Source organism: Sphaerochaeta sp. S2 (genome assembly GCF_016406725.1).
Taxonomy (GTDB): Bacteria; Spirochaetota; Spirochaetia; order Sphaerochaetales; family Sphaerochaetaceae; genus Sphaerochaeta.
The window spans coordinates 1-55,475 of record NZ_JAEKNT010000232.1 but is presented as its reverse complement, the minus strand read 5'-3'; the positions used below and the strand labels follow the sequence as shown (position 1 = coordinate 55,475).

The window sequence follows — 55,475 nt, the reverse complement described above, 5'->3', positions numbered from 1 at the left end:
ATTCCTTCGGGTCTATCTCACCAAGCCCTTTGAACCTGGTCACCTCAGCATTTCTTATCTGGCTTGTGGCGTGGTTCCGTTCCTTCTCGCTGTAACAGTATACCGTCTGTGTCTTGTTCCGTACACGGAACAAGGGAGTCTCCAGGATGTAGAGACGACCGGAGAGCACCAAATCCTCAAAATAGGTCAGAAAATAGGTCATCAACAGGTTACGGATATGGAAGCCATCAGTATCAGCATCGGTTGCAATGATAACTTTTCCGTACCGTAGCCCTTCCAATCCGTTCTCTATACCAAGCGCCACCATCATATTGTAGAGCTCGGCGTTCTTGTATATTTCCGTTTTCTTCTTCCCAAACACGTTGACTATCTTTCCCCTGAGGCTGAATACCGCCTGGGTCATGACATCACGTGTCTTGGTAATCGTTCCGCTGGCACTATCTCCCTCGGTGAGGAAGATCATGGAGCTTTCACACTCCTCCTGATGTGCGCTGCTCTGCCCCAGGTGGTACTTGCAGTCCTTGAGTTTGGGAATATTCAGGCTGACCTTCTTGGCAGACTCCCTTGCACCCTTCTTTACCTCATTGAGCTCTTTGCGAAGTTTCTCGTTGTTGAGGATCTTCTGGTTGATTTTCTCCGCTTCAGTGGTGTTTTTCAACAGAAAGTCGACAATGGCGTCCTTTACTTCATTGACAATCCAGGTCCTGATTTCGGTATTGCTGAGTTTGTTTTTCGTCTGGGATTCAAATACCGGTTCCTTGATCTTGACAGCAATGGCTCCAACCACCCCTTCCCTTACATCCTGTGGTGCCCAGTTCTTCTTGAAGTACTCGTTTATACCTTTAAGAATACCTTCCTTGAAGGCACTCTGATGGGTTCCCCCATCGGTGGTATGTTGGCCATTCACATAGGAGAAGTAGTTCTCCCCGTAGGAGCCGGTTACATGGGTCAAGGAAAACTCAAGCTGCTTGCTCTGGTAGTGGATGATCGAGTAGAGATTTTCCGTACCCACCTCTTTATCCAGAAGGTCATACAGGCCATTGGATGATTTATAGGCACGATTATTGTAATTGATTGTAAGCCCTGTATTCAGATAGGCATAGCTCCAGATCCTGGAGATGACAAAATCCTCATTATAGGAGTACTCACCAAACAGTTCCGGGTCAGGGGTGAAGAGTACTTCAGTACCATCAGCTTCCTCTGACTTACCACTCTTTTCTTTGACCAGGACGCCTTTCTCAAAGATAGCCGTGCTGTATTTTCCTTCACGATAACTGGTGACCTGAAAATGTGAGGAGAGAGCATTCACTGCCTTGGTACCAACACCATTAAGGCCAACAGAGAACTGGAAGACATCATCACTATACTTTGCACCGGTATTGATGATTGAGACACAGTCGACCACTTTCCCAAGGGGGATGCCCCGCCCGAAGTCTCTCACCGACACCTCACTCTCTTTCAGGCGGATGACGATACGGCTGCCATAGCCCATGATGAACTCGTCGATACTGTTATCCACCACCTCCTTGAGAAGGATGTAGATACCATCATCGACATGGGTACCGTTTCCCAACCGCCCGATATACATACCGGGACGTTTTCGAATATGTTCCAACGCGCTAAGCGTAAGAATTTTCGATTCATCATATGTTGTCTTCGCCATGACTGTGCATTATAACAGAATTCTACAATGATGGCAAAATAGTCGAAAGAATAAATCTCTTGCAGGAAGACAGGTCAGTGCACTACCCTATGGATATGAACACCATACTCTTGGTTTACCTTGGCATCTCTTTTGCTCACCTCAGCTTCCGCTCGGTTGGATACCAATTTCTTGGAAATTTGACAAAAGTTCTGTTGATGCCAACCCTGATGCTATTTCTCATACAACAGGGGAACTATCCCCTGCTTCTCGCTGCACTTCTCTTTGCCACCATCGGGGATGCCTTGTTGAACAAGGGGCATCAAGGAAGCCATTTTATATGGGGTATGGCAAGTTTTGCAGTGTGCCATATCTTCTACGGCATCCACGTCCTATTGTTGGGTGTGGACTGGATTCTCGCAGCCATTGCTTTTTCAGGACTTATGATTCCCTACAGCCTGTTGTATCGCCTGATCGGGAAGCAGAAGGGTTCTGCCAAATACCTCGCATATGCAATGCTGCTCTTCATGCTAGCGTCCCTGTTGACCGGCTTTGCCTCGCTACTCTGCATCATGGGAATATTGCTGTTCATACTAAGCGATACCATGATCGGTATGGACAGTCTTGCAATGAAACACGTAAATGATACCAGTATAATGGGAAGTTACATCCTCGCCCAACTCTTTCTGGTTCTTGGATTCACCGCACTCTAGGAGAACACAATGAAACCTCATCACACGCACCAAACTCGCCAGCCCCTCCATAAGAAAAAGGAAGGACTGGCTGCTGGATCCCTGGTCTTTGTGGGAGACGGGCAACCCGAGGCGACCAGAATTCGCACTCACCTCTACTCATCTGGATCGTATGAGTTGACAGAAGGGTTTGTGCTACCGAAAGAGAACCAACGTTGCTGGGTGCAAATAAGTGGACTGTCCAATATCATGTCCATCGTCGAGGTTGCGAAGGCTTTTTCCCTTTCCTCCCTCAGCCTTGAGGATGTATTCTCCACCGATCAACGCCTGAAACTCGACAGCTATGAGCAGTATCTCGCCATCACGCTGAGAATTCTTCCAACGGAAACCACCGAAGACCAACAGCTCTCCCTCTTCCTGGGGAAGCATTGGGTGCTCTCCATCACAGAGTATGCAAGTGAGGTATTCCTCCCTGCCATACGTCAGTTGGAAGATCCGCAGACCAAGCTGCAAAGAGGAGACAGCAGCGTCCTCTTCCACACACTCATCGACCGGGTCGTTGACCAATACCTGGTGAGAGCTGATGAACTGGAGAATGAGACCGATGCGCTGGAACAGCTTGTGATTACCTCTCCGAGTTCCACCGATGCTCCTACCATACACAGGCATAAGGCAAAGATTCTCTCACTGAGGAGGATGACCAGCCCCCTGAAGGATATCCTCGCCACCATGATCAGAGTGGAACATCCCTTCCTGGATAAGAATACCAAGATATTGCTCACCGACATTCAAGACCATGCTCTATGGCTTGCTGAAGAGTGTGAGATGCTCAGGGAAACAGTCAGCAGTGTCATGGAAGTCTATCTCTCCAGCCTCGATACAAAAATGAACTCCATCATGAAAGTACTGACAATTATCAGCACCATATTCATCCCCCTGACCTTTCTGACCGGTCTCTATGGGATGAATTTCTCATACATGCCCCTCGCAACCTATAGATGGGGGTTCTACGGAATGTTGGTGTGTTGTATGCTGGTGGTCTTCGCCATGGCATACTATTTCTGGAGGAAACGCTGGTGGTAACATCCCCTCTCACCCACATATCCATAGAAACACTTACGCAGGTCTTCAATGAAGCCTTCAGCAACTATGAGGTTCCCATCCATATGAGCGAGGCACAACTGAAAGCACATCTCCATGCCCTGGGGTACTCCCCTGAAGACTCTATCGGTCTTTTTGATGGTAGCACTCTGGTGGGGTTCATCCTGGTCGCAATCAGGGGAACAAACGCATATGACGCCGGAACGGGTATCATTCCTTCCTATCAAGGAAATGGATATGCCCACCAATTGATCGATGCTACGCTTGCACATATCAAGCAACGTGGTTTCAACTCCTTCTTCCTGGAAGTTATCGATACAAATGAACGAGCAAAGAAATTGTATCTGAGTCACGGGTTTACCATCACCAGAAGCCTGCTTTGCTACCAAATCAAGAAAGAGATGCTGGAAGGTACGTCCTCTGTGCAGTTGCAGAAACAGGAGAACATCAGTATCCCTTCTGGAGACTGTAATCCCAGCTGGCAGAACAGCGATGCATGTATCAGCCGTGGGGGATTTACCGCCTATGACATTGTGCATGACTCAGTCAAACGCGGGGTTATTTGCTTCAACCCCGCTAAAGGTTCAATAGCCCAAATCTATATAGAACCACAATACAGAAGGCAGGGATTCGCCAAGCAGGCCATCATTTCATCAAAAACCTGTACAGAAACCCCAACACTGGGAATATTGAATGTCTCCAGCGATTGTGAAGGAATAAATGGTGTATTGACCCACATGGGATTCTCCCTTCTCCTTACCCAGAGCGAGATGGTCTACACCCTATAAAAAAAGGTATTTGGCTCGGGAAACCTTTTTCCTTCCCACCTGGTCTATTCCACTTGTCTGGTGGGTGAAACTGTTGCTATACTGATTTCATTATGGAAGACCCGTTACCTAGTATGGGGTGCTCAATTGAACACCCGTTTTGTTTGTCAGTGGCTGGGAGGTGTACATGCACGTACAACTAACCGCCATCATCATCCTGTTAATCCTCTCTGGAGTCTTTTCTGCCACAGAGACGGCATTTACCTCACTCTCTTTTGTGCAACTTAAAATTCTGGACAACCGCAAGAAACGTGCGGCTAAATTGGTGTATAAACTTAGCCAGAAGCCTGAAGAGCTCATCACGACCGTTCTGGTGGGAAACAATGTAGTGAATATCACGGTATCGTCCTTGGTCACCACGTTCTCCATCGAGTTCTTTTCCAGTCAGCCAGTTGGGTATGCTACCGGCTTACTTACCCTGGTTATCCTCATTTTCGGAGAGATCACGCCAAAGCAATTGGCACTCACCCATAACATGAAAATTGCTGTTTTCATGGCATATCCTTTGCGTTTCCTCGAAATAGTGCTGTTTCCTGTGGTCTGGTTGCTTAGGCATTTCTCTGCGATTATCACCAGGTTCTTTGCCTCCCACGCTGAACCGACCATCACCACCGAAGGGGTGATGCATATGGTCGACGCAGCCGAGGATGTCGGTCTGGTGGATCGCTATGAATCGGATCTCATGCAAAGGGCAATCCATTTCAGTGAAACCCAGGTAAGAACCATCATGACCCATAGGACCAATGTATTTTGCATCAGTGACGAGCTCACCATTCGTGATGCATTCCCTTCCATTGTAAAAGCGGGATTCAGTCGTATCCCTGTTTTTCATGGGAGCCCGGAGAACATCATCGGTATTGTACTGGTTCGTGACATTCTTCGCACTCAGCTGAAAAAACAGATGGGACGCCCGATCTCTTCCATTATCCGAGAACCAATTTTTGTCCCAGAACAAATGCATCTTGATGATGTCTTTTTCCGCTTCAAGAAAGCCAAGCTCCAGCAAGCGATCGTTCTGGATGAGTATGGTGGATTCAGCGGTGTGGTCACCATGGAGGATGTAGCCGAGCAACTGTTTGGGGAGCTCTATGATGAGCATGAACGGAGGTATCCTGACCGTATCGTGGAGAGGGAGAAAAACCCGGGCACATTCCTTGTTATGGCAGATACACCGTTTCAGCAACTCGTCGATGAACTGGACCTCGATACCGATGCATGCAAGCAGAAAACCAGTACGGTTGCTGCATACCTTCTTGACCTGATCGGGAACATACCTGATCAGGGGGATGTGGTACAGTCACAGCTCGGTACCTTCAGAATCATCTCCATGAAGGGAAACAGGATGGAAGCAGTGGAATTTTCTCCCACTGTGGATGATGGAACCCTCTGAGAAATGCTTTCATGCGTTGACTGAACAGCACTCCAAAGGTATGATTGCTCCCATGAGCAAATATCCCTTCAGTGAAATTGAGACAAAATGGCAAAAATACTGGGAAGACAACCAGAGTTTTGCCGTAACCGAGGACGAGAGCGTACCAGCTGATAAGCGTGTGTACGTTTTGGACATGTTCCCCTACCCATCCGGGGCAGGGTTGCACGTGGGACACCCAGAAGGGTACACCGCAACCGACATCTATTGCCGTTACCTACGCATGAACGGCTACAACGTCCTGCATCCGATGGGATTCGACTCATTCGGGCTACCTGCTGAGAACTACGCGATAAAGACAGGCACCCATCCCAAGGTAACCACAGAGAAGAACATCGAGAACTTCCGAAAACAGATCAAACGTCTGGGTTTCAGCTATGACTGGAACCGGGAAGTCTCTACCCATACAAGTGAATACTACCGCTGGACACAGTGGATTTTCCTCCAGCTCTATAAACAAGGACTGGCCTATGAGTCACACACCCCGATCAACTGGTGTGACAACTGCAAGACCGGCTTGGCTAATGAAGAGGTGAAGGACGGAAAGTGTGAACGTTGCGGAACTACGGTTGTACGGAAAAGCATCCGCCAGTGGGTCCTCAAGATTACTGAATATGCAGACAAGCTGCTCGCTGACCTGGACAGTGTAAACTGGCCTGAATCAGTGAAGCTCATGCAGCAAAACTGGATAGGAAGAAGTGAGGGAGCCTCAGTCGTCTTCCAGATTGATGGGATGGATGACAGCCTTGAGGTATATACCACCCGCCCTGACACCCTCTTTGGAGCCACCTACATGGTTGTTGCTCCAGAACACCCCTTGGTAGGCAAACTTACCGGAGGGGATCAGAAGGCTGCTGTTGAGGAGTACCTTGAGGCGACTGCCAAAAAGAGTGATCTCGAGCGTACCGACCTGGCAAAAGACAAGACCGGTGTTTTCAGTGGCAGTTATGCGATCAACCCAGTGAACGGAAAGAAAATCCCCATCTGGATTGCTGACTATGTATTGATCAGCTACGGCACTGGAGCCATCATGGCGGTTCCCGCCCACGATACCCGTGACTGGGAGTTTGCAAAGAAATTCAATCTCCCGATCATTGAAGTACTCAAGAGTGATGTCGATGTTCAGGAAGAAGCATGGACTGAGGATGGAATCCACGTAAACAGTGACTTCCTCGATGGCCTCAACAAAGAAGACGCCATCAACACCATGATTGCCTGGCTGGAAGAGAGGAAAGTGGGTACCAAGTCCGTAAACTACAAGTTACGTGACTGGATCTTCAGTCGTCAGCGGTACTGGGGAGAACCAATTCCCTTGGTACACTGCCCAACTTGCGGAACGGTCCCCATTCCAGAAGATCAGCTACCACTGCTGCTGCCCGAGGTGTCCAGCTATGAACCAAGCGGTACTGGTGAAAGCCCACTTGCCAAAATTGACAGTTGGGTACATACCACCTGTCCTGTTTGTGGCGGAGCAGCAAAACGAGAAACCAATACCATGCCCCAGTGGGCAGGTTCCTGCTGGTATTACTTGCGCTATCTTGATCCAAACAATGAAACAGAGTTTGTGAGCAAGGAAAAGGAACAGTATTGGATGCCGGTTGATCTCTATGTCGGTGGAGCAGAGCATGCTGTACTGCACCTGCTCTATGCCCGTTTCTGGCACAAGGTACTCTTTGACCTGGAATTGGTTTCCACCAGTGAGCCCTTCAAACGGCTGGTCAACCAGGGAATGATTACCAGCTACGCGTATCAGAGACCGGACAAGAGCCTTGTCCCAACCGATATGGTGGAAGAAGTCGAGACCGACGTCTTTGTCGAGAAGGAGACTGGGCAGAAGCTCGAGCGGGTCATTGCCAAGATGTCCAAGAGCCTCAAGAACGTTATCAACCCTGATGAGATCATCCAGGAATATGGAGCCGACTCCATGCGAATGTATGAGATGTTCATGGGCCCCCTTGAGGTCTCAAAACCATGGGCAACCACAGGTCTGAACGGTATCTACCGATTCCTGGACAGGGTTTGGAGACTCTATGAGGAAAGACCCATCACCGATGATGAGCCCTCCAAGGAATTGAACAAGACCCTGCATAAGACCATCAAGAAAGTAACCCACGATACGGCAACATTGAACTTCAATACGGCCATCAGCCAGATGATGGTGTTGGTAAACGAGCTGTACAAGGTTGATGAGTTCCCCAGTGTAGTAGCAGAGACCTTGGTAAAACTCCTTGGCCCATATGTCCCGCACATTGCTGAGGAACTCTGGGAGAAGCTCGGCAACAAGGAGAGTCTCACCAAAGTGACTTGGCCTACCTTTGAGGAGAACCTGACCATCGATGATGAGATTGAGATGGTGTTCCAGGTCAACGGAAAGGTTCGAGACAAACAGACTGTTTCCAAAGGCATGGACAAGGCTTCAGCACTTGCAATGGCCAAAGAGAGCGAGAAGATCCAGCAGTGGATTGAAGGAAAGACCATCGTCAAGGAGATTGTGGTCCCAGATAAGTTGGTGAATATTGTAGTTCGCTAGTATTATATAGAGTCCAACACATGCAACAAGCGGGATTGCTCAATGCAACCCCGCTTGTTGTTTTATGCTAAAAATACTCCGTTTTGAAAAGAACTACATAGCCCTAGCCTGTGATTTTTTCACTATATAACCCAACGTGGTAATCGCTTGCTCTATCTTTTCCAGGGCAATAGTCTTCTCATCAAAGGATAATTTTACCTTACTCGAGTTAAATAGTACCTGAACACTCTCTTTCTGGACACCCTGTAAGTTTTTGGTAGCGTTTTCAATTTTCAACAAACAGGAAGGACAGGTTAATGTTTCCAACTGGATTGTAGCTTTTTTCATAGAATGAACTCCTTTCTTTGTTCTTATATATTAAGCATATACCTGTATACATGCTTTGTAATTGATTCAAATCAATTTTCAACGTGCTCTTCGTAATCGGTACCGAAGTAGCCTCATCCCGTTAAGGATTACAACCAAGATGCTCGCTTCGTGGACCAGCATACCAATTGACATGTTCATCCACTCACTAAAGAACACACTTGCCAATAGGACCAGCACCACACCTACAGCAATAGCAATATTCTGTCTCATATTCGCAAGAATAGCTTTACTCAATCCCAAAGCAAGAGGCAGTCGGCTTAAATCGGAACTCATCAGGACGACATCAGAAGTTTCAATAGCAACATCCGTACCACTACCCATCGCAATCCCAATCTGGGCCAAGGCGAGGGAGGGACTATCGTTCACTCCATCCCCTACAAATGCAATAATTCGTCCTTCTTCCTGTAGTTTCTTGATATAGGCAGCCTTGTCCTCGGGAAGCATATGCCCATAGGCTTCAGTCAAGCCAAGCTGTCGAGCAACCAAGTCCACCGTTCCTTGATTATCCCCTGAAAGAACCACGAGATGCTTTACCCCTAGTTTCTTCAGTCTTTGTAGATGGCTCTTCACATTTGGACGTACTTGGTCACGAATACCGAACAAGGCTTTTACTTCCCCATCAAAAGCAATGAGTACAAGAGAATTCCCCTGTTTCTCGAGCCGTACAATATCCTTCTGAACTTGATCGGATATCGCTACCTGCTCTTCTTCCATCAGCGTAACATTCCCGACCACTACTCTCTTTCCTTCCACCATGGCGACAATTCCACCACCCGGAGCAACATCAGTTTTTCCAACCGTATAGGTATCGATGTTTCCAAGTTTTTCAACTATCGCATTTGCCAAAGGATGGTCAGATTCTAGTTCCACGCTGACAAGGTATGCTGCAGTTTTCTCTTTCTCAGTAGTATAATATACGGTATCTGCAACACTCGGATTCCCCATGGTCAATGTTCCGGTCTTGTCAAAGACAATGGTGTCAACCTTGCTGAAATCATGGATAACCTCACTACCCTTTAGAAGGACCCCATGGCGTGCACCGTTACCGATACCTGCGACATTCGAGACAGGAACCCCGATCACCAAGGCACCAGGACAACCAAGGACCAGAATAGTGATGGCAAGTTCCAGATTACGCGATACCAGCCACACAAGCAGGGATAGAATCAGGACAAGCGGTGTGTAGTACAGGGAGAATCTATCGATAAATCGCTGGGTCTCGGATTTTGAATCCTGTGCCTCCTCGACCAATTCAATGATTCTTCCGAAGGTGGTATCTTCACCAACACGTTCAGCAACAATCTGGATGGTTCCATTTTCTAGGATAGTACCAGCAAATACATGGGAGTTCTTCTGCTTGCCGACAGGTACAGCCTCACCGGTAATGCTCGCTTCATTGATATATCCATCCCCAGACTGGACCAAGCCATCCACAGGTACTTTCGCTCCTGTCTTTACCAACAGGATATCACCTACTGCCACCTCATCAATCGCAACCTCTCCAAACGTGCCGTCTTCCTGTTGTTTCCAAGCACTCTCAGGTGCCATTTCCGTCAATTCCTTGATTGCAGAACGGGTTTTCTGTAAGGTTCTTTGCTCAAGGAAGGCGCCAAAAAGAAAAAGAAACGTAACGATTGCCGACTCTTCAAAGTTCCTAATAACGAAAGCTCCTGCTACCGCAATTGTTACCAGTACATCGATACTGACGACCTTCACCCTGAGTGCTTGATATGCCTGGATGGCTATCGGAGCAACACCCAACACAGAAGCCAAGGCAAGAGACCACATTGCCAGCCGCTCATTGTGAAACCCTAGTGCACTGGTAAACCCAAGGATGATCAGCAGGGCACTGACTGCTGCAATAGTGTTTTTTCTGGCGAGAATATATTTCTGCATTTGTTGCTCCTTTCCTCTGGTCACTTGATCCGGTGATAGGCTTCATCGAGTTCTGACAACATCTGATACACTGCCTCATAGCTTTCACAAACATCTTCAGGGATTCTATAATTCTGAGTGAGGCTTCTTAGTTGAGAAAAGCATTCCTGCAATCCAGTACTCCCTGCATCTGGTTGATCCAGCTCTTTGTCCATGTTCTCAAATATCCTGCGAACTTCATGGAATTCAGGATGGTTTGGCCCATGAATCCTATCTACAATAGGAATATATTGTTTCAGAATATTGAGATATTCTCTCTTCAATTGGGTAAATGATGTATTGTTTGTCATCGTAAAATCTCCTTCATTACTTCTGCTTACATGAGTAACCTACCAAGGAATGAAAGAATGATAATTGATTAGAATCAACTTTGATTGAATTCGTAGATATAGCACACCTATGTGGAGGTATTACCCTCTTGTGTACATAATTGGCTCCAGGGGAATAGGTGAGAATAGTGTTGTACTGTTTCGTTTTAGCAGTAACTCTTGTAGTTACAACTCAACGGAGAGATCGAGAATAATGGTGCTTGTTAGATGCATTTCCTCTTCCCGCAAGGAACGAGAGAGCAAGGCTTTTAACGAACAGAGCCGGTAGGTCCTTCTCTGTTGATTACTTGCCTCGTATTCGGCACAAAAACCACCATTTAATTGCCTGCCATCTTCTCTGACCATCTGATACAGCACTGAATTAGTACCATCAGTGAGAGGGGAGTAGGTTATTGAGACGCTTCCCCTTCCACGGTGTTTTGCCTGAACGTACAATTCGGCGATAGGCACTTCCTGTTGGGACCTACGTTCACTGCCCTGCACCAGAACAAATTTTACATCTGAGGGAAATGGGTCCTGCAATGAAATTGCTGCAATGAGAGGATGAGATAACACCAAACAAGCTATGAAAAAAATGCCAATGCGAATTGCTTGGCTATTCTTTGAAAGATTAGGGTATTGTTTCCTCTGTCTCATAGCATACCTATCCAGAAAACCTATGTCAGTAGCAACGAGTATAAATGACATGTTCAGTACTATTAGACATGCCTAAAATCCATCTATATCAATCCTATAGAATAGATTAGAGCACGTTTATCTTATGACATACTATTCTTATCCGAGGACTTTTGCAAGGCCGCCTTTGCTTGTTTCTCGATAGAGGGAAGGAAGTGCTTGTCCAGTTTCCATCATCACCTCGATGACACTGTCGAAAGAGACTTTATGGCGCCCATCACCAAGAAGGGCATAGGTGCAGTGGTCTATGGAACGCATGGTGGCAAGAGCATTTCGTTCAATGCATGGAATCTGTACAAGACCACGCATTGGGTCACAGGTAAGACCAAGATGATGCTCCAGGCCCATCTCTGCAGCATACTCTATCTGGAAGATGGAGCCACCAAGAAGTTGTGTAGCAGCAGCTCCTGCCATTGCACAAGCAACCCCTATCTCTCCTTGGCAACCAACCTCCGCCCCACTGATCGATCCATTGGTCTTTACCACATTGCCGATGATCCCAGCGGTAAGAAGCGCACGCAATATACGTATCTTGGGGAACTTGTATTGTTTAGCCAGGTAGTACAAAACCCCAGGGAGAACCCCACAACTTCCACAGGTTGGGGCTGTGACAATCTTCCCCCCACCAGCATTCTCCTCACTGACTGCAAGAGCGTAGCTGATGGCAAATGCAGGATTTCCCATTGCAGCGGTGAACTCACCAGCTTTGGAGTTGAATTGGCTTGCCTTCCTTGGAAGCTTCAATCCCCCAGGAAGTACTCCCTCTGCATTCACCCCACGCTCAATTGCATCACACATCACACTCCAGATTTCATCCATGTAGGTAAGAATGTCCGAATCCTCAAACTGGAGAGCAAACTCCCATATCTGCATCCCTTCTTCCCCGCAGTAGTCAAGAATCTGGCGCATTCTGGAATATGCCTTGGGATATACTTCTGCAGCCTGGTCAGCATCTTCGCCTTCCAGAACAATTTTTCCACCTCCCACACTGTAGTAGGTGTTCTCATAGATGGCTTCACCTGTATCGGAAAGAGAGCGGATCGTAAGTGCATTGGGGTGGAAAGGTTTCTCAATTTCTGGGTACCAGACAATCTCAACATCTTTTCCCGCGGAGGAAAATACCTCTCGCAAGGCTTTATCGGTCAAGTGTCCCTTCCCGGTAGCAGCCAAACTTCCGTACAAATCAGCCTCAAACCGCTGACAGTCAGCATGAAGGGAGAGGAAGTGTTGTGCTGCAGAGCGCGGGCCCATGGTATGGCTACTCGAGGGGCCATACCCAATTCTGTAGAGTTCACGCAAGGATTCCATGTACAAACTCTACCGGTTTATAGTAAAAATGGGAAGCTCTTTTACCAAGGCGGCGCATTTGAAAGACTACTCAGGTACTCACCCTTTTTAAGATCAACATAAAGGGAGAGACAAAGGGAACTTTCCCGATTGAGAAAACGTTGCAACCCACCCTCCAGTTCCAAGGAAATAGCCTCTCCCCATCTATTCCAAAAAGGTTCTTGGTTAAGCCGCTCGGGAACCCAATAACCGGATGGTATATCAGATACAACCACTTCCAGTTTCTCATAGTGGCTCAAATTGGAAGGAATACCCTCCCCGTTGAGCAGGGAAACCACTAGAGCGTTCCCGTCAAGAAGGGTTGCATCCCCCACCTCATCGGCAAGATAAGTGGCATTGATATGCTCCACTGCCTCAGGATTGAACTGATAGGAATCAAGAAGAAGCTTTGCAAGCTCTCCTTGTTCCTGGGTAAGCGTTACAGAATCGTCTGCCCCCGGATGATAAAAGCCACCATAGGGATATAGGTAGGAGAGTGGATACGCACAGAGGACGGTCAGAGAATCCCTCGGAACGGTAAGCGTGGCACTTTTCTGCCCTTCTGTAAGATGCATGGAACTGCGATCACCCTCTCCATTTGTATACACCAAGGTATGCCAAAGCGGACGATGGGAGGCTTCCCCCCACGGATGGGATTCCTGCAATGTGACCGTTATACGTTGTTCGTGTAAAACATTTGCCTCACATCCAATACAGAGTATGAGAAGGAGGCAACAAAATACTACTCTCACACCTTATAAGCATTACAAGAAGCCTTCTTGCTTCAGCTGTCTTCGGTACCGCTCTCTCCAAGAGGCGAAGAGGAGTTTTACCCCCTCACTCGTATAATCTGCATAGGTCCAGGGAAAACTTTTAAACTGCTTGTTTGCATACATCAGGGTAAGTTCAGCATAGATGCCTTCAGATAATGGAATACGATGGGCACGATTTTTGGTAGTGGCAAGAACGAGATTGGCCTGACTCAGTAATCCGGGGTCCAGATTCACTCTCCTCCCACCATTCTGGGTAAATTCCGCCTCCAAGGCATTGGTCTCTCGTTTAATTGAAGATAGCCGGGACGGATCGATGAGATGGGCAAAGCTCAGATAAAACCGCAAGGGTTTTCCTCCCATCTCATCGTCATAGTAATCGGTATACGTAAAGAAACTGGGCTCTGTACTATCCAAGATAGGCCCATACCGCTCAATAAGGCGCTCCTTCACGAGAGAAATCATCTCCTGCTGTGAAACCAACACCCCCATCACCAGCCGATGGGGCAGGAAACCCTGCTCCCTACCCATGTCAGAGTGTACTGGAATAGGTCCCCAGGACCCGAATCGAGTGGCAAATACCACCAAGCTCTTCAAGTGCAACCTTGAATGCACCTTCCTCTCCAAGCTCCGTCTCCACAAAGAAGGAGTACTCCCATGGCTTTCCAGGAATAGGACGGCTTTCCAGTTTCTTCATATTCAAACCATGTTTGGTAAGGACCAAGAGGGCTTGGAAGAGGGACCCTGGGCGATCGGGTACAGTGAACCGCAAGGAAGCACGATTGACCTGGCTGGCAGACCGAAACACACTGCTTCGCTCTTCACGGCAGATAATGTAGAAGCGTGTATAGTTGCTGGAGTTGCTTTCGATAGCCTCTTCAAGGACTTCAAGTCCATGTGCCTTTGCCGCAGGAAGGCCTGCAATGGCTGCTTTATGAATGTCACCACACTCTTTTACATAGGCGACTGCACCAGCGGTGTCGAAGAAGGGAATTGCCTTGGCGTGTGCCATCTCCTTTGCAAGGTAGTCAGTACACTGGGCAAGCCCCTGTGGGTGTGAGTAGATCTCCTTGATGTCCTCCTTCTTGGCCCCATGGAGTGCAATAAGGTTGTGGATTATCCTGATCTGCTGCTCTCCCACAACCTCGATACCTGGATGTCTATCCAGAAGGTCCAGATTTTCGTACAGCGTACCTCCCAGGGTATTCTCCATGGGAATCATGCCATAGGAAGCTTTACCTTCCATGACTGCCTCAAAGACATCTGCAAAACCTGTACAAGGAAGAACCTTGGTACTTTCATCGAAGGCTCGCTGGATTGCAAGTTCGCTGTAAGCCCCTCTCTCTCCTTGGAAGGCAACCACCAACTGGTCCTTCTCCAGAACCTGCTCCTTTGCATCAGAGACAGTAATGGAGGCAAGACGGGGAATTCGTTCCAAGGACTTTCCCACCACTGAACTCAGTGCCTGGATGTCACGCATCAACTTCTCAAATTGGGACGGATAGAGGGATTGTGGACCATCACTGAAGGCTTTCTCAGGATGGTTGTGTACTTCAACGATCAAACCAGAGGCTCCACTGGCAACCAACGCCAGACTCATCGGGGAAACCATGTCCCTTACCCCTGTTGCATGGCTTGGATCGCCAATGACCGGCAAGTGGGTCATCTTCTGCACCATGGGAATTGCTGAGATATCGAGGGTATTCCTTGTAGCCCGTTCATAGGTACGAATTCCTCGTTCGCATAGAACCACCTGGTCGGTACCACTGCTCATCAGGTATTCGGCGGCCATCAGCCACTCCTCAATGGTGGCGCAAAGGCCTCGCTTCAGGAGAACCGGCATACCGGTCTTGCCTACAGCCTTGAGGAGTTCAAAATTCTGCATATTTCTTGCCCCGATCTGGAACATGTCAATGTACTTTGCCATCATGGGTGCATCAGAAGGGTTCACAATTTCACTGGTTATCGGCATACCGAACGTCTCACCAGCTTCCTTGAGGTACTGCAGCCCCTCTTCTCCCAAACCCTGGAAGGCATAGGGGCTGGTTCTTGGCTTGAATGCGCCTCCCCTGAGAATGACAGCACCCGCTTCTCGTACTGACTCAGCAATGCTCATGATCTGTTCACGTGACTCTATTGCACAGGGTCCGGCAAAAATAGCAATACGGTTTCCACCAATCTTCACTTTACCTACGGACACAATGGTGTCCTCTTTCTTCAGCTCTCGTGAAGCAAGTTTATAGGGTTTGCTGATGGGTACCACACTGGCCACTCCCTCAAGCATCTCCACTTCCCTGATATCAACAGTACTCTGGCCCACCGCACCAAAAACAGTTTCTTCCTGTCCAATGATTTCTTTGACGGTGTAGCCCTTTTCAACAAGGAAGGATCTGATCGCTTCCTTCTGTGTGTCACCAATGTTCTTTTGCAGTACGATTATCATGAAAATACGCTAGAGTGTAATAGTAAAAAGGTCAAGTAATCATTGCCTATTTTGCCTTTCCATGGTAGGAGAATGCCTATGAATGATGCATATTGGGATTCAGTTTTTATACTATTCAAACAAGCAATCGAGAAGGAGGGTGGTATTCTACCCTCAGTTTCGGTAATTGCAGAGAGGGAAAATGACCCATTTCGGGTGCTAATAGCTACCATCATTTCACTGAGAACCAAGGATGAGGTAACCCTCGATGCAAGCACAAAACTCTTTTCGCTCGCAAAGGACCCAGAGAGTATGCTCAATCTCAGTGAAGAGGAAATCCAGAAGGCCATCTATCCATCAGGGTTCTATAAGACAAAAGCAAGGAATATCAGGGCCATCAGTAAAATACTCCTGGAGCAATACGGGGGAGTCGTCCCAAACGACCAAACATTATTGCTCTCCCTCCCTGGGGTAGGGATAAAAACCGCAAACCTCACCCTAAACCTGGGCTTCCAGGTTGAAGCCATCTGTGTGGATTGTCATGTCCACCAGATAGCAAATCGAATGGGATGGGTGGAGACAAAAACCCCGGAGCAGACAGAGAAAGACCTCATGGACATCATGCCAAGAAGGTTCTGGATCCCTCTCAATGAACTATTGGTGCGATACGGACAGCTCATATGTACTCCGATCAGTCCCTTCTGCAGCAAATGCCCTGAGACGGAGCGCTGTCCGAAGATTGGTGTGAAGCGTAGTCGTTAAAACACTTCCCTGACAATCTTGGCTACCCTGTCTGCCTTTCCAAGGGTATAGAAATGCACACCGGGAACATCATGGGCGAGCAGATCCTTCGCCTGCTTGATACACCAATATTCGCCAATCTCCCTGATTTCAGCGAGCTTAGTTGCACCATTCAACAGAGAAACAAGCTCATCGGGAAAATCGACATGGAACGTCTGGGGAATGGTTGCAAGATCTCGCTTACTGCCAATGGGTTTGATACCGGGAATGATGGGCACATTGATGCCTTCCTTTCTACAGGCATCAACAAAGCGGTAGTATACACTATTATCGAAGAACATCTGGGTGACAATATACTGGGCACCACTGTCCACCTTCTTCTTCAACATCTGGATATCATAGGTGAGGTTTGGAGCTTCTCCATGCTTTTCCGGGTAGCCTGCAACGCCAGTGCAGAAATGGGTTTTTTGAGCATTCTGGAGCTGTTCATCCAGATATATTCCCTCATTGAGGCGAGCAATCTGGGTTACCAAGTCACTTGAGTGATCATATCCACCTTTTACCGGCACGAACCGCTTCACCCCATTTGGAGGATCTCCTCTCAGGGCAAGGATATTCTCGATACCCAGGAAATTGAGCTCCACCAAGGCATCCTCAAGCTGGTCAGCATCCATTCCTCCACAGATCAGGTGTGCTACTACAGGAATCTGGAACGTATATTGGATCAAGGCTGAAAGCGCAACAGTGCCAGGCCTCTTATGCACGGTGCGCCGCTCCAGGAGCCCATCTTCCCTTTCCACATAGACCACTTCCTGCTGGTGGTTGGTCACATTGATGTAGGCTGGGTCAAATTCACTAAGTGTGCGAACAGATTCCAGAAGGGTTTGGACATCTCCGCCCTTCAAAGGGGGAACCAGTTCAAAGGTAAACAGGGGTTTCTTTGCCTCATTGAGGATGTCGATTACTTGCATGTCTTCAGTATTCCATACCACTGAGGAGCGTGGCAAGCATCTGCCTGTCTATACTTTTCTGCTTTGCGTAGAGGGAGAGCTGTTCTTCGCTGATATGCTTGAGGGCAAAATATCGAAGATTCTCCCCTCCTATCAGCATACCACATACAGAGGAGGGAGGATCCATGGCAAAACTTTCAGTAAGCTGTACCCCGATTCTCTCGGTCGCATCAAGCAAGCTAAAGAGGGTCCCCTTCTCACTATGGTCGTTCCAGGAGGGGTATCCTGGGGCTGGACGGAGGTAGGATGTGAGGCTCTCTCCCCACATGGAGACAATCAACTGCTGCGCTTTCTCTGCAAGTGCTTCGGCAAGGCGGTCGGCAAGAAGTTTAACAGAGAGATGCCGCATGGTATCTCCCCGCTCCTCCAGCTCCTTGAGATAGGGAGCCAAGAAAAGGGAACTGGTGGTTACAAACAACCCGACCGTATCTTCTTTCGCAATCATATCAGCAATACAGAGGCCACTCTTCTCGTCACGCAGGAAGTAGAAGGTCTTATCGCCCACCTGTACCGACAACCGGTCGCTCTTGGCTGGGAATACCCCATAGACAATCCTGCATCCTTGCTCAAAGAGAAGACGGATATTCTCCTCTTCCAGAAGCGCTTTCGCTTGTCTGATGAGTCTTACTCCCTCTTCACTGGCAGAAGGAACCTTCCATGCAGCACAGTACATGTTCCAGTTGATGAGCTCCAGCAAATCAGAGAGGGGAATATCTCTCAGCGTATTCACCCCATAGGTTTTTGCCTTCGTTCCCACGCTCTTTTGCTCACTGCTTTCCAAGGAGGAAGCATATCCAACAGCAACAGAGGAATGCTTCACCTCTTTTGCATCCTGATGGTCCTCCCTAAGTTGGCGATAGCGCTCATCTACTTCATGAAAGAATGTAAGGCGGTTGGGACCTACCACCTCATTGGCCGCCAAGGCCATGGCAGAAGCATCCTTTGTCTGGATGACAGGATTCGAGTACCGTACCGAAAGCTTCACCGCTGTATGCAGCTCACTGGTGGTTGCCCCTCCCACAAAGATGGGGATGTTGGAGCCCCTCTCCTCGAAAAGGGAGATGACCCCCTCCATCTCCTTCAGGGATGGTGTGATCAAACCACTCAGGCCTACGATGTCTGCCTGGTATTTGATGGCTGCATCATAAATATCTACTGACGGAACCATTACTCCGAGGTCAATGACTTCAAATCCATTGCATGTAAGAATCAGTGCAACAATATTCTTGCCGATATCATGCACATCGCCCTTGACCGTCGCAAGGACAGCAATCTTCTTTTGATTCCCTGTTTCGTGTAAATTCTTCTCTAAATAGGCAGTAATACGTGGCTGGAGGATATCAACCGCAAGCTTCATTGTCCTCGCACTTCGCACCACCTGGGGTAGGAACAGCTTTCCTTTTCCAAAGAGACGACCTACCTCCTTCATACCATCCATCAAGGGGCCTTCCACCAAGGAGAGAGGATTTTCTTCTTTCATTGCCTCCAAGTCCTGGGAAAGATAGGTATGGTCCCCAGCTACCACTGCATCATAGAGCCGATCAGAAGCGCTTCTCTCAGAGCGAGGAGCCGTCTTCTTCTTGGGTGTATCCTCACTCTGCATGGTCAGGGCTAGGTTAATCAGTTCAGCCCTGATATCTGCCAGATCTCCCCCCTCTGCCATAAGAGCATGTTCAATGGTGGAACGTACATCCTTGTTCAATGTCTGAACATCAATGAGACTTGCTGGATTGATGATTGCCATATCAAGGTCAGCCAACTCCAACAAGAGGGCATGCATGGCAGAACGAAGTGCATCATTCCCACGGAATGAGAAGGAGAGATTACTCACTCCTCCGCTGGTATGGCAACGCGGATAGAGCCTCTTGAGTTCCCGGGTGGCAAGAATGAAATCTCGGGCATAGGTATCGTGCTCTTCTATACCGGTGGCAATAGAGAGGACATTGGCATCGAAGATAATATCCTCATCCCTGATCCCTGCCTGACTAAGCAGGGAATAGCTCCTCTTTGCTATGGAAATCTTACGTTCATAGGTAGCGGCCTGTCCCTCTTCATCAAACAACATGACCACCATCGCATGACCATAGCGGGCAATATGCTTGGCATGGGAAATGAAGGTTTCCTCTCCCTCTTTCAAACTGATTGAGTTAACGATCCCTCGTCCCTGGACCTCTCCAAGAGCGGAGCAGACAACCTCCCAATCTGAGGAGTCAATCATGATTGCTGCCTTTGCCACTGAGGGATCACTCGCGATATAGCGTAGGAAGTTCTTCATACTCTTCTCTGCATCAAGCATGGATGCATCCATACAGAGATCCAAGACAGAAGAGCCATGGGCTACTTGCTCCCGGGCAATCTGGAGAGCCTCTTCCCACTTTTCTTCCTTGATCAGGCGGGCAAACTTTCTCGAACCTGCCACATTGGTTCTCTCTCCAACTATAAGCAGTTCACCCTCTTTCTCCTTCACAACATCCATCCCACTCAGGGCTAGGGAAGAAGTTATCCTAGGCAGCTGCCGAACCACAGCCTGAACAGAGGCTTCCTTCAATGCCTTGATGTGAACAGGGGTGGTACCACAACATCCACCGAGAATGTTCAGATACCCTTTCTGCAGGGCAGGGGAAAGATCTTTTGCCATCTGCTGTGCCTGCAGCTGATAATTTCCTTCCTTGTCCGGGAATCCTGCATTGGGGTGGGCACTGACATAGAAGGGACAGAGCCCGGAGAGTTTCTCGATAAGAGGAAGCATCTCATTCGGCCCGGTGGAACAGTTGAGTCCTAGACTGAAAAGGGGAAAGGGTGCAAGGCTTGCCACAAAGGCCTCAAGGGTCTGCCCACTGAGTGTCCTTCCACTCTGGTCACTGAAGGTTACACTTACCATCAGAGGTATGGTCCTCTGTTGTGCTTCCATCTCCTGTAGACATGCAATGATGGCACTTTTTGCCACCAAGGTATCAAATACTGTTTCAATGAGGAGGAGGTCTACCCCTCCTTGGAGCAGTGAACGAACTTGTTCACGGTACATCTCCAGGAAGGAGGAAAAGTCTTTTTGTCGATATGCTGGGTCCTCTACCTTCTCAGAGAAGGAGAGGGAACGGTTGGTAGGACCAAGAACCCCTGCAACAAAGGCATACCCGTCATGGGTTGCTTCATAGTCTGCGGCTGCCTCACGTGCTATTTCACAGGCAGCCAGGTTGATGGGTTCCACTTCTCCTGATAAGCCATACTCTGAAAGATTGAAAGCATTCGCGCAGAAGGTGTTGGTCTCGATGATGTCAGCGCCAGAGGATAAGTACTCTTGGTGTATCTGATAAATGACATCACCCCTGCTGAGGTTGAGAAATTCATTACAGCCAGGGGCCGAAATATCCTCCAAGGTATAATCCTCGACCTGCAATCCCTGCTTTTGGATCATGGTACCCATAGCCCCATCCAGGAGCACGATTCTCTTTTCAAGCAACACCTGCAAGTATTCTCTTCTATTCATGTCAGGTACCTACCTCCAAATGGCCACCAACGGCCAACGTGTCTTCAAATACTACTACAGCGGAGAGGACTTCTTCCTGCCTTGTGAGCGCCTCGCACACCTTCCTCACATCCTCTTTACTGGAGACACGGTTGCAGTATGCAGTCGCATACGCATCCGCAAGGGCAGCATCTTTACATGCAACCATAACAGCATCAGCCTTACCGAAACTTATTGAGTGCCCAATCTTTCCCGAGCTGGTACAGACTCCCATAGGGCCATAGGAAGGATCAACAATGATGGAAAGCTTCCCTGAAAGATGACTTGTTGGGGCAAAGAGCTTCACGGGAAGAGGTTTTAGGACATCAATATACAAATCACCACCATTTTCAACAACAATCTCCGAGAGACCAAACTGGTCCTTGAGATGCCTTCCAAGGCGCTCGGCGATTGCTCCCGCCACACTGGAAAAAGGGCCAGTACCTGAACGTTCCCCTGCATCAAACATACGCTGCAACAATACAGAGAGTTCTCCCTTCGGTTGCAAGGGAACAAAGCTGGTAAACAGAGTGGGATCCCCATAGTCAAGAAGCTCCCTTCTCAGTCGTCTTAAAAGGGTTGTCGTTTCAGCTTGTAGGGAGTTCTTATCGGCAGACCCCTGGAATCCAATCCAAACATCACTCTCCCCAATAGAAAGGGAGAATGAAGAGAAACGGGTAGACCCCATGCTCTGTCGATAGGCTCTCCTTTGGTACAATTCTATGCCTCCCGTTCGTGTGATACCTCAAACAGGCGCATTGGACAGGCATGGACACAGAGCCCACACACAACACAATGTGATACATCAAATTGCAGCTTTGCCTCAGAATCCATCCATAAGGCACCGGAGGAACAGACAGCCGTGCAAGCACCGCAGTCAATACATCCATCCTGGTTGAAGAGCAGCTCCTTGACCATCTCAGAGACAACAACCCCGATCTCTCCGAGATAAATAACACTCGCATCCAAGTCTTGCTCGGTTCCACTCAACTCAACAATGAGCTTTCCCCCACGACCACTGGCAACATCAGCGTTGAGGATATTGATGTCCACATCGTAGGATCGGGCAAGCTTGCTTACAATAGGTTGCTCCACCAAGGTGGGAGAGAATCGCAAGGCATATCGCTTTTTCATTTCTCACCTCCTTCGCGAGGAACCAAAGGTTTCACGAAACTGTCAGTAGGGAACGTATGCACTGGCTCAGAGAGGAAAAATCGTTTCTCCTTGATCCAGGAGGCCAAGATATCGGCAATCTCCCGTGCCTTGGCTAGGGAAGAGAGGGGAGCAGTCTTTACTTCCTTTCCATCACTCAAGGTGACAGAGCCACTGGCAAGCTGGGCATAGGAACAGGTCCCGACCGATGGGTGCCCGTCCTGCCCGTAGTCGAGAATATTGGTGGTGATCTTCTCATTTGAGATGGCTAGATGGGCTGCCATTTCCTCATCAAGTACCGGTATAGGAATACCGATACCGACAAACATCGAGATACCATACTTCTCATAGTAGGCAGAGCGGATATACTCCCTCGACATCTGTTTCGCATCCCCTATAACAGCAAGGGTTGCCCCAGGCAGGGTGGGAATACCTTCTGGTGTACGTTCCCGTCTGGTATTGAACTGGGTCCCGTTCCATACCACATACCCCTCTCCTCCACCAAGGAAGATCCGGGTTCCAAGACCAATGGTTCTCAGGTAGGGATCATTCAGCAATGGGCTCAATTCACCACTGGTGGAGTAGGTTACGTTCGAGAACCTGGGAAGAAGGCTGCCCATATAGGTGTACCTGATCCGGTTCGTGCTGTTGGTGGCTGCTGCATAGTTCTGGTAGGCGTTTCTAGGATTGAAGAGATAGAACTCGTTGATGGTATCCTTGTTGATATAGGTATCAATCTCCTTGGTGGGATAACAGTCGGTTCCTTTACCCCTTGCATGCAGACGGACATCCTTGCCATCGATCAACTCCTCGATAACATTCGCTCCACCGTAGGTAGCATCGAACTTGGATTCGCTGGTCGCACCAATGTAGGTATCTACTGCAGCAAGCCCCTCATAGGCATTCACCCCATTGAGGGTAATCTCTTCCATACGAATACCGGGAGACCAATGTCCGAAATTGATGATTGCTCCACTGGAGCACATGGGGCCAAAGGTGGCAGTGGTTACGATATCCACCTCTTCACTGAGTTCTTTTAGGTCTTTCTCTTTTGCCATCGCGGTAAATGCTTCTGCACTGACCACGACAACCGTGCCTTTCTTGATTTTCTCATTGATCTGGGAAACTGTCTTTGCCATAGGGGCTCCTATTCGTCACTCAACCCTTCAAGGGTCAAGACCGGGATCAAATGATAAGCAGGGACCTCGTAGGGATGACTCTCCAAGAGCGCCTCTACCACTGGGGCAGCAAATTCTTCATCAACCACCAATTCTAGACGCCACTCCCGCTCTTGTGCAAGCTCTCCTACCTGCCCAATGAAGGGGGATGAACCTTTTAGAGGACGAAATTGGCCGGTTCCTTGACTCTGGTAGCAACAGGAATCGTAGGATCCCATCTTTCCAGCTCCAGCCTTGAAGAGAGCCTCCTTTACTACCTCAAGATGAGAATCAGGAACATAGGTTACCAATATGTACACCTTTTCTCTCCTTCTATTTGTCCGTATGATAGGGTATGGTAAAACTTCTGGTATTTCTCGGCAACCCTGGTAAAGCGTATGAGAAAACCCGGCACAATGTAGGCTGGATGGTTTGTGATTATATGTACCCAACACTCTCATGGTCACAGAAATTCAATGGGCTGATTGCCCAGGATGGGGGAACCAGGCTGCTTAAGCCCCATACCTATATGAACGAAAGCGGAAAATCCGTTCGCTCTTGTATGGATTTCTTCTCCTATACAGCACAGGAAGTCATGGTCATCCATGACGATCTGGAGCTTCCCTTTGGGACAATCAGGATGCAGAGTGGTGGAGGCCTCCAGGGACACAATGGATTGAAGTCAATCAAGAGCCATATCAAGGACGACTTGTTCCTTCGACTTCGTATTGGAATCGGAAGACCAAAGCATGGAACCGTTTCCTCCTTTGTCTTACAACGATTCTCGCCTGAAGAAGAGATTTCACTTCCCTTGATTCTTGATTCAGCAAAAAAGATGCTAATAGACGATATTCCTACTCTTCCTGTCACAAATACATTAGTCTAACAGCATCCAATTCCCAAGAAAGTGGTTACAAGCATGGCCACTCGTGATATACTTGGAGTACCACTATCAGGGATACAACCACCCTCAGGGAGGCGTGATTTGATTACACGTGATTTTCGCATTTCAGTTCGAACAAGGACTGAAATTGATTTTTTTCCAGCGTTGTTTCCGTCAGATGCCGACCTTGGAGATCTCTATAAGCAGGCAACTGAACTCGCCTACCTTTTCAATACGAAAGTAAAAGCAAAGGGAGGAAATGACTGGATCTCCTCGGCAAAACTCCATGCCTCGGCTGTCCTGCACCAACTCTACCAGAGTGTTCTTTCCCACTACCTGAGCTACAGTGAACCTGATTTCTTTACCCGTCTGACCACATTGGTCAACAAGAACCACGCAGCCCAGGAAGTACTTGCCTTCTACATGAAGGAGTTCCCGTCCCCGCTCTTGGTCGAGCAGGGTCTGCCCCTTGAATACTTCTATGAAGAGTCTCTCAGGGGCTATTTCATCCATCAGGTCATGCAGGAAAACCCTGCACTCATGAAGGCAACAAAGCCTTTCCTAGCCCCGGAAGGCCTCTCCTTCCCCAAGGCCGCTCAGGCTGTCACCGCTTTGATGGGGGGATATACCCTCTCCAGTGCATCAATGACCAACAGTGACGAGGACATCTTCTCCTTCCTCACCAGACCGGCAAAGCTTTATCCCGATTCCCTGACCGACCAGATCTCATTCATCATTGAGACCTGGGGGGAATTGATTCCCCAACGCTTAAAGGAGTTGCTCCTGAAAGCAATCGATGTGGTAAAGGAAGAAGAGAAGCCACACTTCCCGGGAGATGGGGGAAGCCCTGTTATGGTCGTACCCGACTACACCCTCTATGACCAGGAGTATGAGGCATTCACTACCGACCGGAATTGGATGCCCAATGTAATCATGCTTGCCAAATCCACCCTTGTATGGCTGGACCAGCTGACCAAGGAGTATGAATACCCTATTGATACCTTGGATAAAATTCCTGATCGAGAGCTCGACCATATTGCAACCAGGGGCTTCACCGCACTCTGGCTTATCGGACTATGGGAAAGAAGCAGCGCAAGCAAGAAGATCAAAAACCTCTGTGGCAACCCTGATGCAGAAGCCTCCGCATACTCCTTGAAAAATTACGAGATTGCAGAGGTCATCGGAGGATGGCCTGCCTTGGACAACCTTCGAAAGCGGTGTGCCAGCCGCGGCATTCGGCTTGCCAGTGACATGGTTCCAAACCATTGTGGAATAGACGGGGATTGGGTCTTTGAACATAGCGAATTTTTCGTTCAGCAAAGTTATCCACCCTTCCCTTCCTATACCTATGATGGACCAAACCTTTCTTCACACCCGGATGTTGAGATCAAGCTGGAGGACCACTACTACGATCGCAGTGATGCTGCAGTAACCTTTAGGAGAAGGGATCTGAGAAATGGGGACACCACCTACATCTTCCATGGTAATGATGGTACATCGATGCCCTGGAACGATACTGCACAGCTTGATTTCCTCAACCCGGTAACACGGGAGGCTGTCTATCAACAGATAAAGCATGTTGCCAGCAACTTTCCCATCATCCGCTTTGATGCTGCAATGACGTTGGCGAAGAAACACATCCAACGACTCTGGTATCCTAAACCGGGCCACGGAGGAGATATTGCAGGGCGTGCTCAGTATGGTATGGATGAGGCTGAGTTCAATCGTCAAATCCCCAAGGAGTTCTGGCGAGAGGTGGTGGACAGGATCAATGAGGAGTTGCCTGATACACTGTTGCTTGCAGAAGCGTTCTGGATGATGGAAGGGTACTTTGTCCGCACCTTGGGAATGCATCGCGTGTATAACAGCGCATTTATGAACATGCTCAAGAACCAGGAAAACCAGAAGTACCGTGAGACCATTAAGAATACGCTCAACTTTGACCCTGAGATCCTTAAACGGTTCGTAAACTTCATGAACAACCCAGATGAGGAAACTGCCATCGCCCAGTTTGGGGATGGGGACAAGTACTTTGGTGTTTGTACCTTGCTGGTAACCATGCCTGGGCTTCCCATGTTCGGCCACGGACAGGTTGAAGGGTACCGGGAAAAATACGGTATGGAATACCGCCGTGCATATTGGGATGAGAAACCCAACGAATACTTAATTGGGGAGCATTATCGAAGGATCTTCCCACTCCTGAAGAAACGATACCTTTTCAGTGGCGTTGATAATTTTCAACTCTTCGATCTTTATCGTGATGGGGAGGTTCAACAGTCTGCATTCTGCTACGTGAATGGAACAGATCATGAACGGGTCCTGGTTCTATACAACAACCAGTATGAAGTGGTGGAAGGATGGATAAAATCCTCTGCCCAAAAAGTAAAAAAATCTAATGGAGACAAGTACCTTGAGGAAGTCAGCCTTGCTGAGGCTTTGAACCTGACGGTGGGAGGAAGACGGTACGTTATCACGGACTCTTTCAGCGATGGCCTAACCTATATGAAACCTTCACTCAAGGTCTTCGACGAAGGATTCTTTGTACACCTCCGTGGGTTTGAGACCAAGGTATACCTGAATATCAGGGAAGTTGAAGACACCGATGGAATCTACTCTGCTCTGTATGAACAGATGGGAGATTCAGGCATTGCAAATTTTGAACAGGAAATCCTTGCACTCAGGCTCAAACCAGTCTACAAGGCAATGGATCACTTCCTTTCTCCATCCTTCCACAAGCAGGTCAAACGTCTGATGGAAGGAAAGGCAACCAGTAAAACAGAACGTACACTTATTCTCTTATTGGCAGAAGCATATACACACCTCTCGGCAGTTGTAGAAAATCTACATCCCGAGGCTCGAAAGTCACTACCCTCCATTCCCCGGGAAATAAGTCCAAGTTCCATGCTTGAGGAAATCCAGAGAATGAGTTCTCTCTTCAGCAAGGAAGAGAGCAGACTCTTCATGCAGGGAACCAGGATTCTTGATGAGATGGAATCAGTCATGGCTGCAGCGCTCTTCCTGAAGCCCTTCCTCAGTGAGGATGCAACCATAAGCGATGCAATGGTGGCAAGTGATAAGCTGTTGCTCTCCCGTTTCTTCTCCAAACAACTATGTGAGGCTGGTTTTGAACAGGAACTTGCAAGAAAGGCTTGCCACAGTGCAGCCATCCTGGCTGCCAGTGCACATATGGTAAACGACAGTGAGGATGACCCAAGGAAGATTCTGGCCACACTGCTTGAAGATCCTTCTCTCAGGGCATACGCCCAGGTCAATGAACACCAAGGGGTGACATGGTATACCAAGGAGGCAATGCAAGAGATTATCTATCTTTCCGCTCTCTCCCTTGCAATCCATAAGGGGATGACCAATGCACAGGAGTATGTAAAAACCTTGATGGAGGCAGAGACGGAAGCACTCTATAAACTTGATCGGCTTTTAGGGTAATCCCTACGGTTTGATTGACTTGCCAGAGTTGTTAAGATACTCTTGGAAACTATGAAGACGTGGATTAGTTATCTAGCTGCAACAGCCTTGGCGCTGGCTGCAACCCTATTATTCGGGGATTCGACTGTTTTTCAGCAGCTGATGTACACCATCACTGCCCTGTTAGTACAATTGGGTGGTTTTGTCTTGATTCCCTTGGTATTCTTTGGATTTTCTTCGGGTATTGCTTCCCTGAGAAAGGATAGTAAAGGATTTGTCTTCAGTCGGACGACCATCCTCTGGAGTCTATTCTCCACACTGTTGCTCGCAATTTCCGGAGCAGTCGTATTCAGGTTTTTCCCCACCTACTTCCCAGCAAGCAGCAGCGCAGGGTCTGATGCAACGTCCCTTTCAGTCCTGGCTCCGCAGTCCTTGTCCACACTCTTTGAATCATTGCTCCCGATTAATCCATTTTACACATTGGCAAGTGCTGAAAGTTTCCTGCTTCCAGTAATTATCATTGCCTTGGTTTTTGGATACTTCCTGAAGCCGAATGTTGAGGTAATCCGACCAGCCTATGTGACAATGAACTCCTTGAGTGAGACAATGTTCCGCTTAACGCGTTCGTTTGCCATCCTAGGCCATCTCTTTGTATTCTTTGCTGCTTCCTACTGGTTCAGCCACCTGCAACAGGAAGGAACCATCTTTGTTGCTGGAAGATTCCTGCTGATGCTGCTAGGCTCCACGCTTGCCGTACTTGTTTTGATACTGCCCTTGCTGTTTGCCATTGCCACCCGATTCAAGGTAAATCCATATCAGGTTCTCTATCGAATGCTGGCTCCAGCATTAGCAGCGCTCTTCAGTGGAAGTATTTTCTTCTCCACCCCGATCAGCATTCCACTCTCCAGACATAATCTCGGATGTCAAAAACGGGTTAGTGCTACCGCCTTTCCACTCTACACATTGATTGGGAGGGGAGGGTCGGCTATGATCGCGACATTGAGCATTCTTAGCCTTTTGTATGCTGCCACGGCAACAATGCCTACTGACAAGGTCATTCTCATCGTTGCACTCACCAGTGCAATGTTCTCCTTTGCCAGCCCGCTGTATCTTGGTTATGAGGTTTTCTTCATCTCCATCATAGCCCTGCAATTCCTGAAGATTGATCTTTATGGTGCTGAAATGACCTTGATAGCCCTTATGCCGATACTTAATGGCCTGGGAATTCTCATTGATTCCTACATTGCTGCTTTTGGAGCTACATATACCTGTCACCGGATGGGGGTACTCCTTGAAAGTGCCTACCGGGACATACAGTAAGACGCCATGGGAAAGAATCTACGCTTCGTATTTCTGGGAATCCAATCTGTCATTACCCTGATGCTCACCATTACGATTATCCATGCAATGGTGAGCTCATTACAGCAACAACAGGGCATTTGGTCCACAGCCCAGTCGCACCTTCTTCCTTCCTTGATTCATCTCTGGGTTGCCTTGATAGCTGCGCTGTTGCTCTGCTTTTTTTATAGGGCGAATATTGGGGCTGAGGCACGGGTGCTCCCCCTGTTGCTCCTTACGCTCAGCTTGGGGAATGTGAAAATTCTTCCTGCATATCAGGCGCTCACGCAGATTTTCATCATCAGCCCAATGACCATCTCTGTCATCTACCACTTCTCACTGCTGTTCTCATCATTTCTCTTTCTTGCTTCCGGTATTTTCCAACAGACCATCAACCCAGTTAAGCTTTGGCAGTACTCATTCTTCGGTGCTGCCAGTGCCTTGATGCTCTCCATCCTTGTTCCGGTATCGGTCAACAGCCCTTCCTATCTATGGGAAGCAAAAGTCACCAACAGTCTCTTCTTGGGAATCTGTATTCTGATCAACGTGTTGGCAGTGACAACCTTTCTGATTGCCATGTTTGAAGAGCACTTCAGCAGACAGAACTTTTCACGCTGTCTGGCATTTATCTTGATGATCGTGGGAAACGCCATGGTAACCATTAGCCAGAACACCTTGTTCAACTTCCTTGGCCTGGCGCTCTATGTTGCAGGGACAAGCACCCTGATCCTGGTTACCAGGACGTACCACATCTGGACGTAGGTTCAGCTAAATAGCGGCGTGATCGCCTCTTTCTTCCCCAGAGCTTCCATCTCTTCATTACTTGGCTTTCTGATCGTCTCCTGTGCTGCCTTGAGAATATGAGGCAAGATACGAATATCACCAGTACTGTTCAGGAATACCTGCTCATTGGAAAGAACCCAATGGACTGCCGTCTGGATGGAAGCCTCATCGGTAAGAGGATCATACCAGGTAGCATAAACCTTCTCCTTGCTCCCAAGCTCTCCCCGTGCAAGGCTCTTGATGGTCTGCACTGCAATATCTCTCTCCTTACATACCTCAAAAAGCTTTTGGGTTTGCTCCCTGTAGAGTGAATTCTGCATCATGGTATAGTTGTAAGGCAGGAGGACTGAATCGAAATCATAGACTTCCAGACTTCTCAGATGTGCTGAAGGGGCTTCAACTCCATGGCCAGTTACGCCAATGAAACGGACCAATCCCTGCTTTTTAGCCTCAATGGCAGCCTCCAAGGCTCCCCCCTCGCTCATCGTGGTCTTCCACTCATCCGGTTCCACAAGATAGTGTAGTTGCCACAAATCAATGTAATCGGTCTGAAGACGGGTGAGGGTCTCCTTCAACTCAACCAGAGCCTCTTCCTTGGTGCGTTTATTGGTTTTTGAAGCCAGGAAAAAAGAGGAACGATGTTCTTTCATCCAAGGACCTATGCGCAACTCAGCATCTCCGTAGCTTCTAGCGGTATCGATATGGTTGATCCCATTATCGAGCAAAAGACCCAACGTCTTATCAGCTTCCTTTTGGCTTACATCCCAAAATGCAGCAGCTCCAAAGAGCACCCTACTTGAGGTATGGCCGGTTTTTCCGAATGCTTTGTATTCCATTGTTTCCTCCCTTTAAAAACACAACAGGGCCCGTAGGCCCCGTTTCATGATATCACAGAAATACTTATTTCACCGTGATAATACTTGGATCGTACTCACTTGGGGCCTCGAAGTCGAGCAGATTCATACAGGTCGCTGCAATACTGCTGATCCCAAGCCCACTCTTGAGCTCTGTCTCATACTCTCCCTGGTAGTTGCTGTCACAGATGATGCAAGGAACAGGATTGAGTGAGTGACTGGTCTTTGACTGAGGATCACCATTCTCCTTGTACTTCACACTGCCATCCTTGGCATGCTCAAACATGTCATCAGCATTTCCATGGTCGGCAGTGATCACCATCACGCCACCTGCTTCCATGACCGACTTGTAGATCCTGCCAATCTGCAGGTCAAGACCTTCCATCGAGCAGACAACCGCCTGATAGTTACCGGTATGACCAACCATGTCGCCATTGGGGAAGTTCAGTTTTATGAAGTCCCACTTGCCGCTTTCAACCTCATCGATGACACGGTCGGCAATCTCAGCACATTTCATCCAGGGCCTTTCCTCAAGAGGGACGATATCACTCAGGATTTCTACATACTCTTCGAGGGAATTGTCGAATTTGCCACTCTTGTTTCCATTGAAGAAGTAGGTTACATGCCCAAACTTCTGGGTCTCACTGATGGAGAACTGCTTGACCTTTGAAGCACAGAGATACTCAGCAAGAGTCTTGTCTATTGCCGGAGGGGTTACCAGGAACTGGGCAGGAACATGCAAGTCCCCATCATACTCCATCATCCCTGCATACTCGACATCGGGTCGACGCTTTCGGTCAAATTCGGTAAGCTCCTCAGCCTCGAATGCCTTGGTAATCTCAAGAGCACGGTCTCCACGGAAGTTGAAGAGAATGACGCTATCCCCATCCTCGATGGTTCCAACCGGCTTGCCGTCCTTTGCAACAACAAATGGAGGCAGGTCCTGGTCGATTGCCTTAGACTCTTCACGGAGTACAGTAATAGCCTCATGAGCACTGTCAAACATTCGGCCTTCACCCAATACATGGGTTTCCCAACCTTTCTTGACCATATTCCAGTTTGCATTGTAGCGGTCCATGGTGATAACCATTCTTCCACCACCACTGGCAATCTTTGCATCAAAACCTTCATCATTGATGCCGGCAAGGAACTCTTCAAAGGGATCGAAATAATCGAGGGCACTCAGTTCACCAACATCTCTTCCATCGAGTAGTGCATGCACACGAACCTTGGAAACACCTTCCTCTTTTGCCTGGAGGATCATAGCCTTGAGGTTGTCGATGTGGGAGTGTACATTCCCATCACTCAGCAAACCGATGAAGTGGAGAGTAGATTGCTTCTCTTTTGCATTGTTGATCAGCTTCTTCCATGTAGGGCCCTCATACATGGCACCTGTGGATATGGAAGCATTGACCAGTTTTGCACCCTGGGCGAAAACCCTTCCACAACCCATTGCGTTGTGACCTACCTCACTGTTACCCATATCATCATCTGATGGAAGGCCAACAGCAGTACCATGGGCCTTAAGCTTGGTCCAAGGATTTGCCTTGTACAGCTTGTTCAGCGTTCCAGTCAATGCAGAAGCAACTGCATCGCCTTCCTTATATTTTCCAAAGCCTACGCCATCCATGATAACCAAGACTACTGGACCTTTACGGGAAATCTTTCCCATTTTTTTCAATGCATCAACCATTATGTATAACTCCTTGTAATTTCCATTTCAAACCATGCCTAGAGGGGCTTTGTTGCACCCTTTAGATATTCCATTGCAGGTGGATCCACCAGATGTTTCAGCTCTTCATACACCCATCGATGATATGCATCCACCATAGCTATCTCTTGGGCTGAAAGCAGGTTCTTGTCTATCAATCTGCGTTCAAACGGACAAATGGTCAAGACCTCAAAGCTCAGGAATTGGCCAAATTCTGTTTTCACATCCTCTCTGACTGCTACAATGTTCTCAATTCGAATTCCATGCCGACCCTCTTTGTAGAGGCCTGGTTCATCACTGACCACCATACCTTTTTTCAGAGGGACAGAGAGAGGTTTTGGACTGATGGAGTGAGGTCCTTCATGTACGTTGAGACGGAATCCGATACCGTGGCCGGTACCATGGAAGTAACTCAATCCCTGCTGCCAAAGGAACTGCCTTGCCAGCACATCCAACTGATAACCGCAGGTTCCCTCAGGGAAACGTGCAGATGCTATGGCAAGATTGCCTTTCAACACCAACGTGTAATCCCTGATCTGCTCCTCAGTGGGTTCGCCGAAGAGAATCGTCCGGGTTACATCGGTCGTTCCAAAGGTATACATCCCTCCAGTGTCGAGGACGAGTAGCCCACTTCCTTCAACCACCGAATTGCTCTCTTCTGTGGCACTGTAGTGGCACATTGCGCCATGTTCTGCCCATCCACTGATGGGAGAGAAAGATTCTCCAATACAATCAGGATTGCGCAACCTCTGTTCCTTAAGAAGGTCAGAGATGGCAATTTCTGTATAGCGTCCATGCTTGGTATCGAGCTGGGCAAGGAAATTGACCAAGGCTACCCCATCGAGCAGATGAGCTTTGCGCATCCCTTCCATCTCGGTATCATTCTTGCAAGCCTTCAGGTCAGTGGAGAAATCAAGACCGGTGATCGTTTCACAATCCCCGAAGGTCTCTGCAACAAGGAGGTTGATCTTCTCAGGATTGAAGTAGAGAACATCATCCTCCTTCAAAACATTCCTGAGTGTAGGAACTACATCTTCATAAGGATGAATGGTAAAATCTTCAGTTACATCCTGGGTGAGTTCATCCGTAAACCTTCCTGGATTGGTGAACAGCCAAGCGTCAGTCTTCCCCACTACAAGATAGGCAAGGAAGACAGGACTATAGGGAACATCCTCTCCCCTAAGATTGGTTAGCCAGGCAATATCATCCAAGGAAGAAATAACTGTATAGGAAGCACCTTTCTGCACCATGGCATAGCGAACCATGGCGAGCTTCTGACTGCGGGAGAACCCGGCAATATCATCAGGAAGAGAGGTCACCGGCTTTGCAGGCACCTCGCTTCTGTCCTGCCAGATAGAATCCAACAGATCATCTGAAGGAACCAGTGCCAAGTCTTCGCCGAAGGCTCTTTGCAAGTCTTGCTCACCCTGTATAGTCAACGTGGCTTTATCAATGCCTATCTTGCTGTCCTTCTGCAGATGTTCCTTCAAATAGGTACTGGGGTCAGGGAACGAAGGGGTGTCGATCTTCATCATCTGGAAACAGGTTCCCTCAATCTGCTGTTGAGCTTGAATGAAGTAGCGCGAATCGACCCAAAGAAGTGCATCCTTCTGGGTAATGATGACCGTTCCTGCACTTCCGGTAAAGCCACTCATCCAAGCGCGGCTCCTCCATCGCTCACACACATATTCACTCTGATGTGGATCTGTCCCATTGATAATCCATCCATCAAGGTTATGTTTATCCATGAGGGAGCGGAGTTTTTCAACCCGCTCGTTAATTACTGACATGCTTGACTCCTTCTCGCCGTTTCAGGAAAACGGCGAAGATGCTTGCTGAAACAATCATGGCCAGGCAGAAGAGCTGGCCCATGGAAAAATTGAAAAAGGATTGCAATAGGGCAATATTGTCTGACTCTCTGCCAAGGGCAATGATATACCCCAGGTTCTCATCAGGAGCCCTAAAATATTCAATGAAAAAGCGAACAGCCCCGTATCCTGCGGTATACCACACCAAGGCGAACCCAGCAGGATGCTTTTCCCTTCTTGGCCTGATCACAAACCAGAGGAAAAGGAATAACACAATTCCTTCGAACAAGGCTTCATAGAGTTGGCTGGGGTGCCTGGGCAGGTTAACCATAGCCCCACTTTCATAGGCTATACCTAGCTGGTCAGCTATCTCACGTACCCATGCATAATTAGTTGAAAAGGATGGAGCATCAGGAAAAACCATCGCCCAAGGTTTGGTAGAGACCCTTCCAAAGAGTTCACCGTTGATAAAATTGCCCAAACGTCCAAAGGTATACCCGAGTGGAGCTGCATAGGCTACCGTATCGGCAATGGAAAAAAAGGAGAGCTTGTACCGCCTGCTGTAGATCCAGCCTCCAATAACGGCACCTACCAACCCACCATGGTAACTCATGCCAGGCAGTCCGATGAATCTCCCTCCCCTAAAAGGCCAGAAGATCATCCAAGGGTGCGTCCAATAATAGAAGGAACCATCGTAGAAAAGAACACTGAACAACCGTGCTCCAAGAATCAAGCCAACCACACAATACAACACCAGGTTCAGCGTTTGATCAGCATCAATAGCTATTTCACCCTTTCTTGCCTGGAGACGGATCATCAGGTAGGCAACACTGAAAGCGACCACGTACATCAGACCATACCATCTGAGGGGCAGACCGGGTATGATTTCCGGCGAAATCCAACTGGGAAATTCGATGAATAAGGTCATGGGGCAAGTGTAATGTGCCACGCTGGTGTGGTCAATACTCGACAACCTAGCCGATTTCCCTTCAATGCTGTATATTCTGTATATGAAAAGCATATATACCCGTAGGCTCAGCCTAAGTTTCATAGTACTGTTAATGATTCTTCCCCTCTTTGCAGGGGGCTCGGTGGAGCAGGTCCTTGCTTCTCCGCTATCGGGTGGCTATACCTCCCAGGAATCAGGAGCAGATCAAATCTCATTTGATATGGCCTCCTTGGAGCGGTTGTACCGCTACGTGGATTCCATTTATATCAATGAAGTCGACAAAGAGAAAATGTTCAATGACCTTGCCACGGCACTGGTCGCCAGCCTCGATGATCCTTATTCTTTCTATGTACCACCTACCGAGGCTAAGGAGTACCAGGAAGAAACATCAGGTGTGTATGGAGGCATCGGAACCTATCTCAACAAGCCAGTTCCTGAAAACAAGGATCCCAGTGACCCATCCACCTATATGATCACCATTGTCTCTCCGTTCCCAGGCTCCCCTGCCCAACGGGCGGGCTTACGTGCCGGAGATCTGATCAGTCATATCGAGGGGGAAGCGGTAGATGCGTTAACCAGTTATGAAGCAAGTATGCTTCTTCGTGGTGAACCCAATACCCCTGTCACCATCACCGTCTATAGGAGTGGAACCTCTTTTGACCTGACTCTTGTAAGGGAGATGATCACCACCCCCACTGTTGATAGTGGTATCCTTGAAGGTGATATTGGATACATTATTCTTTCCGAATTCACTCCCCAAACAGGGAAACAACTCCTTGAACATGTTCAAAAGCTCATGGAAGAGGACATCGTTGGCCTCATAATCGATGAGCGCAACAATGGAGGAGGGGCTGTGGATGGAACCATGCAAGCAGCAAACATCTTCCTAGAGGAAGGGAAAACATTGGTCACCATCCAAGGAAAGAAGGGAACAAGAAGGGACCAACGCTATATTTCCAGTGGAGATCCTGAAGTTCCACTTGACCTCCCAATTGTCATCCTCACCAATACAGGGTCGGCCTCCTCAGCAGAGATTTTTGCAGCTGCAATGAAGGACAACAATCGTGCTACCTTGATCGGTACAAAAACCTTCGGCAAGGGTGTCGTGCAGGATGTCTTCCAGTTTGGAGAGGGGTTTGCACAGGTGACTACTGCTCACTACTACACCCCCAATGGCGAGAATATCCATGAAAAAGGTATTGAACCCGATATCCTGGTGGATGATGTAGAACTCACTGATGAGGAAATTCCACTCTTTGAAACACTGATGACAGAGAATGCCCTATCCTCCTATGTGAAGGAGAACCCAGAACCAACAGATGAGAATATCAGGGCGTTTGCTGAGCAGTACAAGGAGAGGGGTATCAATGAGGAGATCTTGCTTCTTTTGATCAGGAACGAGTATCTCTCCAAGATGCCCTATGAAGATCGTCCCATTGCAGACCCCATCTTCGACCGGCAACTGAGACGGGCAATCGAGTTCATCAGGAGTGGATCGTGAGGCAGTACATCCTTCCAAGAACCTTCAAAGGAGAAGACTCTCTTGTACTAAGAGGAAAAGAGAGCCAATACCTGATCAAGGTACTACGGCTCAAGGAAGGCCAACATATTCTGGGTCGTGACCAGGCTGGAAGAGCCTATCAACTGACCATTGAGAAAATCGCAAAACAGGAGTGCAGACTCTCCTGTATGGAATTGAAAGAAGATGCATCGGTCCAAACAACCGATGCGCTTCCTTCCTATGCTGGGCCCTACCCAAACTTGACCCTTATGCAGTGTCTCTGCAAAGGAAAGAAGGAAGACCAGATAGTCAGGCAAGCAACAGAAATCGGAGTAAGGGAGATTGTACTTGTCCAAAGTCGGTACTGTGTTCCTGACCTTTCAAGCAAAAGTGAGAAAGCTTTAGGAAACAGGTTTGAGCGGCTGGATCGACAAGTCAAGGAGGCCCTGCAACAGAGTGGTTCCCCCCTCTCCACGGAAATACATCCAGAGATCATCCCCCTCACAGAACTTTCCAAGTGGTGGAACAATCGTGGCCCAGCACTGTTCTTCCATCAAAGCAACCGCAACGAATCTCAGAAAACGCTCCACGAGCTGCTCGAAGCGCTCCCCATTGATACCCCAATTGCCCTACTAGTGGGTCCTGAAGGTGGCTTTAGCGAAGAAGAGTGTATATTCCTTGAGGACGCGGGATTTCATCCTGTACTCTTAAGGACTAATATCCTACGCAGCGAAACTGCTGGAATCTATGCTCTTTCAGCAATTCAAACCATCATGACGGAAAAGAAAAACTAAACCGGTACACCTCTCAAAGAGAGAGTAGAGTGCACTGCTTACTACTTTCAATATTACTCCAAGGAATACAAGAATCTTCCCTGTCGATGCTCCTAGTGCTATTTCGGGTATTCCTATGATTATATGTATTGGGAGTCTCTGCATGTCTCTGTTCATCATCTCATCGGACTGGCGGTTCAAGGAGCAATTCAAGCACCATTTCACCCAAGATTTTCTTCATGAATTCACTATTTCCCATAAGCTTCTGGAAGCGCTGGATAGCAACTCGGTGAGCCCAAAACTACTCATCATTGACGAGAGAATGAGCAAGGGAAGCCAACGTTCAGTTCTTGAACAACTAACTTACCAAAAATGTACTATCCCTATCCTGCTCTTTACCAGCAACGAGCAAAAACTCAATAAACAGGCGTTCAAACATCTCAATCTTCATATCATTCAAAGAAAAGGTGTTGACTTCGATTCCCTGTTTTCCCATCTGGATCCTTTCCTGGGAAAAACAGAAAGCCGAGAACAACAGAAACCATATATACCTTGTGGGTTGGTTGGAAATAGTTATTGTATGCAAAGGCTGAGGAATGATCTTTCTCGATATGCAAAGCAGAACTGCTCGATTCATCTGTATGGAGAAACAGGAACAGGAAAAGAACTGGCGGCAACCTATCTTCATCGCCTCAGCTTCCCCCATAGAAACATGGTATCGGTCAATTGCTCACTCCTCTCCAGTTCCTTAGGAAACTCCATGTTCTTTGGTCATGTAAAAGGAGCTTTTACAGACGGAAATACAGACCTCCCAGGGTTGGTCCATGAAGCTAACCAATCGACATTGTTCCTCGACGAGTTAGAGACCCTCTCTCCTTCCTTCCAAGCCTATATGCTCAGGCTCCTGGAAAACGGACAATACCGACGTCTGGGAGATACACAATTGCATACCTCTCGTTTTCGCCTCATCACAGCCTCCAATGAAGACCTCGTGACACTCATGCAAGGAAACCGAATCCGTAAGGATTTCTTTTACCGCATCAATGAGGTATCTATCACCATGCCTCCGCTGAGAGATCATCTTGAAGATATCCCTCAGCTCTGCGAACATTTCCTGCTTCACTGCAAAAGCAAGAAGCAGTTGGATGAACATGGACTGGAACTGCTTATGAGTTATCATTGGCCAGGAAATGTACGCCAGCTCTTCTCCACCATCAGGCGATGCCTGATAAACAGTGAAGAAGAACCGGTTGTACTGGTTAAGCATGATGATATCTATCAGGATTGACATACTGAACGACTGCCGCAGGAAGCACAGCTTCCACTACAGAAGGAGAGCATTTCCCCAGCCGCCTTAATCCTTCTTCTTCGCTTGATGTACCTTGCCAACAATGACAAGAGAAAGATGGCAGCGCCAAATCCAATTATGTAATTAATCATAGTCTCCTCCTACCAAACCAATGATCCGATCATATTGATCAATAATGCCACCAAGTATGCGGTCAGCATCTGAATACCAACAGCTCCTGCTGTACGTCGGACTGTTTTCAATTCCCGCTTCATAGCCCCGACTGCTGCAAAACAAGGCATGCAAAGCAGGTTGAAGGCCATATAAGCCAAAGCAGCTTGCTTGGTTCGAATATCCTGACGAAGGGTACGTAGTCCTCCCTCATCACCGCCTTCCATCAATACCGATTCAGCATAGATATCGAAGGCCTCGTCTGCTGAGTACATCCCCTCAGAGAATCCCAGATCAGAAAGATCACCTTCACTCATACCAGCAAAGTACTGCGTTAGGTACTCCTCATTCACATCCTCACTATAGAGCTGAGCCAGTGTCACCACGACCATCTCCTTCGCAATCCATCCTGTGGCTATACCTACAGTTGGTCTCCACTCCCCAAAACCCAGGGGCTTGAAAATAGGAGCAACAGCCTTTCCCACAGAAGCAAGGAATGAGGTATCCATCTCCGAGAGGATCGTATCATTCTGCTCCAGGTTCTGGCCGTTGAATGATGCCATATTGAAGGAAGAGAGTACCCAGATCAGGATGGTTGCTGCGAGAATCACAGTACCTGCCTTCTGGATAAATCCCTTCACCTTCTCATATCCATGGATCCACACAGACCTGAGGGTTGGCAGTCGGTATTGGGGAAGTTCCATCAAAAAATTCGAAACCTGACCCTTATAGGCAATCCTGTTGATCAGAAGGGAGACAAGAATCGATACCCCCAAGCTCAGTGCATACAGGAAGAAGAGTACCAATGTCTTGTTTCCATCGGCGAAAAAGATGGAGACAAACATAATGAAAATCGGTAGTTTTGCTCCGCAGGGCATGAACCCTGCAAGCAGGGTGGTGATCCTTCTATCCTTCTCACTGTCCAATGTTCTGGTAGCCATAATGGCAGGAACAGAACACCCAAAGCCCATCAGGAGAGGGATAAAAGATCGTCCACTCAATCCAAACCGTCGAAAAATCCTGTCCATCACAAATGCAACACGAGCCATATACCCGCTATCTTCCAGAAAGCTCATCAACAGATACAGCACCAAGATAAGGGGAAGGAATCCGAGGATGGCTCCCAGTCCTTCCAACACACCATCTACCACCAGGCTGTAAGCCCAAGGGGCAGCTCCAGCTGATACCAATCCAAGAGACACCAAGTCAGTGAGCCAGCCCCAGAGAGTCTCCACGACAGTTGCAAGAGCTATCCCTGGGCTGGGAAGACCTTCAATGAAGAGAAAGTTCTCACTGAAGGTGGCTGCAAAAAGCAGGTACATCACCACCGCAAAAACAGGGAGGGCAAAGAAACGGTGAGTCAGAACCTTATCAATCCTATCACTCCTGCTTTCCTTGATCTCTCCCGAAGAGGCACTTCTGAGGACAGCTTTCTCCACCAGTGATGTAATATACGTATACCTTTGGTCAGCCAGGGTGTCCTCGTCCACCGTCCCGTTTAGGCGGTAGATATCCAAGGGTTTTGGGCATCTTTTGGTCTCAATTGTATCCATAACCGCTTGCATCAATTGATCCAGACCCTTGCCGGTTCTTGCCTCTATGGGAATGACAGCAACGCCAAGCTCTGCTTCCAGTCGCTTGCAGTCAATAACATCGCCCTTCAGGCGAACTTCATCCATCATATTGATAGCTAAAACAGTGGGAACTCCCGTCTCCATGATCTGCAGAGCAAGATAGAGATTTCGCTCCAGACTGGTGCCATCAAGTACATCAATGACACATGCCGGTTTCTCTTCAACGATAAAGGTTCGGGTTATGATCTCCTCAGCGCTATAGGGGCTGAGTGAGTAGGTCCCTGGAAGGTCTAAGATGGCATATCTGGCATCCTTCTTATAGACACCTTCTTTCTTGTCTACGGTTACTCCCGGCCAGTTTCCTACATGCTGGCGAGATCCGGTTAGTGCATTGAATACCGTGGTCTTCCCTGAATTGGGGTTTCCGGCAAGTGCTATGGTTGTGGGCATGGTTACTCCTCTCTTTTTTGTTAGCCATAACTAACTATATATGCAAAAAAATGGCTTTAGATGATTTCAACTTCAATCAAAGAAGCTTCTTGCTTTCTCAGACTCAGCTGGTACCCCCGTACCGTCAGCTCCAGAGGGTCACCTAAGGGAGCGACCTTAATCAACTGCACAACCACACGTGGAGTGATCCCCATATCCAAAATCCGTCGGCGCAATGCACCCTGTGTACCGATGGACAGCACTCTTGCCCTGTCCCCAGGACGTAATGATCCTAGTGTCATACTTCTATCTCCTCGTTATGTAACGATATTATGCAACGTTTATTCGGTGAGCCAACCCACGATTCAAGGCAAGACGGACACCTTTAATGGAAAGGACAATCCCTTGGCTACTATTACCCACAACCTGAATAACTTCTCCTGCAACAAATCCAAGATCCAGAAGATGTTGTTTTATTGCATCTTCCCCGTGCAGTCCGATAATTTTTCTTGTTTCTCCAACTTGGGCAAAGGAAAGTGGCATAGGTACTCCTTATTTGTTAGCTATAACTAACAACATAGACAGTTATACATTCCCTCCTGTTCCTTGTCAAGCAGAGAATGAAAAAATTAGAGAAGCGTTACAAACCTGTTTCTCCCAGCTTCCTTAGCTTGATAGAGCGCCCCGTCTGCCCTCTTGAATGTATCAATTTCAGATGTATCACTCGGCAGGAAGGAAGCAAAACCCAGCGAGATGGTCATTGTTATCTTGGTTTTCTCATGTTCAACTTCCACAGTTCTTGCTGCACTGAGAAGTGACTCTGCCATCTGATTAACTTGTTCAGCCGTAAGAGGGGGGCATACAAGAAGGAACTCATCACCACCCCACCTGAAAAGAGCATTTGTTGAGCAGGTGAACTCCTGCAATGTTTTGGTAAGCTGTATCAGACACCTGTCTCCAGCATCATGCCCGAATGCATCGTTGATATGTTTGAAATAATCGATATCGAAGATTGAGATCACCCCAGCGCCATTTCCCTTCCTGCTCTCAAGATACGCTTTTTTCAAGGCAAGCAGACCACTCCTGCGATTACCAATTCCGGTCAGAGGATCCCTATATGCTTGATCCTCAAGGTTCTTTGATTGCTTTTTATTACGCTGATGCTCCAACACTACCAGAAGAACAGAGTGAAGCACAAAGAGCAGAATAATTGCCCCAATAAATATTGGGGTAATTTGACCCACAATACCGGCACTCTTGTTTGCAGTCTCCTCTACATACATTGCAAGATCATCAAGATGGATACCCATTGCAACAATCCAGTCAAAATCCTTGTAGAGTCTTGCATAGGTAAGTTTCTCTGAGATGACATCACTATCCAATTTTTTGAAGAAATAGGTGAAGTAGAGCTCCCCATCCTTGTTAATCCCCTCCAACTCAGTCTTGTAGGGTGTATTGCCTTGTACATCTGTCATATTGGTAGAGAGGTATACGCCCACAGAATCACGGAGGTTGGGATGGATTCTCCGAATTGCATATTCGTCACCACCCTCATAGTTGATTACCTCATTGACCCAGATATAGGAATTTTCCGGATAATTACTCGCATATATCTCATCAGCGATATACTGCTTTACTTCCTCATCAATCACCACTTGGGGAATTCCGACAAAAAGCGTATAAGGAGCATATGAGTGCAATTCATACAACTGAAACCCATGCAAGAGGCTATTCACCACATCAATGGGAGGTTCTGATTCTGGGATGACCCCTTTGTTATCCACAATGACTTCACCCGTTTCCCGCTGCCAAAGAACAGCAGTCCAAGGGGAGGTAGAGTCCTGGGTAAAGAAGGATGCCACCACCTGTGGAAATCTTTCAATATCCGCCTCATAGGCTGTATCCATATGCCAAGTAATATGGTCCAATTGCTTTTGATATTCCACTTGGTGGATTGCTCGTTGTGTATCGATTCGCTTGATTTGGTTATTGACTGAATCATAGAGAAACTTCCGTTTCAACGCTTCGGTACCTTGAGCAGTCTGGTCCTTGTACACTCGTTCAATTTCACCCAGGGTGCTCAACGAAAAAATCACCAACAACAAGGTTGAGAGGAACACCAGAGAGGTACTGAGTATCCATGAATTACGTTTCATCACCCCTCCTAGGGAAACTGTACCACAGCTAATCATACTGGACAAGATTTTACACTCACAGTAGTTTTTGTTGCACAAAACACATCATCACATATTCTGGGCTAAGTCACCTAAGAAGGTGAGTTACTGCACCAAAGCGCAACGTGTAAAGGTTGTGGATAACTTGTTGATAACTCGTTTATTTGTCCTAAATACAAGTACCTTACTAAACAATAAGAAGTACATTAAACCTATATAAAAACACGATGAAACCTGTTTGGTAAACTTATGTTTTATTTGTTTCAATGTATATAGTTGTCATATCCATAGATACCGTATAAAAACCTATGTTTCCTATTAGAAATCAGTCTTATCTGCACCCTATACAAACCTAGGTACCACTTGCTTGTGGATAACTTGTGGATAACTTCTGGACAGGGGTGTGGACAAGCAAGAGAACTCTAGTAAAAACAGGGAGTTACGCATCTCTTTCGATGGACAACCCTAAGGCCTGGAGTTTACCACAGAGATTTTCATAACCACGTTCAATTTGATAGATATTCTGGATTACACTGACACCTTTTGCACAAGCAGCAGCAATGACGAGTGCCATTCCAGCTCGTACATCAGGACTGGATAACTCTGAACCCAGCAGTTGGCTGGGTCCATTGACCACCGCTCGATGTGGGTCACAAAGGATGATATCTGCACCCATCCTGATCAACCAATCAACGAAGAACATGCGAGACTCAAACATCTTCTCATGGATCAGAATTGAACCTTCCATCTGGGTTGCGCATACAGTGATGATACTCAAGAGATCAGCGGGAAACCCTGGCCAGGGAGCATCATCAATCTTTGCTGTATGGCCTCCTACTTCCTTTGCAAGTATCCGTTTCTGCCGTTTGGGTACAAGGATGGAAGAAGGACCATCAACGACGAAGGTGATCCCAATTCGTTCAAAGCCCAGGCGAATCATCCTCAGATGCCCAGGGTCGACCCCCTTGAGCAACAATTGGCCTCCAGTAGCACCAGCTAGGCCAATATAGGAACCAGCTTCCATATAGTCAGCTGTGAGACGGAACTCACAGCCATGAAGTTTCTTTTGACCGGTAACATAGAGACGGTTGGACCCGATACCCTCAATATGACACCCCATGCTGTTGAGCATCCTGCAAAGGTCCTGTACATGAGGCTCACTTGCTGCGTTGCTTATAATGCTCTCTCCCTGTGCTAGCGAAGAGGCCATGATAACATTTTCAGTTGCTGTTACGGAGGCTTCATCAAGGAAGATGTCATTTGCCTTCAGCCTACTTCCATTTGCCTTGATATGAATCTCCCCTTCCTCATTGATCAGGCAAGAGGCTCCCAACGAAGAGAGGCCGATAAAGTGGGTATCGAGTCTACGAAGCCCAATTACATCCCCTCCTGGAGGTGTTAGACGAACTTCATCAATAGTGGCCAACAATGGTCCCAGGAGAAGGATGGAACCCCTCACCGATTGGACCAGTTTCTTCTTGAGCTTACCGCTTCTCCCTCCACTCATGATGGTATAGGTATTGGCATCCTCTTTGACTACCTTGGAACCAAGGTTCTCCAAGAGTTTGACCATAACCTGAACATCCTCGATATCGGGAACGTTCAACAATCGAACAGGCTCATCAGTCAGCAAGGTGGCAGCAAGACACGGTAGTGCACCATTCTTGTTTCCACTGATCTGCACCTCTCCGCTCGCAGGGTTTCCCCCGGTTATACGATACGCACCCATTGCTGCCTCCTCGTCCATCCTACCCTTGGCACGATAGTTTCGCAAGCTTCTTGTTGAATACAGGTGGTTAGCAATGGTAGAATATCCATACATGAAAGAAAGTGAGCACATGGTCTATGGCATAGGGAACCCCCTCATCGACATCATTGTCAGTGTTGAGGAGGATGATATTACCGCGCTTGGAATCCACAAGGGCACCATGGCCTTGATCGGCCCACAGAGAATGGAAGAGCTCATGCTCCTCTCCAAGGAACGCAAAACAACCTACAGCTGCGGTGGATCCTGTCCCAACACAATCATCGCCCTTGCATCACTGGGTGTGAAGGCAACCTTGGCAGGAAAGATAGGCAGCGATGAGAATGGGCACATCTATCAACAGCGTCTCAAGGAACTTGGGGTTGGCGACCAGCTTGCTATAACCGACAAGGAAATGACTGGCTCTACGGTCATCCTTATCACACCAGATAGTGAACGGAGCATGAACACGTTCCTGGGTGCTAACCGGCTTTATGAGATGGCTGATGTGGACGAAGATACAGTGGCAAAAGCCTCCTTCTTCCACTTTACAGGCTATATGTGGGACACAAAAAGCCAGCAAGAAGCCATTAAGAAAGCCTTGCACATTGCAAAGGAACACCATACAGTTGTCTCTTTTGATCTCGCAGACCCATTTGCTGTTGGCCGTTACAGGGAACCCTTCCTCAACCTCATCAGCCAAGAGTGTGACATTGTGTTTGCAAACAGGGAAGAAGCAAGGATTCTCTTTGACAACTACGACCCTTATGAGTGTTGCCGTTCCATGGGTAAGCTCTGTAGGACAGCCATTGTAAAGAATGGGAAAAAAGGTTCCTACATCAGCCACGAAGGAAAGATCATCAATATTCCGGTCAAGGGACCAGTAGTCCCTACCGATACTACTGGTGCTGGGGATGTATATGCCGCAGGATTCCTCTATGGACTGTACCATGACTATTCAATACAGGAATCAGGAACAATCGCCTCCATCCTTGCCGGTGAGATAATCAGGCAACGTGGGGCACAGTTCAGCAAGGAAAAGGCCAAGGAACTCAGAGATCTTTTTGCTTCAGGAAATTGGAAATCGCTGTAGCATCGGCTTGGTCAGGAACAGGATCCCCATGATCCCGACGAAGGCAGAGAGCCTCCAGAACAAACCAATCCCTCCAATAAGGAACAGGGAGGTTGCAAACAGGTTGGCGAGCACTCCACCTGCTTGCAAGCTGAAGGAGGAGAGGCTTAACATGCTTGTCCTCACCGCATCTTCTGAGGCCTTGTTCAATACATAGGTGCCAACCACGGAGAGCACCCCAAGCAAAAGATAGATCAGGGAAAACACACCCAAGAACCATACCATGCTCGTGGTCATGGAGAGTAGAACCTGCAGCAGGTAGACAAGAATGAAAAGCACGCTATAGATGCCTACAGGGCGCTTATACCTTACGAGTTTCTTGCCAAATACCGATCCAAGGATGCTGATGGAGAATATGATGGCTGTCGTCATCCCCAGCACCCAAAGCATGGAATCATCCAAAAGCAATGCTTTCAGGTATGGCTGCCAATAACTTTCAAGGGAAGCCAGCAACATTCCCTGAAAGAGAACACTCACGCAATATAAGACAAGAAAGGGAGAAGAGCGTAGCGTGGAGAAGAACAAGCGAAACTGCTCTTTATAGGAGATACGCTTCACATCCTGGGAGACCTTTTCCCTGATGGAAAAGATTACGATCAGCATGGAACCTACCAACAACACCATTCGAACCAGGAGCAGTGGCTGTGTCAGGGAAGACCCCTCTTTGCCAAGGGTAAGCAGCCAACCTCCGATAAGAGCTCCCAAACTTAGAGAAATCCCTGAATTGATCTCCAGTGCATACACCAGGTCCTCAAGCTTGTTTCCGTTTCTTTGCCCATCTTCAATATATTTTGCATCGAGACTTCCACTTCCAAAAGCTCTTCCCAGACCGGTAAACAAGAATCCCAAACCAAGCAGAAAGAGGGCGTCAAACAAAATACAAATGGTTCCCACCAGAGAGAATGCAAGGCCAAGAAGAAAACTTGCTTTCCTTCCCCAGGTATCGGCAAACACACCACTGGGTACTTCAGCTACCATTACAGCTACCGAATACATGACCATGATCACGGCCAGATACTCAAGCGGATAGCCTTTACTTATGACAATCAGGCTCATGGCAGGAAGGGTTACCCCCAATGCAAGATAGGAGGCAGATAAGCTAGCCATGTAAGGAGCAGGGTGGAACATACTGCTATGCATGATAGGCCATCAGAGAGAAGACAAAGGGATCAGTCCCATCCTCTTTCTTCTCTTTCTCATCTATGAACGCTCTGATTCGCTTATAAAGCTCATCAGCCTCATCTCTACTGAGATGTACGACTCCCGAAATCTGGTCCGCCTGGAAATGACCATCTCCATCGGTAAATGATTGAGCCTTCTTGTAGAAGTCATCGTGGATTTGTTTGGTCACCATATCGGAAGCAAGCTTTCTTTTCTCTTCAGCGAGAGAGCTGAAACTCACCGTCACCAATCGTTTCCGGTAATAGGTTGCGGTAATACCATGGATCAATTCTGTGTGGTCCACCTCGACTACCTGTAACTCCATCAATCGGGAAACATGATGTTTTGCACTGGAGGGGGTCATTCCGAGTGCATCACTGAGCATCTTGGCTGTCATCGGTCCCTGTACACTCAACTCATGCAAAATCTGCTGCCGCTTGGGGTGCATGTAGATTTCCAACTGTTTTCCATCTTGTATATATACCATCTTCATAACATTATATATATCATAACAATTATTGTTATGTAAACCCCTACCATTGTCTTGTAAAAAACCTTGTTTCTTGGTACTATCTTTTTCAATGACGTCGATTTGTCAGCCTCCCGGCTTGCGGGCGTCAATAAAGAAACTTGCTAAAAGGGGAGCGTATCAATCTATTTGAGTTGAGTTCCCCCTTCCGCAGTTCCATAAGGAAGGGTGTAGTATGTTAACACACGGTTCACACATTTTTACTTCAGAATCAGTCAGTGAGGGACATCCGGACAAGGTCTGCGATCAGATCTCCGATGCCGTATTGGATGCTTGTCTTGCCCAGGACCCACAGAGCAGGGTTGCCTGTGAAGTCTTCGCAACGACTGACAGGGTCGTGGTTGGAGGAGAGCTTTCCACCAATGCAACAATCGACATAGACAACATCGTTAGATCCACGGTAAAGGAAATTGGGTATACTGATGAGGGAATCGGTTTTGATTACCACTCCCTCAAGGTAATGGATTTTACCAATACCCAATCACCAGACATTTCCATGGGAGTTACTGCTGAAACATCCCTGTACGGCCAACAAGGTGCTGGCGACCAGGGCATGATGTTCGGGTATGCCTGCAATGAGACAGAGACTCTCATGCCAGCCCCGATCTATTGGGCACATCAACTCCTGGAAAGGGCGAGCAAGCTACGAAAAAGTGGCGAAGCTCCTTTTTTGAGACCCGATGCAAAGAGTCAGGTATCACTGTTGTACCAAGATGGGAAACCGGTACACATAGATTCGGTGGTCATCAGTCACCAACATACCGAACAAGCTCGTCGTGATACCCTTATCTCCTATCTCACAAAGGAAGTCATTGAAACCGTGTTGGGACCTACCGGCCTGTTGAACGATAAAACCAAGGTGTACATTAATCCAACTGGTAGATTTGTCACGGGAGGTCCTGCAGGGGACACTGGTTTGACAGGGAGAAAGATTATTGTCGATACCTATGGTGGAATGGGTCGTCATGGAGGCGGAGCATTCAGCGGGAAAGATCCCTCAAAGGTTGACCGAAGCGGTGCCTACATGGCTCGCTACGTTGCAAAGAACCTGGTAGCAAATGGCTTTTGCACAACCTGTGAGGTCCAACTCTCCTATGCAATCGGTGTTCCCTATCCCATCTCCGTATATGTCGATACCTTTGGGACTGGAACAGAGGACGATGAACAATTGGAAAAGCTGGTAAGGGAGAAGTTCGACCTCACCCCAGCAGGTATCATAAAGACACTGGATCTAAAAAGGCCGATCTATCAGAAGACCATGAACTATGGACACTTCGGCAAGAACGACCTTCCCTGGGAACAGATTATCTCACTCGCTTGAGATTAGGCTGCAAGAGAAGCAATCTCTCTTGCATACCAAAAACCTCCCGCTCGCTCAGGGCGGGTTGGTTGATTCTCATTCCATCCTCTTCCTTGTACTCCTTCGGTGTACGATAGAAATTCAATGCCCAGCGGTTTACTTCAGGCAGCATCCCAGCAATCTCCAATAAATCCTCTTTCATTAAGGTTGGAGCCAATGTGGTTCTCACCTCCCATTGGAAAGATGGATGCATAAGCTGATACTCCTGAAGCAAAGACACACATCGTTGCACATTCACTGGGTCAGCCCCTTTTCCTGCAATTTCCCGATACCTTGCCCATGGCGCTTTTACATCCAGTGCAACGTAGTCAAGCAACCCTGCTTCCAACAATTCCAAAAGCACTCCCGGACGACTTCCATTGGTATCAAGTTTGGCAAGATAGCCAAGGCTTTTAGCCAAGGAGAAATACTGAGGGAGACTGTCATGCAAGGTGGGCTCTCCTCCACTGATGACAACCGCTTGTAGAAAACCCACTCTTTTCTTCAGAAAACTCTCTATCTCCTGATAGCCTATAAACCCATTCTTATGTCCAATTAATGCACGGTTATGACAATAGAAGCAGTCATAGTTGCACCCTTGGGTAAAGAGAACACAGCTCAACATCCCTGGATAGTCCAAGAATGATGAGCCTTCAATACCACTGACGATCATGATACTTTTACCGTATATGACTTTCTCTGGCGATGTTCCTCTTGCTTTCCAGGATGGAAATCTTCCTTTGGCCTGAGATAGCCAACCACCCTGGTCCATACCTCGGTCTTTTCCCCACAATACGGGCAATATTCAACCTCTCCATCGAGATATCCATGGTTCTTGCAGGTAGAGAAGGTAGGGGTAAGGGAGACATAGGGAAGTTTGTAACGGGTACATACATTCCTTACCAACTGCTTGGCAAGCTTTGGGTCCTCTATCCTTTGGGCAAGATAGAGGTGCAGTACTGTTCCTCCTGTGTATTGGCACTGTAGTTCGTCCTGCTTCTCTAATGTCTCATAGAGATCATCGGTATAGCCTACAGGGAGCTGGGAGGAGTTGGTATAGTAAGCAACATCTTCGCCGGCGGTAATGATATCACCAAAGGCTTTCTTATCGAGGTTTGCCAATCGGTAGCTGGCTCCCTCGGCGGGGGTCGCCTCAAGGTTGTAGAAGTTACCTGTCTCACTCTGGAAGCCTTGTATGATTTCCCGTAACGTTGAGAGTACCCGAAGGGCAAAGGACTGTCCTTTCTCGGTTGTAAGGGATCCTTCCTTACCGAATAGGTTGAGACAAGCCTCTTCCATCCCCACGATTCCGATGGTGCTGAAGTGGTTTGCCCAATAGCTCCCATTACGTTGTTTTACCGTTTCCAAGGAGAATCGGCTAAAGGGATACATGCCACGTTCGGTCTGCTTCTCAATGACGTTTCGCTTGATTTCAAGGCTCTTTTTAGCCAGGAGGGAAAGATCATGGAGTGCAGACATGAATTGCTTCTCATCCTTGCACTCATAAGCAAGCCTGGGAAGATTCAATGTCACCACACCGATCGAGCCAGTAAGGGGATTAGAGCCAAAGAGTCCTCCACCTCGCTTCTTGAGCTCAGAGGTATCGAGTCTGAGCCGGCAGCACATTGAGAGTGTATCCTCAGGGGACAAGTCACTGTTCACATAATTGGAGAAGTAAGGAATCCCGTATTTTGCGGTCATGGCAAAAATGGAATCCACAACCTTCGATTCCCAGGGAAACTGCTTGGTTACATTGTAGGTAGGGATGGGAAATGTGAACACTCTTCCAGAAGCATCCCCTTCCTCCATGACCTCACAGAAGGCATGGTTGACCATATCCATCTCATTTTGGAACTCCCCATAGGTCTCTTTTTGCACCTCTCCTCCCCGGATGACCGAAACATCCCTCAAGCTGGAAGGAACGGTGATATCAAAGGTCAGATTGGAGAAGGGGCACTGGAACCCTACTCGGGTAGGGACATTGAGATTGAAAATAAACTCCTGCATTGCTTGCTTGACCTCACGGAAGGTAAGGCCATCATACCTGATGAATGGTGCACAGTAGGTGTCAAAGGAAGACCAGGCCTGTGCTCCTGCACACTCCCCCTGGAAGGTGAAGGTTGCATTCACCACCTGTCCAAGCAGGGACCGAAAGTGTTTTGCCGGCTTACTGGAAACTTTCCCATCAACACCTCCAAAGCCAGAGGTAAGCAACTGGCGAAGGTCCCATCCACAACAGTATGGGCCAAAGAAGCCAAGGTCATGGAGATGCAGTGATCCACTCTGGTGGGCTTCACGGATAGTCTCAGGATAGATTTCATGCAACCAGTACTGCTCAGTGAATCGTTCACGGATGTAGTTGTTCATACCATTGACAGAACGTCTGGTATTGGCATTCTCCTTAACTCTCCAGGTTGTATCATCAAGGTAGGCACTGAACAGCTCATTCGTTGCCTTGATGAGGGCCTTGCCCTCTCTTACCCGTTCCCTCCCCTTACGGTAGAGGATGTAGGCTTTTGCGGTTGCTTGATAGCTCTGTTCCATCAGGGATTCTTCAACAAGATCCTGGATATACTCCACCTCTACCTTGTCCTTTCCCTTTGTCTTGGACAAAACGATGGTGGCAACCATCTTGGCATCCACTTTTTGTCCTGCAGCATTCGCTGCTTTTTCGATTGCATCAATGATTTTCTGAACCTCGCAGAGAACCACCTGCCCGTCTCTCTTGACCACTTGCTGTTGCATGGTTTCCTCCTCGCGGAGACAAGACGTATAAAGAGGGTGCTCTGAGGCACACGCCTTATGTCATGCTCCGTGACGGCGTGTCTGTACAGGCAAGGTCTTCTGGCTTAGGTTCTTCATCCCAGGCTCCTTCCCAGATTTCTCCAGTGGATATTGCCCGGAACTCCCCATCACAGCGGCGGGACCGCGTGGGCTTCTACACCCAACTTCCCTTTTCCTATACACACAAGATATAGTGTTTTGTGCCATACGGCACACTAGTTACAGTAGGTCTGTTCTGAATATTTGTCAAGCATTAAAAAACGGGAACCATGATTGGATCCCGTTGTTGGATTAGTTTCTCTCGTTGGAGATTCGTATCTGTTTATACAGCCCGTCTCCCTCACTCTTGGTCTCTACCCCACCAAAGTCATTGAGAGCAGTATGGACAAGCCTTCTCTCATACGGATTCATTGGTTCAAGCAACTTGCTTCTCCCACTCTTTCGTACCTGTTCAGCGGTCTTGAAAGCCATTCTGATCAGCTGCTCTTCATGCCTCATACGATAGTTTTCACTATCAACGATGACCTTCATGTCAGGATCGAGTTGGCCAGCATACACATTGGCAATAAGCTGGATGGCATCGAGGTTCTTACCTTTACGTCCAATGATGATATTTGAGTTGTCACTCTCAATATTCAATCCAAGCTTACGCTCCTTCCTGAACCCAATGGAAACCCTGCCTTCATAGCCCATCTTGTCCAAGACAGTAGCCACAAAGGTTAGCAACTTGTCCTCAAGTTCGCTGTTGATAGGCTGTTCCAGTTCTCTCTCATCATCATCTTCAAATGTATCCGGTTCCAGATTGCTTCCATCGTCAAAATGAATCCTGATCTTCACATTGCTCTTCTTGAAGAGCCCTTTTTTGACCGGTTCAACGATTTCCACATCGAAATCTTCACGCTCAATATGCAGTTCCTCAATTGCTTTTGCAATAGCTTCCTGCTCAGTACGTCCTTCGAATTCTTTCATCATATGCTACTCCGTTCGGGGGAAAATCCCCCGCAGTTGAATTTCTATTTGCGTCCCTTTCCCTTTGGACCTGGGAACTGCTGCACGTTGTTCTGTGCTTCCTCATTTGCCTCACGCTGTTTCTTCTTGTTTGTATGCAGCTGCTGAAGGATGGATAGGGCATTCATCACTGACCAGTAGAGGATCAAACCAGAAGGAGCATTGTACAACACAAAGAAGAACATCAACGGCATTCCGTAGGTCATGAATTTCATCATGCCCTGCTGACTACCTGCAGTTGAGGCGTTCTGGGTTATTTTCATTGAGAAAATCATACTTACTGTATAGAAAATGGGAAGCAAGTGCAGTTCATTGCCAAGGAATGGCAGGTTGAACGGCAAGCTCGCAACCGTATCTGGACGGCTCAAGTCAGGAATCCATCCTGGGATGAACATCGCTCCTCTCAACTCAAAGTGCTTATTGAGCAATCCGTAGAAGGCAATAAGGATAGGGAACTGCAACAACATCGGAAGACATCCACCCATGGGGTTGATCTTCTCTTTCTTGTATAAAGTCGCCATCTCTTCGTTCTGCTTGGTTGGATTGTCAGGATACTTTTCCTTGATCTCCTGCATCTTAGGGGATAGGGATGCCATCTTTGCAGTTGACTCCATGCCCTTCTTGGTAATCGGGTAGAGTACCAGCTTAAGGAGGAAAGTAAGGATGATGATACCAATACCATAGTTCGGGATCACCCGGTATAGCATATTCAAGAGGGTCTTCAAGATTGTCTCCAACCATCCAAGCCATGAACTGCTGTCCAGCGCTGCTTCAAGCTGCAATCCCGATACCCCAAAGCTATTCAGGGAAGCATCGTTGTAGATGACCATATCACCCTTGAGCTGTGGACCGGCATAGAACCTGAAGGTATCCGTCTGGGCTGCACTCTTGATTGTTGGTCTGCTCAGATAGATGTTCGACTGAAGAGGAAGACCTTCATCTGAAACTTCACTCAAGCTGACCATATAGTTGGTTGCATCAGGAATGGCAATCATAGAGAAATACTTTCCGACAAGCGCTACCCAGGAAAGAGGTTTGGTTGTTGCATATGCACCATTGCTCAACTTAACCTGATCCTTCTTGGAAGATCCGTCTTCCTTGATATAAAAACGACGATAGTTGTAGTTATTATCGAGGGAGGAGAAAGAGGGACCAATCTGTGGTTCAAAGGCGAGCGTATAGGCATAATTCTCAAAGGAGAGAGGTATGGCCTTGTTCTCACTGTTTCTGGTCTCTACGTCTATTTCGAAGAGATAATCCTCTTCTCCAAAAGTGTAGGTCTTTGTGATGGAGAATGGGGCTCCAGGGGTCTTTCCATCTTCCTCGAGAAGGGCAAACTCCTGGGTGAATTGCACCTGGTTACCAATGATCTGGTAACGGAAGGTTGCATCGATGGGATTGGTCTTGTCATTTCCTGCATACATCAAGAAAGCATCATTGGATGATGCATCCTTGAACAAGAGTTCAACAGGCTCCCCTTCATCAAGGTGATCTTTCAGCTTAAAGGAAGCAATTGAGGCACCACTGGGATTGAATTCAATCAAGAAATAGTTTGTCTCAAATGTGAAGGGAGTCTTATTTCCTTCGCTGCCAACAGCAACCATTGAACCTGGGAGACTACTGTCCCATGCAATATTGGCTGAAACCTGACTCGATTGGGCTGGCTCCAGATAGGTACTCTGACCTGAAGTGTTGCTCGAGGTTTCAACTTGTTCAGTGGTCGGCACCATTTCAGGGGTGGCCGGCGCGAAGAAAGTGGCTTGGATGGTCATTCCGATGGTAATGACCAATACGGATAGAACAATGGCTAGAATGGTATTTTTATCCATATCTGCTCCTGATGGGGGGATGTGTAGAGAAGAAAGCAATCACAGGAAAGATAGGACAGAACAACAGAATGAGGAGTGTTATGAAAGCGTTTTAAGACTGGTTAAACACCCCAGCCTTATCGCAGAGAGAGAGTATTTGTTCCTTTTGGAATGCATAATCAAGAACCTTTCCTGGATAAACGACAAATGCAAAATCGTAACCGGGGACCATCCTAGGCTTTTCTGTACGCCAAATTTCCTTGATTTGTCTACGGATCCTGTTTCTTTGGACAGCATTACCGTAATGACGGACCGGAATTACCACAATCCTATCAACATCCAGTTGGTTCTGACTTACAATAAGTTTCAATCCACGGCAGGAATAATGCCTGCCAGTCTTGAAAATTCGGTCAATCTCCGGTTTACGTTTTACAATTTCTTGTTTAGAAAGGCTTCTTCTCATCACATACGGACAGCTTATGTCTGCCTTTGGCTCTTCTGCGGGCCAAGACCAGGCGACCGCCCTTTGTTGCCATACGAGCCCTAAAACCAAACTTTCTGTTTCTCTTCACTCTACTGGGCTGGTAGGTTCTTTTTCCTTTGTAACTCATGAGATAATCTCCAATTTTTACATCGCTTTACGCGGATATTTTCTACTTAATTCAGAGGATACTCCCCCGAGTGGTGCAGTATATAGAC

The 55,475-nt window shown here is 47.8% G+C and carries 48 protein-coding genes and 1 riboswitch; of the genes, 15 read left to right on the top strand and 33 right to left on the bottom strand.

All coding sequences use genetic code 11. From position 1 onward, the window contains the following. Positions 1–1,663 (bottom strand): toprim domain-containing protein (locus JF818_RS06595; protein ID WP_198891235.1); only part of this gene is annotated, 1,663 nt, incomplete at its 3' end. Positions 1,664–1,758: 95 nt separating this feature from the next. Between JF818_RS06595 and JF818_RS06590 the strand changes: the two genes are divergently transcribed. The 5 genes from JF818_RS06590 (at position 1,759) to leuS (ending at position 8,221) form a co-directional block, all read left to right on the top strand. Further along, positions 1,759–2,355 (top strand): lysoplasmalogenase family protein, encoded by a 597-nt coding sequence (locus JF818_RS06590; protein WP_198891234.1) that lies wholly within the window; start codon positions 1,759–1,761, stop codon positions 2,353–2,355. 9 nt (positions 2,356–2,364) lie between these two features. Further along, a complete protein-coding gene (gene corA, locus JF818_RS06585; protein ID WP_198891233.1) occupies positions 2,365–3,417 on the top strand; it encodes a magnesium/cobalt transporter CorA in 1,053 nt (350 codons plus the stop codon). Further along, positions 3,411–4,223 carry a GNAT family N-acetyltransferase gene (locus JF818_RS06580; RefSeq protein ID WP_198891232.1) on the top strand — a complete coding sequence of 271 codons (813 nt, stop codon included), beginning with the start codon at positions 3,411–3,413 and terminating at the stop codon, positions 4,221–4,223. The genes corA and JF818_RS06580 overlap by 7 nt, the downstream gene beginning before the upstream one ends. A 166-nt stretch (positions 4,224–4,389) precedes the next feature. Further along, positions 4,390–5,652, top strand: coding sequence for a hemolysin family protein (locus JF818_RS06575; RefSeq protein ID WP_198891231.1), 1,263 nt, complete (start codon positions 4,390–4,392; stop codon positions 5,650–5,652). A 52-nt stretch (positions 5,653–5,704) separates the two neighbouring features. Then, a complete protein-coding gene (gene leuS, locus JF818_RS06570) occupies positions 5,705–8,221 on the top strand; it encodes a leucine--tRNA ligase (protein WP_233066553.1) in 2,517 nt (838 codons plus the stop codon). A gap of 93 nt (positions 8,222–8,314) precedes the next feature. Here leuS and JF818_RS06565 read toward each other — a convergent pair whose 3' ends face one another. The 8 genes from JF818_RS06565 to aroF all read right to left on the bottom strand — a co-directional run bounded on the left by JF818_RS06565 (position 8,315) and on the right by aroF (position 16,068). Further along, positions 8,315–8,548 (bottom strand): heavy-metal-associated domain-containing protein, encoded by a 234-nt coding sequence (locus JF818_RS06565; protein ID WP_198891230.1) that lies wholly within the window; start codon positions 8,546–8,548, stop codon positions 8,315–8,317. Between the two features lie 78 nt (positions 8,549–8,626). Further along, complete coding sequence (locus tag JF818_RS06560; protein WP_198891229.1) at positions 8,627–10,486, bottom strand: heavy metal translocating P-type ATPase; 1,860 nt, start codon at positions 10,484–10,486, stop codon at positions 8,627–8,629. A 20-nt stretch (positions 10,487–10,506) separates the two neighbouring features. Next, the gene (locus JF818_RS06555; RefSeq protein WP_198891228.1) at positions 10,507–10,815 is read right to left on the bottom strand and encodes a hypothetical protein; all 309 of its coding nucleotides are present in this window, start codon (positions 10,813–10,815) and stop codon (positions 10,507–10,509) included. A gap of 204 nt (positions 10,816–11,019) precedes the next feature. Further along, positions 11,020–11,490, bottom strand: coding sequence for a hypothetical protein (locus tag JF818_RS06550; RefSeq protein WP_198891227.1), 471 nt, complete (start codon positions 11,488–11,490; stop codon positions 11,020–11,022). 138 nt (positions 11,491–11,628) lie between these two features. Next, a complete protein-coding gene (locus tag JF818_RS06545; RefSeq protein WP_198891226.1) occupies positions 11,629–12,837 on the bottom strand; it encodes an L-serine ammonia-lyase in 1,209 nt (402 codons plus the stop codon). A gap of 41 nt (positions 12,838–12,878) precedes the next feature. Then, positions 12,879–13,607: a hypothetical protein gene (locus tag JF818_RS06540; RefSeq protein WP_198891225.1), complete on the bottom strand. Its 729-nt coding sequence runs from the start codon at positions 13,605–13,607 to the stop codon at positions 12,879–12,881. A gap of 12 nt (positions 13,608–13,619) precedes the next feature. Then, positions 13,620–14,156 carry a DUF4416 family protein gene (locus tag JF818_RS06535; protein WP_198891224.1) on the bottom strand — a complete coding sequence of 179 codons (537 nt, stop codon included), beginning with the start codon at positions 14,154–14,156 and terminating at the stop codon, positions 13,620–13,622. Position 14,157: 1 nt separating this feature from the next. Continuing rightward, positions 14,158–16,068, bottom strand: coding sequence for a 3-deoxy-7-phosphoheptulonate synthase (gene aroF, locus JF818_RS06530; protein ID WP_198891223.1), 1,911 nt, complete (start codon positions 16,066–16,068; stop codon positions 14,158–14,160). 78 nt (positions 16,069–16,146) lie between these two features. Here aroF and nth point away from each other — a divergent pair, with 78 nt between their 5' ends. Further along, a complete protein-coding gene (nth, locus tag JF818_RS06525; protein WP_198891222.1) occupies positions 16,147–16,809 on the top strand; it encodes an endonuclease III in 663 nt (220 codons plus the stop codon). Here the strand turns inward: nth and JF818_RS06520 are convergent. The 6 genes from JF818_RS06520 to JF818_RS06495 are packed head-to-tail and all read right to left on the bottom strand — an operon-like array spanning position 16,806 to position 23,932. Continuing rightward, a complete protein-coding gene (locus JF818_RS06520) occupies positions 16,806–17,759 on the bottom strand; it encodes a methylenetetrahydrofolate reductase (RefSeq protein ID WP_198891221.1) in 954 nt (317 codons plus the stop codon). The two genes, nth and JF818_RS06520, sit on opposite strands and share 4 nt — an antisense overlap. Before the next feature lie 4 nt (positions 17,760–17,763). Continuing rightward, the gene (gene metH, locus JF818_RS06515) at positions 17,764–21,285 is read right to left on the bottom strand and encodes a methionine synthase (protein WP_198891220.1); all 3,522 of its coding nucleotides are present in this window, start codon (positions 21,283–21,285) and stop codon (positions 17,764–17,766) included. 1 nt (position 21,286) lies between these two features. Then, a complete protein-coding gene (locus JF818_RS06510; RefSeq protein WP_198891219.1) occupies positions 21,287–22,021 on the bottom strand; it encodes a UPF0280 family protein in 735 nt (244 codons plus the stop codon). Positions 22,022–22,023: 2 nt separating this feature from the next. Beyond that, a complete protein-coding gene (locus JF818_RS06505; RefSeq protein WP_198891218.1) occupies positions 22,024–22,437 on the bottom strand; it encodes an NIL domain-containing protein in 414 nt (137 codons plus the stop codon). Further along, positions 22,434–23,594 carry a homocysteine biosynthesis protein gene (locus JF818_RS06500; protein ID WP_198891217.1) on the bottom strand — a complete coding sequence of 387 codons (1,161 nt, stop codon included), beginning with the start codon at positions 23,592–23,594 and terminating at the stop codon, positions 22,434–22,436. The genes JF818_RS06505 and JF818_RS06500 overlap by 4 nt, the downstream gene beginning before the upstream one ends. A gap of 8 nt (positions 23,595–23,602) precedes the next feature. After that, positions 23,603–23,932 (bottom strand): NGG1p interacting factor NIF3, encoded by a 330-nt coding sequence (locus JF818_RS06495; protein ID WP_198891216.1) that lies wholly within the window; start codon positions 23,930–23,932, stop codon positions 23,603–23,605. A gap of 35 nt (positions 23,933–23,967) precedes the next feature. On the opposite strand from JF818_RS06495, the gene pth reads away from it, so the two are divergent. The 4 genes from pth to JF818_RS06475 all read left to right on the top strand — a co-directional run bounded on the left by pth (position 23,968) and on the right by JF818_RS06475 (position 30,018). Beyond that, positions 23,968–24,498: an aminoacyl-tRNA hydrolase gene (gene pth, locus JF818_RS06490; RefSeq protein WP_198891215.1), complete on the top strand. Its 531-nt coding sequence runs from the start codon at positions 23,968–23,970 to the stop codon at positions 24,496–24,498. Between the two features lie 99 nt (positions 24,499–24,597). Next, the gene (locus JF818_RS06485) at positions 24,598–27,939 is read left to right on the top strand and encodes an alpha-amylase family glycosyl hydrolase (protein WP_233066550.1); all 3,342 of its coding nucleotides are present in this window, start codon (positions 24,598–24,600) and stop codon (positions 27,937–27,939) included. A gap of 51 nt (positions 27,940–27,990) precedes the next feature. Continuing rightward, positions 27,991–29,238, top strand: coding sequence for a cation:dicarboxylate symporter family transporter (locus JF818_RS06480; RefSeq protein ID WP_198891214.1), 1,248 nt, complete (start codon positions 27,991–27,993; stop codon positions 29,236–29,238). Positions 29,239–29,244: 6 nt separating this feature from the next. Next, entirely contained in the window at positions 29,245–30,018 is a 774-nt protein-coding gene (locus tag JF818_RS06475; RefSeq protein WP_198891213.1) for a hypothetical protein, read from the top strand. A gap of 2 nt (positions 30,019–30,020) precedes the next feature. Here the strand turns inward: JF818_RS06475 and JF818_RS06470 are convergent, their stop codons facing one another. From JF818_RS06470 to lgt, 4 genes are all read right to left on the bottom strand, one after another. Continuing rightward, positions 30,021–30,875 carry an aldo/keto reductase gene (locus JF818_RS06470; protein ID WP_198891212.1) on the bottom strand — a complete coding sequence of 285 codons (855 nt, stop codon included), beginning with the start codon at positions 30,873–30,875 and terminating at the stop codon, positions 30,021–30,023. 64 nt (positions 30,876–30,939) lie between these two features. Then, entirely contained in the window at positions 30,940–32,586 is a 1,647-nt protein-coding gene (gene gpmI, locus JF818_RS06465) for a 2,3-bisphosphoglycerate-independent phosphoglycerate mutase (protein WP_198891211.1), read from the bottom strand. 38 nt (positions 32,587–32,624) lie between these two features. Beyond that, positions 32,625–34,394: an aminopeptidase P family protein gene (locus JF818_RS06460; protein WP_198891210.1), complete on the bottom strand. Its 1,770-nt coding sequence runs from the start codon at positions 34,392–34,394 to the stop codon at positions 32,625–32,627. Continuing rightward, on the bottom strand, positions 34,381–35,340 hold the full coding sequence (gene lgt, locus JF818_RS06455; protein WP_198891209.1) for a prolipoprotein diacylglyceryl transferase: 960 nt from the start codon (positions 35,338–35,340) through the stop codon (positions 34,381–34,383). The genes JF818_RS06460 and lgt overlap by 14 nt, the downstream gene beginning before the upstream one ends. 82 nt (positions 35,341–35,422) lie before the next feature. On the opposite strand from lgt, the gene JF818_RS06450 reads away from it, so the two are divergent. From JF818_RS06450 to JF818_RS06440, 3 genes are all read left to right on the top strand, one after another. Then, positions 35,423–36,862 carry a S41 family peptidase gene (locus tag JF818_RS06450; RefSeq protein WP_233066547.1) on the top strand — a complete coding sequence of 480 codons (1,440 nt, stop codon included), beginning with the start codon at positions 35,423–35,425 and terminating at the stop codon, positions 36,860–36,862. Continuing rightward, complete coding sequence (locus tag JF818_RS06445; RefSeq protein ID WP_198891208.1) at positions 36,859–37,656, top strand: RsmE family RNA methyltransferase; 798 nt, start codon at positions 36,859–36,861, stop codon at positions 37,654–37,656. Before JF818_RS06450 ends, JF818_RS06445 begins: the two co-directional genes overlap by 4 nt. Before the next feature lie 142 nt (positions 37,657–37,798). Beyond that, positions 37,799–38,923 (top strand): sigma-54 dependent transcriptional regulator, encoded by a 1,125-nt coding sequence (locus tag JF818_RS06440; protein ID WP_198891207.1) that lies wholly within the window; start codon positions 37,799–37,801, stop codon positions 38,921–38,923. Here the strand turns inward: JF818_RS06440 and JF818_RS06435 are convergent. From JF818_RS06435 to murA, 6 genes are all read right to left on the bottom strand, one after another. Then, positions 38,914–39,075 (bottom strand): hypothetical protein, encoded by a 162-nt coding sequence (locus JF818_RS06435; RefSeq protein ID WP_198891206.1) that lies wholly within the window; start codon positions 39,073–39,075, stop codon positions 38,914–38,916. The two genes, JF818_RS06440 and JF818_RS06435, sit on opposite strands and share 10 nt — an antisense overlap. 9 nt (positions 39,076–39,084) lie before the next feature. Next, a complete protein-coding gene (feoB, locus tag JF818_RS06430; RefSeq protein ID WP_198891205.1) occupies positions 39,085–41,118 on the bottom strand; it encodes a ferrous iron transport protein B in 2,034 nt (677 codons plus the stop codon). Between the two features lie 56 nt (positions 41,119–41,174). Then, on the bottom strand, positions 41,175–41,399 hold the full coding sequence (locus JF818_RS06425; RefSeq protein WP_198891204.1) for a ferrous iron transport protein A: 225 nt from the start codon (positions 41,397–41,399) through the stop codon (positions 41,175–41,177). A 28-nt stretch (positions 41,400–41,427) separates the two neighbouring features. Beyond that, a complete protein-coding gene (locus JF818_RS06420) occupies positions 41,428–41,640 on the bottom strand; it encodes a FeoA domain-containing protein (RefSeq protein ID WP_198891203.1) in 213 nt (70 codons plus the stop codon). A gap of 86 nt (positions 41,641–41,726) precedes the next feature. Next, positions 41,727–43,253, bottom strand: a complete 1,527-nt coding sequence (locus tag JF818_RS06415; protein ID WP_198891202.1) for a sensor domain-containing diguanylate cyclase — start codon at positions 43,251–43,253, stop codon at positions 41,727–41,729. Between the two features lie 457 nt (positions 43,254–43,710). Then, entirely contained in the window at positions 43,711–45,000 is a 1,290-nt protein-coding gene (gene murA, locus JF818_RS06410; protein WP_198891201.1) for a UDP-N-acetylglucosamine 1-carboxyvinyltransferase, read from the bottom strand. A gap of 91 nt (positions 45,001–45,091) precedes the next feature. Between murA and JF818_RS06405 the strand changes: the two genes are divergently transcribed. Further along, positions 45,092–46,108: an adenosine kinase gene (locus tag JF818_RS06405; protein ID WP_233066532.1), complete on the top strand. Its 1,017-nt coding sequence runs from the start codon at positions 45,092–45,094 to the stop codon at positions 46,106–46,108. Here the strand turns inward: JF818_RS06405 and JF818_RS06400 are convergent. Both JF818_RS06400 and JF818_RS06395 read right to left on the bottom strand, forming a co-directional pair. Further along, positions 46,085–47,254 carry a hypothetical protein gene (locus JF818_RS06400; protein WP_198891200.1) on the bottom strand — a complete coding sequence of 390 codons (1,170 nt, stop codon included), beginning with the start codon at positions 47,252–47,254 and terminating at the stop codon, positions 46,085–46,087. The two genes, JF818_RS06405 and JF818_RS06400, sit on opposite strands and share 24 nt — an antisense overlap. A 25-nt stretch (positions 47,255–47,279) precedes the next feature. Further along, positions 47,280–47,795 (bottom strand): helix-turn-helix domain-containing protein, encoded by a 516-nt coding sequence (locus tag JF818_RS06395; protein WP_198891199.1) that lies wholly within the window; start codon positions 47,793–47,795, stop codon positions 47,280–47,282. A 217-nt stretch (positions 47,796–48,012) separates the two neighbouring features. On the opposite strand from JF818_RS06395, the gene metK reads away from it, so the two are divergent. Then, positions 48,013–49,158 (top strand): methionine adenosyltransferase, encoded by a 1,146-nt coding sequence (metK, locus tag JF818_RS06390; protein WP_198891198.1) that lies wholly within the window; start codon positions 48,013–48,015, stop codon positions 49,156–49,158. Here the strand turns inward: metK and JF818_RS06385 are convergent. The 6 genes from JF818_RS06385 to rpmH all read right to left on the bottom strand — a co-directional run bounded on the left by JF818_RS06385 (position 49,142) and on the right by rpmH (position 55,387). Beyond that, a complete protein-coding gene (locus JF818_RS06385) occupies positions 49,142–49,849 on the bottom strand; it encodes an anaerobic ribonucleoside-triphosphate reductase activating protein (RefSeq protein WP_198891197.1) in 708 nt (235 codons plus the stop codon). The two genes, metK and JF818_RS06385, sit on opposite strands and share 17 nt — an antisense overlap. Beyond that, complete coding sequence (locus JF818_RS06380) at positions 49,846–51,921, bottom strand: ribonucleoside triphosphate reductase (RefSeq protein ID WP_198891196.1); 2,076 nt, start codon at positions 51,919–51,921, stop codon at positions 49,846–49,848. The genes JF818_RS06385 and JF818_RS06380 overlap by 4 nt, the downstream gene beginning before the upstream one ends. Before the next feature lie 74 nt (positions 51,922–51,995). Further along, a riboswitch (cobalamin riboswitch) is annotated at positions 51,996–52,179 on the bottom strand. Between the two features lie 72 nt (positions 52,180–52,251). Then, positions 52,252–52,932: an RNA-binding cell elongation regulator Jag/EloR gene (gene jag, locus JF818_RS06375; RefSeq protein ID WP_198891195.1), complete on the bottom strand. Its 681-nt coding sequence runs from the start codon at positions 52,930–52,932 to the stop codon at positions 52,252–52,254. 41 nt (positions 52,933–52,973) lie between these two features. Further along, positions 52,974–54,797, bottom strand: coding sequence for a membrane protein insertase YidC (gene yidC, locus JF818_RS06370; RefSeq protein WP_198891194.1), 1,824 nt, complete (start codon positions 54,795–54,797; stop codon positions 52,974–52,976). Positions 54,798–54,888: 91 nt separating this feature from the next. Continuing rightward, a complete protein-coding gene (gene rnpA / locus JF818_RS06365; protein ID WP_198891236.1) occupies positions 54,889–55,239 on the bottom strand; it encodes a ribonuclease P protein component in 351 nt (116 codons plus the stop codon). Beyond that, the gene (gene rpmH / locus JF818_RS06360; RefSeq protein WP_117328891.1) at positions 55,220–55,387 is read right to left on the bottom strand and encodes a 50S ribosomal protein L34; all 168 of its coding nucleotides are present in this window, start codon (positions 55,385–55,387) and stop codon (positions 55,220–55,222) included. The genes rnpA and rpmH overlap by 20 nt, the downstream gene beginning before the upstream one ends. Positions 55,388–55,475 lie beyond the last annotated feature (88 nt).

Excerpts from the sequence above, each read along its gene's own strand:
- JF818_RS06590 (WP_198891234.1), top strand. The coding sequence starts at position 1,759 with ATGAACACCATACTCTTGGTTTACCTTGGCATCTCTTTTGCTCACCTC.
- corA (WP_198891233.1), top strand. The coding sequence starts at position 2,365 with ATGAAACCTCATCACACGCACCAAACTCGCCAGCCCCTCCATAAGAAA.
- JF818_RS06575 (WP_198891231.1), top strand. The coding sequence starts at position 4,390 with ATGCACGTACAACTAACCGCCATCATCATCCTGTTAATCCTCTCTGGA.
- leuS (WP_233066553.1), top strand. The coding sequence starts at position 5,705 with ATGAGCAAATATCCCTTCAGTGAAATTGAGACAAAATGGCAAAAATAC.
- JF818_RS06565 (WP_198891230.1), bottom strand. The coding sequence starts at position 8,548 with ATGAAAAAAGCTACAATCCAGTTGGAAACATTAACCTGTCCTTCCTGT.
- JF818_RS06560 (WP_198891229.1), bottom strand. The coding sequence starts at position 10,486 with ATGCAGAAATATATTCTCGCCAGAAAAAACACTATTGCAGCAGTCAGT.
- JF818_RS06555 (WP_198891228.1), bottom strand. The coding sequence starts at position 10,815 with ATGACAAACAATACATCATTTACCCAATTGAAGAGAGAATATCTCAAT.
- JF818_RS06550 (WP_198891227.1), bottom strand. The coding sequence starts at position 11,490 with ATGAGACAGAGGAAACAATACCCTAATCTTTCAAAGAATAGCCAAGCA.
- JF818_RS06545 (WP_198891226.1), bottom strand. The coding sequence starts at position 12,837 with ATGGAATCCTTGCGTGAACTCTACAGAATTGGGTATGGCCCCTCGAGT.
- JF818_RS06535 (WP_198891224.1), bottom strand. The coding sequence starts at position 14,156 with ATGGGTAGGGAGCAGGGTTTCCTGCCCCATCGGCTGGTGATGGGGGTG.
- aroF (WP_198891223.1), bottom strand. The coding sequence starts at position 16,068 with ATGATAATCGTACTGCAAAAGAACATTGGTGACACACAGAAGGAAGCG.
- nth (WP_198891222.1), top strand. The coding sequence starts at position 16,147 with ATGAATGATGCATATTGGGATTCAGTTTTTATACTATTCAAACAAGCA.
- JF818_RS06520 (WP_198891221.1), bottom strand. The coding sequence starts at position 17,759 with ATGCAAGTAATCGACATCCTCAATGAGGCAAAGAAACCCCTGTTTACC.
- metH (WP_198891220.1), bottom strand. The coding sequence starts at position 21,285 with ATGAATAGAAGAGAATACTTGCAGGTGTTGCTTGAAAAGAGAATCGTG.
- JF818_RS06505 (WP_198891218.1), bottom strand. The coding sequence starts at position 22,437 with ATGAAAAAGCGATATGCCTTGCGATTCTCTCCCACCTTGGTGGAGCAA.
- JF818_RS06500 (WP_198891217.1), bottom strand. The coding sequence starts at position 23,594 with ATGGCAAAGACAGTTTCCCAGATCAATGAGAAAATCAAGAAAGGCACG.
- pth (WP_198891215.1), top strand. The coding sequence starts at position 23,968 with ATGGTAAAACTTCTGGTATTTCTCGGCAACCCTGGTAAAGCGTATGAG.
- JF818_RS06480 (WP_198891214.1), top strand. The coding sequence starts at position 27,991 with ATGAAGACGTGGATTAGTTATCTAGCTGCAACAGCCTTGGCGCTGGCT.
- JF818_RS06475 (WP_198891213.1), top strand. The coding sequence starts at position 29,245 with ATGGGAAAGAATCTACGCTTCGTATTTCTGGGAATCCAATCTGTCATT.
- JF818_RS06470 (WP_198891212.1), bottom strand. The coding sequence starts at position 30,875 with ATGGAATACAAAGCATTCGGAAAAACCGGCCATACCTCAAGTAGGGTG.
- gpmI (WP_198891211.1), bottom strand. The coding sequence starts at position 32,586 with ATGGTTGATGCATTGAAAAAAATGGGAAAGATTTCCCGTAAAGGTCCA.
- JF818_RS06460 (WP_198891210.1), bottom strand. The coding sequence starts at position 34,394 with ATGTCAGTAATTAACGAGCGGGTTGAAAAACTCCGCTCCCTCATGGAT.
- lgt (WP_198891209.1), bottom strand. The coding sequence starts at position 35,340 with ATGACCTTATTCATCGAATTTCCCAGTTGGATTTCGCCGGAAATCATA.
- JF818_RS06450 (WP_233066547.1), top strand. The coding sequence starts at position 35,423 with ATGAAAAGCATATATACCCGTAGGCTCAGCCTAAGTTTCATAGTACTG.
- JF818_RS06440 (WP_198891207.1), top strand. The coding sequence starts at position 37,799 with ATGTCTCTGTTCATCATCTCATCGGACTGGCGGTTCAAGGAGCAATTC.
- JF818_RS06435 (WP_198891206.1), bottom strand. The coding sequence starts at position 39,075 with ATGATTAATTACATAATTGGATTTGGCGCTGCCATCTTTCTCTTGTCA.
- feoB (WP_198891205.1), bottom strand. The coding sequence starts at position 41,118 with ATGCCCACAACCATAGCACTTGCCGGAAACCCCAATTCAGGGAAGACC.
- JF818_RS06425 (WP_198891204.1), bottom strand. The coding sequence starts at position 41,399 with ATGACACTAGGATCATTACGTCCTGGGGACAGGGCAAGAGTGCTGTCC.
- JF818_RS06420 (WP_198891203.1), bottom strand. The coding sequence starts at position 41,640 with ATGCCACTTTCCTTTGCCCAAGTTGGAGAAACAAGAAAAATTATCGGA.
- JF818_RS06415 (WP_198891202.1), bottom strand. The coding sequence starts at position 43,253 with ATGAAACGTAATTCATGGATACTCAGTACCTCTCTGGTGTTCCTCTCA.
- murA (WP_198891201.1), bottom strand. The coding sequence starts at position 45,000 with ATGGGTGCGTATCGTATAACCGGGGGAAACCCTGCGAGCGGAGAGGTG.
- JF818_RS06405 (WP_233066532.1), top strand. The coding sequence starts at position 45,092 with ATGAAAGAAAGTGAGCACATGGTCTATGGCATAGGGAACCCCCTCATC.
- JF818_RS06400 (WP_198891200.1), bottom strand. The coding sequence starts at position 47,254 with ATGGCTAGCTTATCTGCCTCCTATCTTGCATTGGGGGTAACCCTTCCT.
- JF818_RS06395 (WP_198891199.1), bottom strand. The coding sequence starts at position 47,795 with ATGGTATATATACAAGATGGAAAACAGTTGGAAATCTACATGCACCCC.
- metK (WP_198891198.1), top strand. The coding sequence starts at position 48,013 with ATGTTAACACACGGTTCACACATTTTTACTTCAGAATCAGTCAGTGAG.
- JF818_RS06385 (WP_198891197.1), bottom strand. The coding sequence starts at position 49,849 with ATGATCGTCAGTGGTATTGAAGGCTCATCATTCTTGGACTATCCAGGG.
- JF818_RS06380 (WP_198891196.1), bottom strand. The coding sequence starts at position 51,921 with ATGCAACAGCAAGTGGTCAAGAGAGACGGGCAGGTGGTTCTCTGCGAG.
- jag (WP_198891195.1), bottom strand. The coding sequence starts at position 52,932 with ATGATGAAAGAATTCGAAGGACGTACTGAGCAGGAAGCTATTGCAAAA.
- yidC (WP_198891194.1), bottom strand. The coding sequence starts at position 54,797 with ATGGATAAAAATACCATTCTAGCCATTGTTCTATCCGTATTGGTCATT.
- rnpA (WP_198891236.1), bottom strand. The coding sequence starts at position 55,239 with ATGAGAAGAAGCCTTTCTAAACAAGAAATTGTAAAACGTAAACCGGAG.
- rpmH (WP_117328891.1), bottom strand. The coding sequence starts at position 55,387 with ATGAGTTACAAAGGAAAAAGAACCTACCAGCCCAGTAGAGTGAAGAGA.